Origin of the sequence: Collinsella sp. LCP21S3_D3, assembly GCF_052118305.1 — a bacterium.
Taxonomy (GTDB): Bacteria; Actinomycetota; Coriobacteriia; order Coriobacteriales; family Coriobacteriaceae; genus Collinsella.
In genome coordinates this window covers 1-57,214 of the sequence record NZ_JBQKHK010000001.1, presented here as the reverse complement: position 1 = coordinate 57,214, position 57,214 = coordinate 1, and the positions used below count along the sequence as shown (strand labels likewise).

The following is a 57,214-nucleotide window of genomic DNA, read 5'->3' as shown; positions in this document are numbered from 1 at the left end:
GCCATCTTGATCTGAATCTCGAAGGCGCTGCACAGGTAGCGGCTCGTTACGCCAAAGCGCGCACTTGCCACCTGCTTGATGGCGGAGTTCTTGGAGTCACCGTTAGCCAGCGGGGTCTCGCGACGCGGATCCTCGCCGCCCTCGCCCGAGTTAGAGCGTCCATGCAGGCGGTTCATGGCGATGGCCATGCACTCGTGCGCCTCTTTGCTGATAGAACCGTACGACATGGCACCGGTGTTAAAGCGGCGGACGATGTTGCGCGCGGGCTCCACCTCGTCGAGCGAAACCGGCGTGCGGCCGTTGGCATTAAAGTCGAGCAAGTCACGCAGGCGCACGGCACGGCCGGTGCGGTGCAGGCGGGCGCTGTACTCCTTAAAGGTGTCGTAGCTGTCCTCACGACAGGCGGTCTGCAGTAAGTAGACAGTCTGCGGATCAATGAGGTGATCCTCGCCGCCGAGCGGGCGCCACTTGGTCAGACCCAGCGTGGGCAGCTGATCGGGAGCCGGGCTCTTAAGGATAGCGAGCGCGGCGTCGTAGCGCTCGTTTTGCTCGCGCTCAACGTCCTCGACACCCATACCACCCACACGGCTCACCGTGCCGGCGAAGTACGCGTTGACGAACTCCGGCGTAAAGCCCACGGCCTCGAAGATCTGCGCCGAATGGTAGCTCTGCACCGTGGAGATGCCCATCTTGGACATGATGGAAACGATGCCGGCGGTCGCAGCCTTATTGTAGTTGGCGATGCCCTGCTCGGCTGTCACGTCCAGATCGCCGTGCGCCGCCAGGTCGCGAATGCACGCATGCGCGCTGTACGGATAGATGCCGCTCGCGGAGTAGCCCACCAGCGCCGCAAAGTCGTGCGGAGACACGGCGTCGCCACACTCCACCACAATGTCGGCAAAGGTACGCACGCCGGCGCGGATCAGGTGGTTGTGCACGCAGCCCACGGCGAGCAGTGACGGCACGGGTACCTCGTCCGCTCCGGCGCGATCGCTCAACACCACGATGTTCACGCCGTCGCGGACCGCAGCCTCAACGTCCTCTGCAAGCTGCTTGAGCGCAGCCCGCAGCGCGCCCTCGCCGGCATCGCGGCGGTAAACGGCACGGAAACGGCGGGTCTTAAAGCCAACACGGTCAATCGCGCAAATGCGGTCGAACTCCTCCTCGCTCAGCAGCGGGCGCTCCAGACGCACCAGCTGGCAGGCCGTACGAGAGTCCTCGAGCAGGTTGCCGTGGTTGCCCAGGTAGAGCGTGGTCGAGGTGACCATATGCTCGCGCAGGGCGTCGATCGGCGGGTTCGTGACCTGGGCGAACAGTTGATAGAAGTAGTCAAAGAACGAGCGCGTCTTCTTGGACAGGCAGGCCAGCGGCGCATCGATACCCATCGAGGCGAGCGGGGCCTTGCCCTGCTGGGCCATGGGGCGCACGACCTCGTCAACATCATCCCAGTGGTAGCCGAGCTTGGCCATACGCACGGCGGCAGGCACCTCGGCATCCTCGGCGGGCGTTGCCGCGGCGGGCTTGTCGAGCGCGTCAACGGTCAGCGTCTCCTCGGCAATCCAATCTCGGTAGGGCTTTTCCTTGGCATAGCGGGCGCGCAGCTCGTCATTGTAGATCACACGGCCGCGGGCAAAATCGACCTCGAGCATCTGGCCCGGTCCCAAACAACCGCTTGTCAGGATATTCTCGGGGCGCACCTCGATGGTGCCCACCTCGCTTGCCAGCATAAAGCGGCCGTCGCGCGTCACGTAGTAGCGAGCCGGGCGCAGGCCGTTGCGGTCGAGGGCGGCACCCAGCGTACGGCCGTCGGTAAAGGCGATGGCCGCCGGGCCGTCCCAGGGCTCCATGAGCATGGACTGGTAGGCATCGTAGGCGCGACGCTCCTCGCTCAGGTTGTCGTTGTGGTCCCAAGGCTCGGGCAGCAACATGGACGCGGCACGCGTGAGCGGACGGCCGTTCATGACCAAAAACTCGAGCACATTATCCAGAATCGCGGAGTCGGAACCCTCGCGGTTGATGATGGGCATCACACGCTCAAGATCATGCTGCAGCACGGGACTGTACAGGTTAGGTTCGCGGGCGCGAATCCAGTTGACGTTGCCCTTGAGGGTGTTGATCTCGCCGTTGTGGATAATAAAGCGGTTGGGATGTGCGCGCTCCCAGCTAGGCGTGGTGTTGGTGGAGTAGCGCGAGTGGACGAGCGCCACGGCCGTCTTGACGGCGGCGTCGTTGAGATCGATAAAGAAGCGGCGCATCTGCGTGGCGACCAGCATGCCCTTGTACACGATGGTGCGCGAGCTCATGGAGCACACATAGAAGATCTTGTCGCGCAGGGCAAACTCGGCGTCGGCCTTCTTTTCGATGGTACGGCGGCACACGTACAGGCGACGCTCAAAGGCGTCGCCGGCGGGCGTGTCGTCCGGACGGCCCAGGAAGGCCTGCAGGATGGTGGGCATGCAGGCGCGGGCCGTCTCGCCCAGATCGTGAGGGTCGACCGGCACCTCGCGCCAAAAGAGCAGCGGCACGCCGGCCTCGGCACAGCCTTCCTCAAACACGCGGCGGGCATCCTCTACGCCCTTGTCGTCTTGCGGGAAGAACAGCATGGCCACGCCATAGTCGCCCTCTGCCGGCAGAATCTGGCCGCACTTTTGAGCCTCTTTGCGGAAAAAGTGATGCGGAACCTGGAACAGGATGCCGGCGCCGTCGCCGGTATTCTTCTCGAGTCCCGTGCCACCGCGGTGCTCCAGGTTGACCAGAATGGACAGCGCATCGTCCAGAATCTGGTGGTGGCGCTCACCGTTGATATCGGCAAGCGCGCCGATGCCACATGCATCGTGGTCGAATTCGGGGCGATAAAGGCCCTGCTGCTGAGCGGAATCTGCCTGCATCGCGATCCTCCCCTAGATATTTAGACAGTCAGTTGAATAGGCATACTAGAAGCATCGCCGGCCCATTGTGTTTCCCGCCCGTTTCGAAACAATTGCGTAACGCACACGCCCTACGAGTGGACACCGCCGACCTCAAGGGCAACAACAAGGGCCCCAGGTTCGACCTGTAAGCTCACCGCTTCAAACATCTCAATCTGTAACAGGAAGACCCAATTTCGACGACTAACTGTTACAGATTGAGATGTTCTCGAGAGACGGTTCCGAATGTCTCAATCTGTAACACGAGGGGCCAGTTTTGGCGGTCAGCTGTTACGGATCGAGATTTTCCATAGGACCATTTCTTCCTGTCTCGATCTGTAACACCTAGGCCCAATTTCCATCCCTAGTTGTTACAGATCAAGACATTTCGGCAACCCCCTTTTACCATCCTATTCAAATACAACAATTTTGTTAGTCATGGTCAGATTTCGAGCCTAAAACGGGTATCCTTTGCGGCGTCAAACAAACGGCACGCAGGAGTGCACCATGATCGACCATCTCAAACAACACTTTGGCTCCCGACGCACCGGTGGTCACGGAGGCCTAGACATTGCACGGCATATCGGCCCCGGGCTGCTCGTGACCGTCGGCTTTATCGACCCGGGCAATTGGGCCTCCAATATGGCCGCCGGCTCGCAGTTTGGCTACGCGCTGCTGTGGATCGTCACGCTGTCCACGATCATGCTCATCGTGCTGCAACACAACGCGGCTCACTTGGGCATCGCCACGGGCATGTGTCTTGCCGAGGCCACGACGCGCCACCTGCCCCGCCTCGTCGGGCGTGCGATACTCGGCAGCGCGTATCTAGCCACGGTCGCCACCGCCATGGCCGAAGTCCTGGGCGGCGCGATTGCACTTCAAATGCTCTTTGGCCTGCCCGTACGTGCCGGCTGCATCATCGTGGCGGCGGCATCGATTGCCATGCTCATGACGAGCTCCTACAAACGCGCCGAACGCTGGATCATCGCCTTCGTGGGCGTGGTGGGACTTTCGTTTTTAGCCGAGCTTCTGCTGGTCAAGGTCGACTGGCCGCAAGCCGCCACAAGCTGGATCACACCCAGTATGCCCACCGGCTCAGTCGCGATTATCGTAAGTGTCCTAGGCGCGGTCGTTATGCCCCACAACCTCTTCCTGCACTCCGAGGTCATCCAATCCATGCACTTCGAAGGCCAAGGCGAGCAGGTTATCGAAGAACGCCTGCATTACGAGCTCTTCGACACGCTCTTTTCGATGGGTGTGGGCTGGGCAATCAACTCGGCCATGGTCATCCTGGCCGCAACGACCTTCTTTGCGCACGGCATTGTCGTAGACGACCTCGCCGTCGCAGCGGCCACGCTCTCCCCCATTCTGGGCCCGGCAAGCTCGACCATCTTTGCGGTGGCACTGCTGTTTGCGGGCATATCGAGTAGCGTGACGGCGGGCATGGCGGCGGGCACCATCACCGCGGGCATATTCGACGAGGAATACGACATCCACGACCGACATTCCTCGATCGGAGTGGCGGCCTGTTTCGTCGGCGCAGTGGCGGCGTGCCTGATCGTCCCGAATCCTTTTGAGGGTCTCATTTGGAGTCAGGCACTGTTGTCGCTTCAGCTGCCGATTACGGTCTTTGTGCTCATACGACTCACCAGCTCGCCCCGCGTCATGGGCAAATACGCCAACTCGCGCCCGCTCAACGCGTTGCTCGTAGGGATCGGTGTCATCGTGACGATTCTCGACATCGTGCTGCTAACGGGGATGTAATGGGATGGCGTGACTGTCCAGATATAACGTCTCAATCTGTAACACGTGAGGCCGCTTTGAGCCCTTAGATGTTACAGATTGAGATTTTCTGAAAGATAGTTTCAGTTTGTCTCGATCTGTAACAAGTGGACCCAATTTCCGCGCCCAGATGTTACAGATCGAGATATTTCTTCAGCTCCAACCTTTTGTCTCGATCTGTAACAAGTAGAGGGGGTTTACGTGCCTAAATGTTATAGATTGAGATTTTGAGAATGATGGTTTTGGTTTGTCTCGTTCTGTAACAGGAAGACCCGTTTTGAGCCGTTAGATGTTGCAGGTTAAGACAAAAGGTCGGCCGGACTCACAACAGACAGGATCGGCTAATAGCAGCCGTGATCCCTTGGGGACGGAGGAAAAGGGCCCCGGCCGGGAATCCGACCGGGGCCCTTGGACAGAGCTATATGTTGCTGCAAGTCGTGTGTCTACGAGCTACTCCTCGACGAGCTCAAACTGATCGGGACCGACGCCACACACCGGGCACACGTAATCCTCGGGCAGCTCGGGCGTGTCGACCTCTACCTCGTAACCGCAAACGGTGCACACGAACTTGTACGTCTTCTTTTCCTCGGCCATGATGTTCTCCTCTCGAACGTGGCTGCTGGTGTACTTTGCTTAATTAGTATATATTCTTAATAATATAATGCAAGCGGTTTTACCGCATTTCTACCCTTGGTACGAAGACGCCTTGGGCGGCGTCTTGCCCTTCAGGACCTTATGGTAGTAATCGTAGGTGAGCGGCGTCTCGTCGCTCAGGCGCTCGGCATCCTCGACCTCGCCGATAAACAGTAGATGCGTGCCCACATCCACTGTGTCGATCAAACGGCAGCTAAACAAGGCCGCCGCATGCTCGGGAACATAGGGCATGCCCAGTGCGGTCTCGCGCGGCTCGTACTTGGCAAATTTGTCATAGTTGCTGCTGGTACGGAATCCAAAGTTACCAATGTAGGGCATATCGGCCGTCTGATCGATCACGGTCAGCGCAAAGGCCTTGGCAGACGAGATAACGCTAGACGTGACATTTTCCTTGTTCACGGCAACCGAAATGCGCGGCGGCGTGGACGTCACCTGCACTGCGGTGTTGATAATGCAGCCGGCGCGCGATCCATCCGCCGCGGCACTCACCACATACAGCCCGCACGGCATCGTAAAGAACGCAGTTTTATCCAAAACGATCACTCCCCTAACTCGGAATTGAGCCTTGCAGACGTATATACCCACAATGAGACATATGTGTCAGAACGGTAAGAAAAATGAGCCACACGCAGTTGCAGTGAAAAAGTCCCTGTTTAAGCCTGGATACCCAACAAACAGGAACTATTCCACCGCAACTTGCGAGGAGCAGACCGGGAGTACGACAACAGTGATGGATGAACATCCCCGCCCGCCCGGATATCAACCCTTAGCGATTACGCTCCTTAAGCGCGCGATCGATTTCGCGCTGAACGTCACGTTTGGCCATGTCCTCGCGTTTGTCGTAGAGCTTTTTGCCACGGCCCAGGCCCAACAGCAGCTTAACGCGACCATCGGTATTAAAGTAGAGCTCGAGCGGCACCAGTGCATAGCCGCGGTTGCGTAGTTTGCCGTCAAGAAAATCAATCTCCTTGCGATGCAGCAGCAGACGGCGCCGGCGATCGGGATCACGGTTCCACACGCCACCGTGACTATAGGGATGGATGTGCAAACCCACCAGCCAGCACTCGCCGCCGCGAATCAGCGCAAAAGTATCGGTAATCTGACAGGCGCGCTCGCGAATCGACTTGACCTCGGTACCGCTCAACTCAATGCCGCATTCGAATGTCTCGTCGATAAAGTACTCGTGGTGTGCCGAACGATTCTTGGAGATGAGCTTGCGCTCGCGCTTACTGGGCATCGCCGGCCTCCTCGGCGTCATCGGCTTTCCCGCTCGCGGCCTCGCGTTTGGCCTGGCGCTCGGCGTTGAGCTCGGCATCGCTTTCGCGCACCAGCTTAATGATCGCCGCGCATGCCTCCTCGCCCACCAGGTCGCGGGCACGGACCGTCAGGCGTGTAGCCTCCTGCTTGTCACCGTCGCCCGCAGCGTCGGTCGCACACATAATCAGACAAATGGCAATCTCGGCCGAAGGCGAGGTCGGTACGCCCTGCAACGCCAGCTCGCCCATCACATGCTCATCACTCTCGTCGGCGGCATCCGGATAGGTGGCATGGATCTTGCTGAGCAAGCGCGTCGTATGTGAATCGCCAGGGGCCAAGCGCAGCGCCAGACGTGCGCAACCCACGGCCGCCGAGACGTTCTCGGTCTCGGGCTCCAAAAAGTACTGGCCCAAGTTGGCGTAGGCGCGGGCGGCGCACCTGCCGTCACTCGCACGCTCCAGCACCGAAAACGAAAGCGAAGCCCACTCCTGCTTGTCCTCGAGCGCACGGAACAGCTCGGCCAGATCCAGTCGGTAGTTGCAGTTCATGGGGTCCCAGCGCACGGCCTGCATCAAGGCATTGCGGGCGCTCACATAATCCTGCTGACGGATGTAGGCAAACGCCATGTCGGAGTACAGGCGGTCAAACGGCACCTCGACCTGCACCAGCTCGCGTGGATCCTTTTCCACGCGGCGGTAGGCCAGGCGCTCAAACTTGCTATCGAAGCTAAAGTACTGGCGGTTCTCCTCCGTTTTGCACTCGGCATCGATATACTCCTCGGCGAGCTCCACCAAACGCTCCAGCAGCGGCGTCGCCGTGGCCAGGTCTCCCTGCGCCAGGTAATTCTCGGCAAACGTAATGTCTTGTAGGCTGATGGGCAGGTCCATGGCAACTCCTCGGTCCAGGTGAAACGCGGCTCATTCCACACATGCGGTGTATACACAAAACCCGGGTCTCTTGCGAGGCCCGGGCATTCAATTTGTGGTAGCCCGTACCAGATTCGAACTGGTGATCTCCGCCTTGAGAGGGCGGCGTCCTAAACCGCTAGACGAACGGGCCATATGTAGCAAATGCAATGGCTGGGATGGAGGGAGTCGAACCCCCATTGACGGAACCAGAATCCGCTGTCCTGCCATTAGACGACATCCCAATGACTGCATCGCTGCGCTCGGCTGTGCCTTTGCGCAAGAAAGAAATATACGGGAAGCATCGCGATGACGCAAGTCTTAATTTTGACTTTTTTAAAATTCGGTCAAATTGGCCTAATTTCGTCCAACCCGTGAAGGACCTGTGAAGCGACACATCTGCCCCTTATGGACAAAGGATGGCGAAGCGATACTTCGACAAGCACGCATAGCTCTTCGGCCCGCACGGGTGGCCGCGGTTCAAAAACTGACCGGAGCAAGCCTGTCAGCGAAAACTGTATCCCAAAATCGGCATCCAAAACGGGATACAGCTTCCCCGCAGTCGCTACAGCAACGCCTCGGTCCAAGCCGCTTCCCTAAAGCCGGGGATCGCAAAGTCGTCGCCCACCAGCAGCGGGCGCTTAACCAGCATGCCGTCAGTCGCCAGCAGCTCGCAGCATTCCTGGTCCGTCATACCCGCATCCAGGCGCGCTTTCAGACCAAGCTCTCGATATTTCATGCCCGACGAGTTAAAGAAGCGTCGCACCGGCAGCCCCGAACGAGCAATCCAGGTCGCAAGTTCCTCAGCCGAAGGATTGTCTGTAACAATATCGCGATCGACGTACTCAACCCCATGCTCGTCCAACCAGGCCTTGGCCTTTTTACACGTCGAGCATTTGGGGTATTCAACAAACAGCACTGCCATGGGGATTCCCTTCTTAGAAAAGACAAGTGTCTGGCAAACAGCGCATCGATGGCCATCTGCGACCGATGCCGATATTGTAACCAGCGCCGACGTACAGGCGGTCGCGATTTTCCATCTTGAGGTTAGCGCCTCGCATGGGCGCCAATGGGACAGGTCGCGCGCTGAACCAGCTCGGCGGCCAACAGCACCAACAGCATGGCGACAACGTAACCCGCGGCATCGAAGCCCAGGTCGATCATGTCGAAATGACGACCAGGAACAAAGATCTTGTGCACTTGGTCACCGACAGAGCAGACGGCGCAAAAGAGCAGAGCGAGTACGTACCGGAATCGCGCGCATGGCAGGCACTCGCCCAGGCATGCCACTGTCGCCGAAGCAAACAGTCCTACAAAGAAGAACTCAACGGTATGTGCGACGCGACGAATGTTGGCACCCATCCACAGACGAACGGGCGCAAGCGGGTCGGGATGAACAGTGGCAGTCGTTGAATCCGTGCCCTCGACGGCATCCCCCGCCTGGAACTCCTGCGTGGCGTCGGGTCGCACGTCCGCGGCCCGTCCTTCCACCGCGCGCGGTGGCCTCGCTGAGCGACGACGTCTGCTCCACGTTTTGCTCCGTCAGCATCCAAATACTTGCCAGCGTCACGACCAGCAGGACAATCGAAATCCATCCGACCATGTGCTTCACACGCGCCAAGGGCTAACCTCCGTCATTTTTTGAGCAGCAGCGAGTGTACCCCCAAATGCAGTTGTCACCGTAGCGAAATCCAAAATGTTCGAATCGGGGCGCCAAAGGACCGTGGCGCCCCTACTCCATCTCGCGCATCCAGCGATCGAACGTCCCCACGCACACGCCTAGCCGCTTTGCCGCCTGACTCCGCGTGATATCACCCGCCTCGTAGGCATCGCGTACCAGCTCGAATTGCGGGGGACAGGGCTTGCGGGGCCGGCCAAAGCGCACACCGCGCGCTCGCGCCGCCGCAATGCCCTCGGCTTGGCGCCGGTGGATGTTCTCGCGCTCCACCTGCGCCACATAGCTCAGCAGCTGCAAAACAATATCGGCAATCAACGTACTCGTCACGTCCGACCCACCACAGTCTCTGGCGCGCGTGTCGAGCAATGGCATGTCCAACACCACGATGGCGGCGCCGAGCTCTTTGGTTATGCACCGCCATTCCTCGAGGATCTCGCTGTAGTTACGGCCCAGCCGATCAATGGAAAGTACCACCAGCACATCGCCGGAATCCAACGCGCACAGCAGCTCGCGATACCGCGGTCGATCGAAGTCCTTGCCACTCGCATGGTCGGCAAAGATATTCGCCGGTTCCACGCCATAGGCGCCCAGCGCATCCAGCTGCCGATTCAGATTTTGATCACGCGAGCTCACCCGCGCATACCCGTACACCGTTGTCATCTCATCCCCGCTCTCTCGTAAACCTCCCAAAAAGGGACAGGTTTATTTTGGTAGGTTTTATCTCCCCTATAGCAGGCGGAAGACGCAAGCGCGCGAGCGGCAAGACGATTGAACCGCCACAAAAAAGGCAGCCCCAAAAGACCGCCCCGTTCTCTATCAATCACCAAATTCCGGCTAATGAATAAGCCTGAAATCCAAGTGCCCGCGGGTCGTGTTGACACGCGAGACCTCGATGATCACGCGTTGCCCCAACTCAAAACGGCGCCCCGTGTCGGCACCCGTCAACGTGAGCGCGTCCTCGTCAAACTCGAACCACTCGCTTCCCAAACTCTTAATCGAGACCAAGCCCTCGACCTGTGTCAGGTCGAGGCGCACAAAGAGGCCCATGCTGCTGACCCACGAAATGGTTCCGGCATAGCGCTCGCCCAGACGATCCTCGTAATACTGGGCAATCTTGATCTTTTGCGTCGCATGGCTGGCGGCGTCGGCCGCACGCTCGGCATCGCTGCATGCACGGCAAATCTGCGGCAAGATGCGCGGCAGCGACTCGCGACCCCTGCCGATCAGCCGCGGCGTGCGCGCCAAGGCATCCTTGCCGCCCAGCTGCTCATACGCCAGCTGCAATTTGAGCACGCGATGGACAACAAGGTCCGGATAGCGTCGGATAGGGCTCGTAAAGTGGCAGTAGCACGGCGCGGCGAGCGCAAAGTGGCCCTCGTTGCGCGGCTTGTACAGCGCGCGCTGCATACTGCGCAATAGCAACGTGTTGACAAGCGGGGCATTTGCCGTGCCAGCGGCAGCGTCAACCGCCGCCTGCAGCTCATCGGGACTTCCCAGGGCAATGCCGGCCGCGCGGCGATCGTCGATGATACCCAGCTGCGCCAGCGCCACAGCGGCCCCGTGCAAGCTGTCGGGGCTGGGATCCTCATGCACGCGATAGCATGCCTCAATATCGCGGTCTGCCAGCCACTCGGCAACGCACTCGTTGGCAAGCAGCATAGCTTCCTCGATGAGCGACGTGGCACACGAGCGCTCGCGGGCCACGATCTGCACGGGAATGCCGTCCTCGTCCAGCAAAGCGCGAATCTCCGCCGTGTCAAAGTCGACCGAGCCGCGCGCACGGCGAATGCGACGGCGCCGCTCGGCAAGCTCGTTGGCAGCGACTAGGAAATCGCTCAGATCCACGTCGTAGTCGCGGGCAGTCTCTTCGCAAGTCAAACCGCGCTCAAGCGCCTCCTCGCGCGACGCCTCGGCTGCAGCAACATCCTCGGCGGCACCTTCCAACACGGAGTACTCCACCGCACCGGCACGCACCAGCAGTGCCTCGGCACCGTCATAGTCCATGCGCACGCGCGAGCGAATCACGCTGGGATACGGATCGTAGTGGCGGACGTGCCCCTGCGCATCGAGCTCGATGTCGACGGTAAACGCCAGGCGATCCTCGTCGGGGCGCAAGGAACACAGGTCATTCGACAGGCGCTCGGGCAACATGGGGAGCACGCGATCGGCAAGGTACACCGACGTCGTGCGATGGCGAGCCTCTAGGTCGATGTGTCCGTCCCAGGCCACATAATGCGATACATCGGCGATATGGACACCCAGCTTGTAGCCGCCCTGCGTCGTGCGCTCCAAAGAGATGGCGTCGTCAAAGTCGCGCGCGTCGACCGGATCGATCGTGATGATAAAACGGTCGCGCAGATCACGGCGAAGCGGGTCCTTAAGAGCTGTCGCCACGTCGAGCGATAGCTCCTCGGCCTCGGCAAGGGCGGTCTCGGGATAACTATCGGTATAGCCGTAACGAGCCATGACATATTGAACGCCCAAGTCGGGCGCATCGTCGCCGCCAATGCGGCGCTCAAGAGTCACGGTGCCCGATTCCAAGCGTGTCGGATAGCTCAAAATGCGTGCGACGACTGCATCGCCCGGATGCACGCCCAAACGCTCCGCCGAAGTATCCTCAGGCAACATAAAGAAATCGGCCTTGAGACGCGAATCAAGCGGCTCGATCACACCGAGCGGGCCTGCCGCCTGATACGTGCCCACCACGCTTATGGCCGCGCGCTCGACAACGCCCTCGATCACGGCACGGCGATCGCCGCGCGGTCCGGTCTTAATGCTCACGGCCACGATGTCGCCGTCCATAATCTCGCGCTTGCCGCGACCCATGACCTTATAGTCGCCATTATCGGTGACAACATAGGCGCTATGCTCATGGAGCTGCACGCGGCCCGTCAGGCTGGGACGCCGCTCGCTACGCACTGGCGCGCGCTTGTTGCGAGCGCTACGCTTATGTTTGTTATTGCGCCCCATGGCGCCTCCTTACTATCTGTTGCGGGGCCCGCAGGCGCAACCGCATCATGTCAAAACACCGTGCAGGCCTAAACCGCACGCATCAAAGAGTCTACCCAATCAACAACAGGGCACGCACCTCGCGTCATGATCCCTATGTGACGGAGAAAATCGAATTATCGAGACAAGCCGAACTGCCGGTGAGCCCTTTTCCTCCGTCGCACGGGAATCAAAAAACGGGCCGCCCCAGAGCGGGACGGCCCGTTAGCAAAACTAATTCCAGCTGTGTCTACACGCGCAGGTAGCGACGCATGGCAATGGCGGAACCAAAGAGACCGATGATCACGCCGACCAGGATCAGTGCGGCATACGTCACCAGGTAGTATTGCATCGGCAGCGCAAACGACATCCAGCCAATGCTCTCCTGAAGACGCGGAACCAACAGGTTGCGAAGCAGCTCCAAAACACCGATGGAAAGCAGCGAGCCCAAAACGGCCTGCAGCACGCCCTCGGTGATAAACGGACCGCGAATAAAGCCATTGCTGGCGCCCACCAGGCGCATGATAGCAATCTCGCGGCGGCGAGCCGTAATCGACAGGCGAATCGTGTTGTTGATAAAGATGAACGCGATAAACGTCAGCAAACCAACAAGCACAACGGCAGCGATGCGGATGTAGTTCGTCACCTGGAACAGGCGGCTCACTTCCTCCTGACCGTACAGAACGCTCGCATCGACGTCACCGTCATCCGCGATCTTCTGGAAATCGGAGTTCTTCTTGAGCTTCTTGGCCGTGCTCTCGACCTGGGACGGATCGTCCATCTCGATCGCGAACGAAGCAGGCAGCGGATTCTGGCCGTCAAGTGCGCTCAGAGTGGCGTCGGCGTTACCCGACATCTTGCTCGTGTACTCGGCCAGCGCGTCGTCCTTGTCCTTATAGGTCACGGACTTAACGTTGTTCCACGTCTTGAGCTCACTCTCGAAAGCCTGGACGTCGGCCTGGTCGGCGTCATCGCTAATAAACGCGTTGATAACAACCTGGTCCTCAACGGTGCCGATCACGGAGTTCAGCATCGCGGAACCCATGATGAACAGGCCGATGATAAACAGCGAAAGGAAAATCGTGATGACGGCGCCGAGCGAGGTGGTCCAGTTACGGAAGAAGTGGCTCATTGCCTCTTTGAGCGAATAGCCCACGTTAGTTGGTGCCATAGTTGCCGTAACCTCCCCTCTCCTGGTCGCGGATTACGTGGCCGCCCTCGAGGGCGATCACGCGACGATGCATACTATCGACCATCTCGCGATCGTGGGTAGCCACGATCACGGTCGTGCCGGTGCGGTTAATGCGCTCGAGCAGCTTCATGATGCCGAGCGAAATTGCCGGGTCGAGGTTGCCCGTTGGCTCGTCGCAAATCAGCAGCGGCGGACGGTTGACCATGGCGCGGGCGACGGCCACGCGCTGTTGCTCGCCGCCGGAAAGCTGATCGGGCAGCGAGTCCATCTGATCGGCCAAACCGACCAGACGCAGTACCTCGGGCACCTGGCTGCGAATGACGCCCTTGGGCTTGCCTATGCACTGCAGGGCAAACGCCACGTTTTCATAGGCGGTCTTTTGCGGCAGAAGCTTAAAGTCCTGGAACACGGCGCCAATCTGGCGGCGCAGGAAGGGAACCTTGCGGTTCTTGATTTTCATGAGATCCTGACCGGCGACCAAAATGCGACCGCTCGTAGGCCTGACATCACGGTTGAGCGTGGAAAGCAGCGTGGTCTTACCCGATCCGGAATGACCGACCAAGAAGACGAACTCACCCGGATAGATCTCGATGTTGATGTCGTCGAGTGCGGGCTTGTTGGGCTGTGCCGGGTAGATCTTGGTGACATGCTCCATCAGAATGACGGGCTCGACACCGGCCTGCTTGGCCATCTTCTTGCGACTTGCCTGCGGATCGATAGGCGCGAACACCGACGTAAAATCGGGGTTGTTGAGAGCGTTGTCAAGACTTGCGACCTCAGCAGCCTGATCATTCTCGACCATGGGCGCAGCGGGCTGCGTAGGATCGGGAATGCCGGCAAAGAGGCCGGACTGCGCCGGTTGCGGCGCGGGCGTAGCAGGAGCCATGGGATCGGGAATGCCCGCCATGGTCGGCTGAGGCTCGGCTGACGTCTGAGGCTGGTTCACGCGAGCAGTCACCTTTTGGACGGGCTCAAAGCCCGCAGCGGCGGAAAGCTCGGCATCGCTGGTGGGATTGTAGGCAAAGGGATCGGATGCCGGCCGTGCCTGATCTGCCGGCTGTGCGGGGGCCTGGGCAATATGCTGGCCCTCTGAATCCGGAGTGGCGAAACGTGTGCCCGGGACACCTTGCCGTGTCTTGGGGGCCTCATCGCCCGCACCGGAGGTACGGAAGTGGTTACCCACTGGTGCTCCTTATCATCGTGCGTTTAAACTACATGAGCGCTTTGTATTTTAGCAGCATTAGCTTCGCTGCACATAAGAAGCATGGCAGGGTTTTGGTCTCACCGGCCGCGCACAGGGCTACCTCCCAAATCGTCCTCGGACATGTCGGAGTCCCCGCTGCGCGCTTCGCGCTGCGGGGACTCCTCCGTCCTGCGGAAAGATTTGGGAGGTAGCCCTGTGCGCGGCCTGCGGCTACTAAGGAGTCGCCGCGTTTTTCTTGGGGTGCTGCATATACAAAGTTGGAAGGGCTGAGTTGCACTTTGCTGGTCTGGGCCCGCTTCCCGGAGGAAGCCCTTGCTTGGTGCGGGCCCGATTTGTTTGTTGCCGAAAAAACAGGGGCGCCCTCTTTGGGGGCGCCCCTGTTCTGGCTTGCATACGGTTGCTGAAGCGATACTTCGCCTCGTCTTGCCCTAGGCCAAGAACTCCTTGGTGGTTGCCACGATGTTGGCGGCATCCAGGCCGTACTTGTGCAGGAGCTCGGCGCCCGGGCCGGACTCGCCAAAGGTGTCGTTGACGCCAATCTTCTTGAGCGGCGTCGGGCACTGCTCGCAGAGCACGTCGGCAACGGCGCTGCCCAGGCCGCCGATCACGGAGTGCTCCTCGACGGTCACGACGTGGCCGGTCTTGGCGGCGCTCTTGACGATCAGATCGGCGTCGATGGGCTTGATGGTGTGCATGTTGATGACCTCGGCGTCGATGCCCTCGGCAGCGAGCTGCTCGGCAGCCTCGAGAGCCTCGCCAACCATCAGACCGCAGGCGATGATGGTCACATCGGCGCCCTCACGCATGACGATGCCGCGGCCCAGCTCGAACTTGTAGGTCTCGGGGTCGTTGATGACCGGCGAGGCCAAACGGGCAAAGCGCATGTACACGGGGCCGTCGCACTCGTAGGCGGCGCGGACCACGGCGCGGGCCTCCACGTCGTCGGCCGGGACAATCACGGTCATGCCAGGGATAACACGCATAAGGGCGATATCCTCGCAGCACTGGTGCGTGGCACCGTCCTCGCCCACCGAAATACCGGCGTGCGTGGCGCCGATCTTGACGTTGAGGTGCGGATAGCCGATGGAGTTACGGACCTGCTCAAAAGCGCGGCCGGCGGCAAACATGGCAAAGGTGCTCGCGAAGGCAGTACGACCGGTGGTCGCGATACCGGCGGCGACACCCATCAGGTTGCTCTCGGCAATGCCCACGTCAAAGAAGCGGTCGGGGCAGGCGGCCTTAAACTTACCGGTCTGCGTGGCGGCAGCCAGGTCGGCGTCGAGGACCACAAAGTCGTCGTGCTCGGCAGCGAGCTCAACGAGGGCCTCGCCGTAGCTTACACGCGTGGCGATTTTCTTGACGTCTGCCATCCTAGAGCTCCTCTCCGGCGGCCGTGAGCTCTGCCATGGCCTGCTCAAACTGTTCATCGTTGGGGGCCTTGCCGTGCCAACCAACCTGGTTCTCCATAAAGGAAACGCCCTTGCCCTTCATGGTCTCGGCGATAATGGCGGTAGGCTGACCCTTGGTGGCGCGAGCCTCGGCAAAGGCGGCGCGAATCTGACCGAAGTCGTTGCCGTCGGCGAGCTCCACCACGTGGAACTTAAAGGCGCGGAACTTGTCGGCGAGCGGCATGGGATCGTTGACCTCCTCGACGGGACCGTCAATCTGCAGGCCGTTGTGGTCAACGATCACGCAGAGGTTGTCGAGCTGCTGATTGCCGGCAAACATGGCGGCCTCCCAGACCTGGCCCTCCTCGCTCTCGCCGTCGCCCAGCAGGGCGTACGTGCGGTAAGTATCGCCCCAGTGCTTGGCGGCGACGGCCATGCCCACGGCGGCGGAGATGCCCTGGCCCAGCGAGCCGGTGGACATGTCGACGCCCGGGGTGTCGTTCATGTTGGGGTGGCCCTGCAGGTGGCTGCCGATATGGCGCAGCGTCTCGAGGTCCTCCTTGGGGAAGAATCCGCGCTCGGCGAGCACGGCGTACAGACCCGGAGCGCAATGGCCCTTGGAGAGCACAAAGCGGTCGCGGTCGGCCTTGCGAGGATCGTCCGGGTCGACATTCATTTCCTCAAAGTACAGATAAGTCATGATGTCGGCAGAGCCGAGCGAACCGCCCGGATGGCCTGACTTGGCAGCGTGCACGCCGGTGACGATGCCCTTCCTTACCTCGTTGGCAACCTTTTTGAGCTCTTCGTCGCTCATTGTGCCTTCCTTTCATCCTCTTTAGACAAGATGCGCACGGCGCAGAAGGTAATCCCAACCCAGCCGCAATGCACGTGCGCCATTCATTATGCTGGAAACTGAAGGCTTTACCAGAGTTTTTATCATTATTTGAATAATTTAGCTGGCAGACCCGCTGATGAATCGGTTTATCAATGTGAACGTCTTTTGGATGGAGCGCAGTCTGCCCTACGCGTTAATGTCCTTGAACCCCTCGCCGAAGGCTTCCGTAACGTCGGCGACCGTCACGATAGCTTGAGGATCGCGCTCGCGCACGATGGTCTTAAGTGTATTGAGCTCGCGGCGGCTAACGATCACCATAATCACCGGCTTCTCAGCGCCCGAATACATGCCGGTCGCCTTAAATTTAGTGCAGCCGCGACCCAGGCCATACATGATATCGGCCGCGATATCGGGGAAATTCTCCGAGATGATGAGCACCATACGGCGCTTGTTGCCGCCATCGACCACAGCGTCGATCACATAGCCGCTAATTACCATCGAAAGCCCTGCATACAGCGCGTTCTCCAGAGAGAAGACGGGGGCCGATGCCGCGCATACGGCGACATCGATCGCCATGACGGTCGAACCCACCGGCAGCGAGGTATTACGCGAGATAATCTGGCCGATGGTGTCGGAGCCGCCGGTGTTGGCGCCGGCGCGTAACACCATGCCGTAACCAATGCCCGTGATAATGCCGCCCCACATAGCGGGAAGCATCAGGTCCGCATCTGCCAGAGGCGCTACAAACGGGGCAAACAGGTCGGTAAAGAAGCCCAGTAGCACAAAGCCTGTCGCCGTCTGTACCACATAGAACATGCCGCCCTCGCGCATTACGACCAGCAACAGCAAGGCGTTCATCACGATGGTTTGGATACCGACGGGCAGCGACACGCCTCGCGCGGCACCGACCGCCTGGATAATAGTCGCAAGGCCCGTAACGCCACCGGCGGCAAGACCGTTGGGAATCAAAAACAAGTCGGTCGCGATGGCCGCCAAAGCGCACCCAAGCATGATCTGGGGTAGATCGCGGAAGAAGTTCATTGAAAGAATGCGCTTGATATCCAGACGATATGCCATGCTACCCCCCTCAAAAAAGCGCACCCCCTTGGGTGCGCTTTGAACTTCTTACCGTATTCGATTCTACCGATTCGCCGAGGAAAAACCACCCCGCGGCGGGTTTGCTCTGGATATAAAACCGCCTGTCCAGAGTTTAGTGTCGGTCCGTGACTCACCCGGGGCTTAAGCGGACGGAGACTCCGCATCAGCATTGCCGGTAGCCCAGCGATGGTAGCCGATCACAAACGGATCCAAGTCGCCATCGTCGAGAACGGCGTCGACGTTGCTGGTCTCCACGCCCGAGCGCAGGTCCTTGACCATCTGATACGGATAGAGCACGTAGCTGCGGATCTGGTTGCCAAAGCCAATCGTGGTCTTGGGACCGCGGATCTCGTCGAGCGCCTCGGCGCGCTTCTCGAGCTCAATCTCGTACAGGCGGGCCTTGAGAATCTGCATACACGCGGCCTTGTTCTGAATCTGGCTGCGCTCATTTTGGCAGGTCACTACAATGCCGCTGGGAAAATGCGTCACGCGCACGGCGGAGTCGGTGGTGTTGACGCCCTGGCCGCCCGGGCCGCTTGCGTGGTACACGTCGACGCGGATATCGTCGGGGTTGATCTCGATATCGATATCGTCGGGCAGCACCGGAATGACCTCGACGCCGGCAAACGTAGTCTGTCGACGCTTCTTGTCATCGGTGGGGCTAATGCGCACCAAACGGTGAACGCCGGCCTCGGCACGAAGCATACCGAAGGCATCCTTGCCCTCAACGGTAAAGGTCGCGCGATCAATGCCAATGACCTCGGCAGCGGGGCAATCGTTGATGGTGACCTTCCAGCCGCGGCGTTGGCAGTACTTCATGTACATCTTAAAGAGCATGAAGGTCCAGTCCTGCGCCTCCAAGCCGCCCTGTCCGGGCTTGATGGTCACAATCGCGTCACCGTGATCGAACTCGCCGGTAAACCAGCTCGAAAGTTCGAGCTCATCGATGGCGCGCGCCAGACGATCAGCCGTGGCGGCAGCCTCCTCACGCAGTGCAGCGGCATCGGGGTCATCGCCCATTTCCTCGGCAAGTTCCAGCGCCGCGCGGGCGTCGGAGAGCTCGCCGCGCGCGGTATCCACGGCGGCGATATCCTCCTTGGCGCGCGCAATCTCTTCCATCGTGGCGCGAGCGGCATCGGCGTCGTCCCAAAAGCCGGGAGCGACGCTCTTGGCCTCAAGCTCGGTCACGTGGGTGCGCTTCTCGTCCAAATGAAGATACGACTCGACCTCGCCGAGCCGGTCCGCAAACGCGTCCAACTCGGCGGGCGTTACCTCTAAAGCATCCGCCATTAACGATTCCTGCCGTGGCAGTACTTGAACTTCTTGCCGCTGCCGCAAGGGCACGGTTCGTTGCGACCCACGTTGACATACGGGTCGTCGCTCTCGGACTTGCGGTAGGTGGTCACCTTAGCGCCGTTGTTGACAGCTGCCGGTCCGCCCTGGACGGCCGTGCGAGCCTGTGCCCGTGCCTCCTTGCGCAGGACCGAGTTGCCGTTGTCGCCATCGACGTCGGCGGGGCCGGAGAAGCGCGCACCCTCGAGCGCGGGGTCCTCCTTGCGCTCCACAGCCTGCGGGGCGGCCTTGATCTCGATGCGCAGGACGGTGCGCAGGTAATCCTCATACATGGTGTCAACGAGCATCTGGAAGGCACCATAGGCCTCAGTCTTGTACTCGACCAGCGGGTCGCGCTGACCAAAGCCGCGCAGGCCGATACCGGTCTTGAGGTAGTCCATCTCCTGCAGGTAGTTCATCCAGCGGGTATCGATGACGCGCAGCATGACCTGAGTATTGAGCTCGCGCATGAGGTCCTCGCCCAGGCGCTCGGCCTTCATGTTGTAGCACTTCTCGACGTAGGCTAGGACATCGGCAGCAAGGGCCTCGTAATCCTCGTCGGGGAACTTGGGCGTATCGATATGGCCGGTCAGCTCCACGACCCACTTGCGCAGGCCATCGAGGTCGCGCTCGCCGTCGTGGCTGTCCTTAGTGCAAAACTCCTGCACGCAGCGGTACACGGTGTCGTGCATGACCTCGGTGATGTGGTCGGTCAGGTCCTTACCGTCCAGAATCTTGTTGCGCTCGGCGTAGATAACCTGGCGCTGCTTGTTCATCACGTCGTCGTACTCAAGAACGCTCTTGCGCATGGAGAAGTTGATGCTCTCGACCTTGTGCTGAGCGCTCTCGACGGCCTTGGAGATGATCTTGTGCTGGATGGGCATGTCGTCGCCCATTTCTGCCGTGACCATCATCTTGGAGACGCGGTCCATCTTGTCGCCGCCAAACAGGCGCATCAGATCGTCCTCGAGCGACAGGTAGAACTGGGTCTCGCCCGGATCGCCCTGACGGCCAGAACGGCCGCGCAGCTGATTGTCGATACGGCGGGACTCATGGCGTTCGGTGCCGATGACGGTCAGACCGCCGGCGGCAAGCACGCGCTCGCGCTCGGCCTTGCAGGTCTCCTTGGCCTCGGCGTTAAACTGCTCGAGCTGCTCGGGCGTCACGTCCTCCATGGTCAGGCCCTCGTACTCCAGGCGCTCGCGCACCAGCTCGTCGGGGTTGCCGCCCAGCAGGATGTCCGTACCACGACCGGCCATGTTAGTAGCGATGGTCACGGCGCCGTAGCGTCCGGCCTGGGCAACGATATGAGCCTCGCGCTCGTGATGCTTAGCGTTGAGGACCTCGTGCGCGATGCCGCGCTTGGTAAGGGCGGCCGACAGCTTCTCGGAGCTTTCGATGGAGACGGTGCCCACCAGGACCGGCTGGCCCTTGGCGTGACGCTGCTCGACATCATTGGCAACGGCGTTGTACTTGGCCTGGATGGTGCGGTACACCAGGTCCTCGTGATCGACACGCTGCACGGGCTTGTTGGAGGGAATGACCTCGACGGGCAGCTTGTAGATCTCGCGGAACTCGGCGTCCTCGGTAAGCGCCGTACCGGTCATGCCGGAAAGCTTGTCATACAGACGGAAGTAATTCTGCAGGGTGATGGTGGCCAGCGTCTGGTTTTCCTCGCGCACGAGCACGCCCTCTTTGGCCTCGATAGCCTGGTGCAAGCCCTCGGAGTAGCGACGGCCCTCCATGATGCGGCCGGTGAACTCATCGACAATCTTGACCTCGCCGTTGGTAACGACGTACTGCTTGTCGCGGTGGAACATGTATTGGGCCTTCAACGCCTGCTGCAGGTGGTTGACCAGCTGGCCCGAAAGGTCGGCGTAGATGTCCTCGATACCCAGGCGGCGCTCTATCTTCTTGAGGCCGCGCTCGGTGGCGGCAATGGTGTGCTTGGCCTCGTCCATGACGTAGTCGCCCGTGGGCTCCACGTCCTCGGTAGCGGTGAGCATATCGTGCGACACGTCCTCGCCGCGCTCCAGCCCGCGCACGGCGCGCGCGAAGTCCTTATAGGTGCTGGCCGACTTGGTGCCGGCGCCCGAGATGATCAGCGGGGTCCTGGCCTCGTCGATCAGGATGGAGTCGACCTCGTCGACGATAGCGTAGCTGTGGCCGCGCTGGACGCGCTGCTCGGGGCGGGTGACCATGTTGTCGCGCAGGTAGTCAAAGCCAAACTCGGAGTTGGTGCCGTAGGTGACATCGGCCTGGTAGGCCGGGCGCTTAAGCTCGAGCGGCATGTTGTTCTGCAGCAGGCCGACGGTCATGCCCAAATACTTGTAGATGCGGCCCATCCACTCGGAGTCGCGCTTTGCCAGGTAGTCGTTGACGGTAACGACATGCACGCCCTTGCCGGCGATGGCGTTAAGATAGCCGGCCAGGGTGGAGACGAGCGTCTTGCCTTCGCCGGTCTTCATCTCGGCGATATGACCCTCGTGCAGCGCCATGGCGCCGATGAGCTGTACGTCAAAGTGACGCATGCCCGTGATGCGCTTTGAAGCCTCGCGCACGGTGGCAAAGGCCTCGGGGAGCATGTCGTCAAGCGACTCGCCGTTAGCATAACGCTCGCGGAACTTATCGGTCTGGCCGCGAAGTTCCTCCTCGGTCATCTTCTCAAACTGAGGCTCAAGCCCGTTGATCTGGTCAACGATCTTGTAGTAGCGCTTAAGGTCCTTATCGGATCCAAAGGAGAGCAGCTTTGACATGAATCCCATGTGGTTTTCCTTTTTTGGCCATCGCCCGTAGCGCACTGCACTGGGCGAGTTAAACACAGATAGTTGTACTTTAGCCAAACGGGGCGCACGCTATACGCTCGACCTCATCCCCCACGTAATAACTACGACCGACCTGCCAAAAAGGGCGTTTTATTTTTAATGGCTACGGCCCAGATAAGCGCCGATAACTTTGCGCTGCTCGGCGCTCGCCCGATAGTAGACGCGAAGCTCGCCTTCGGCATCCAAATCAAAGCGCGCCTCGTCAATCAGGCCATTCTTGTGCGCGGTCATGAGCGCCTCCTGCATGCGCGGCCTTGCAAAGGCGGCAAACGATGCATACTCGGCCGCGAGATCGGCCATCACATCGTCGACGCAAGCCTCGTCATGGCAAACAAAATAATCGAGCATGGCATAGTTAAGCGGAAGCATCCCGATCACCGTCCTTTTTAACCATGTCGAGGGGATTCACGGCGATCAGGCAAATGCCGACGAGGTTGACGACGGCCGCCACCCATGCGACGGACGGAAGCGCGTAGCCGTCAAAGCCCAAGACCAGGCCGACGATAATCCACGTAAACAGCGGCGCTGTAAAGGTATAGGTGCCGTTGATGGCCATGCCCAGCGCCGTGCCGCACATGGAGTTGGCGCGATACCAGCTCATAAACGAAAAGTAGGCGGCAAAACCGGAGCAGGCGAAAAACACGACGGAGGATTTGTCGGTGAGCGCTTGGGCGACAAGGACGTAACTCTGACCAAGGGGCTCTCCGCATGCCAAGGTTAGGGCCGGCAGTACCAAGCACAGGTTGCCGACGCCCGAGACAAGCTGACGGATGTTGATGGCAATCTGAGGATCGATCATGCAGGTGGCGCGGCCGCCCACGCATCCCTCGACGCCCCAGCACAGGGCGGCTAACAGCGCCAGACCCAGGCCGAGCGCCATGCCGGAAGATGCCTGCCCGCTCAGGCCGGCGCTACCGATCATGGCGCCGGCGAACACGCAGACAACGATGCCGGTGACGACACGGGGGCTAAGCGGCTGTCGGTAGAGCACGCGGGCGAGCACCGCACCGATCGCGGGGTTGAGCGCGGCGATGGGCACGGCAAGCGTGCCTGCCTGCGAAAGCGCGATAACGTAGGCGGCAGAAGCGATGGGCCCGCCAATGAAGGCGGCGGCGATAACGATGACGCCGGGCTTTGAGGCGATGCAGCGGCCTAGGTCGGCGAGTTTGCCCTGACCGGCAGTGAAAAACGTGGCCCAGACGGCACTCAGCACGTCATTGACGCCCGAGGCGATCGTGGGCAAGATGAATACCGCCAAAAGGCCGGAGGGAGCAAATGCATCGAACCAACCGGCCCAAACGCCAAAGAGCTGACCGGCGGTAACAAAGGCCGTGTACAGCGCATACATGCAGCTCGAAAGCGCCGCGACAGCGATACCCTTCCTAAAATAGGCAGCATCGAGCGCACGCTTCTTTGCCACCGCGAGCTCGCGATTGCCCAAGGACGTCGATGTGTCCACGTAGCCTCCTATCGGTTACCTGCCAAAAAGGGACAGGTTTATTTTGGCAGGTTTTATCTGGGCAAACGAAAAATCCCCACCGTTCGGTGCAAAGAGGACGTGCTACTTTGCGTCGATAAGAAAAGGGCCGTGCACCAATTGGGTGCACGGCCCTTTTGCCATGAATGCGAGCGATTCCTCGGCGAGCTATTTACTCAGCAGCCTCGGTGGTCTCGGCCTCGGCAGCGGCCTCCTCGACGGGAGCCTCTGCGGGAGCCTCGGCGGCCTGCTTGGCAGCCTCCTCGGCAAACTTAGCGGCACGCTTGGCCTTCTCGGCAGCCTTAGCCTCAGCGGCGGCCTTGCGAGCGGCCTCGGCCTCAGCAGCCTTGGCGGCCTTGGCAGCCTTGGCCTCCTCGGCCTTCTTGAGCTGGGCGGCAGCAGCGCCACCGAACTTGTCGGCGAAGCGCTGGACGCGTCCACCGGTGTCGACGAACTTCTGCTGGCCGGTGTAGAACGGGTGGCACTCGTTGCAAAGCTCGACCCTCATCTCGGACACGGTAGCGTGCGTCTTGAAGGTGTTGCCGCAGGAGCACGTCACCGTGCACTCGACATACTGGGGATGGATACCCTGCTTCATGGTAGGACTCCTTATTGGTCAGGCGCTGGTTACCGATCAGCGCATAAGGCGTCTTGGTTTCCGACCAAGACAACAAACTCGGCTATGGTACCACGGCGCCGAGCGTCCCACAAAAGGTTCACGGTCTTTACGCCGGAGTACACAGGTGAATCTGCCCGATCGCGGCGCCAACAGAGCCGCCCGAGCTGTCCAAGGTGCCAAAAATACACCCTACGAGACAAGCGCTCCATGTTGCAGACGTGTAACGCCGCAGCAAAGGTGCCCCTTTTTGCACGGGACAGGTACAATGATGAACACTGTACCGTAGCGGAGCGCCGCCGCGCGCCGCTAACACGCGAAAGGGTTTCCCATGGCCGAGATCTCGTCCTCCCGTATCGTCATCACCGTCCTTGGCAAGAACCGCCCCGGCATTGTCGCCGGCGTCACCCGCGTCCTGGGCGAAGCCAATGTCGACATCCGCGACATTACGCAGTCCATTATCGAGGACATCTTCACCATGACCATGCTGGCCGACACCGCCGAGTCCAAGCTCGACTTCGCCGAGCTGCAGAAGGCCCTGGCCGAGGCCGGCGAGCTTTCGGGCGTCAACGTGTCCATCCAGCGCGAGGACGTCTTTAACTTTATGTACCGCCTGTAGCGAACAGGCTGCGTGACGACGGCCCAACGTGCGCCCAGGCGCAACGTCGCCACATAGCCCGGAGAGGAGCGCGCATGGCCTACGACGCCAAGAAAATCTATTACCGCTTCGACGACCACCTGAGCCGCCTGGTCTTGGACTACGAAGCAAGCCGCCAGATTTCGCCCGAAAGCGAAAATCTATACTACGGCATGCCCACCGAGCCTTATGACGAGGGCCTGTTTGTCGAGCACAATGTTAAGCGCGGTCTTCGCAATGCCGACGGATCGGGCGTGGTCGCGGGCCTCACCCGTATCTCGGACGTGCACGGCTACAACAAGGTCGACGGAAAGGCTGTGCCCGATCAGGGTAAGCTCACGCTTCGTGGCTACAGCATCGAAGATCTGGTCAACAATGCCCAGGCCGAGAACCGCTACGGCTACGAAGAAGTCGCCTACCTGCTCATCACGGGCTCGCTGCCCAACAAGGATGAGCTCGACGGCTTTTGCGGGCGTCTGGGCGCGTTTAGGCACCTGAGCGACGAGTACGTTAAGGAATTCCCGATGACCACGGTGTCGTCGAGCATCATGAACGTGCTTCAGCGCGCCGTGCTGCTGCTCTATGCCTTCGACGCCGAGCCCGACGTGATCACCCCCGAGCACGAGATCGATGTTGCCATCTCCATGCTCGCCCGTCTGCCCCGTATTGCCGCCTTCGCGCACATGGCTTCGGTCGCCAAGCGTCGCGGCTCCGAGGTGCATGTGCCGCACCCCACGCCCGGCCTGTCCACGGCCGAGACCATTTTGCAGGTGCTGCGCGGCGGCATGGCGTTTACCCGCGACGAGGCGATGCTGCTCGACGTGATGCTTATGCTCCATGCCGAGCACGGCGGCGGCAACAATTCCACGTTCGCCTGCCGCGTACTGTCGTCGTCGGCCACCGACCCGTATTCGGCCTACGCCGCGGCCATCGGCTCGCTCAAGGGCCCACGCCACGGCGGCGCCAACGCCAAGGTCGTATCCATGCACGAGGACATTCGCGCGCACGTTTCCAACTGGGAAGACGACGACGAGGTCGCTTCCTATCTGGGCAAGATCTTGGACAAGCAGGCCTTCGACGGCACGGGGCTCATCTACGGTATGGGACATGCCGTCTACACGCTCAGCGACCCGCGCGCCGAGGTCTGCCGCCACTACGCGCGCACGCTGGCCGCCAAGAAGGACCTGGGCGAGGAGTTCGCGCTCATCGAGCGTATTGAGCGCCTAGCGCCGCAGGTGATGCGGGACCACGGCATGACCAAACCCATCTGTGCCAACATCGACCTGTATACAGGCTTTATTTACAAGATGCTCGGCGTGCCCGAGACGCTCTTTACGCCGCTGTTCGCCGTCGCGCGCATGGCAGGCTGGTCGGCGCACCGCATGGAAGAGCTCTTCTGCGCGCATCGTATTATTCGCCCGGCATACCGTCCGGTAATCGAGCCACTGGAGTACAAGCCGCTCGCCGACCGTTAGGACGCGCACCGTTATAGAACACGAGCGTGGCCAGGGCATCACCGCCCTCGGCCACGCTTTTTATGCCAGCAGAAAGGGCTGCATCGAATGATTGTTTTTTCCGATATGGATGGAACACTGTTGACGAGTGACAAGCAGATGAGCGACGCCACCTGGGCGATGCTCGACGAGCTCGCACGTCGCGGCATTGAGTTTGTACCGTGCACGGGGCGTCCGCTGTCGGGCGTCTTTGAGGCCATCCTCGCCCATCCCGCCGTGCACTACGCGGTCTGCGCCAATGGTGCTAGCGTCTGGCAGCTCGACGAGGATGTGCCCACCGATGCCTCACGCGCCACGTGCATATTGAGCCGACCGCTCGACCGCGCCATCGCCCACCGCGTCCATAGCATTGCCGCCGGCCACGATGTGACCTTCGATATCTTCGCGGACGGGCAGTGCTTCCTCCCCCGCTCGCTCTACACGCGCCTGGACGAATTCTGCGGCGGAGATCCTCACATCGCGGCTTCGCTCAAGCGCACGCGAACGCCGATCGACATGGATATCGACAGCAAAATCGACGAGGTCGAGGTGCTCGAACGCATCGCCATGTACTGGCACGACTCAGCCGACCGCGATGCTATCGTGGCGGCGCTCGACACACTCGAAGGCATTGAGGTCACGCGTTCGTACGCCATGAATATCGAGGTCATGGGCGGGGGCGCCACCAAGGGAACGGCATTGGCTTGGCTATGTGGGCATCTGGGCGAGCCTCTCGCCGACGCCTGGGCGTTCGGCGACAACATCAACGACATCCCCATGCTGCAGGCAGCGGGCCACGGTACGGCGATGATCAATGCCGAGCCCGAGGACCGCGAAGCCGCCGGCGCCATCACCGAATACGACAACGACCACGACGGCGTCGCCCGCGCCATCATGGCCGCCCTCGCCTAGCAGCAGCAACCCGGCAGGGTAGCTAATTTGGGACGGGGCTTTTTTAGCTACCCTGGTCACAGTAGTCGTTGGGGGCACTCTTCGCGGGGCGCTGCAAGGACTGTCCCCATCTGCCGAATTAGGCGAGACTCTCCAGCACGCGACGGAGCTCCTGCTGGACGGCGTGGTCGCGGTTGCACCCCACCACGCGATCGGCGACTGCCTTGAGCGCGGGGCGCGCGTTTTCCATCGCGCAGCCCGTGCCGACAAAGCGAATGATCTCGTAGTCGTTCATCGAGTCGCCAAACGCCATGACCTCGTCGCGTTCGACGCCATAGTGCTCCATGAGCTGTGCGATGCCCGAGGCCTTCGACACACCGGGCTGCATGGCATCGATCCACGCGTTGCCCGAAGGCGCAAAGGTAAAGAACTGGCCGAGTTCGCGCTGCAGTACGTAAGCGCTGTCCATAACGGCACCATCATCGCAAAAGATACTCGCCTTGATGATATTTACGCTGGGATCGGGCAGCTCCCAAATGCGCTCGGCATTGGGAAGGTCCTTATCCACCTCGCGCACGAACTTACTCTCGTCATCGAGCAAGAAGGACTTGGTTCGGTCAAAGAGTGCAAGATGCAGATTGGGAAACGTCGCGACGGCCTGGGCTAGCTTTCGAATCGCCAGGTGCGAATACACCTCACGGCCTACCATTTTGCCGTCGGCGTAGACCTGGGCACCGTTAGCTGCGACAAAGTCCATTTTGTCGCGAACGGGCGCAAAGAACTCGCACAGGCGATCGTAGCGGCGGCCTGACGACGCGGCAAAATGCACGCCATGCTCGCGTAGTGCCAGGATCAGTTCGTAGGTCTCGGGAGGCACCTGGCCGTTTTCGTCAAGCAGCGTGCCGTCCATATCGGATGCAATCAGCTTAAACATAGTAAAGCTCCCTTCGGGCTTGCTGGAATCGAACGTGTATCCGATTCCAACGTACCCAAAGGGAGCTCAAATAAGACCCCGCAGTCATAAACGTTACATAGACCTGGCAAATAGCTCACGCGCGCCAGAGAGCCCACGGTCGCGGCGTCAGGCGACACGCCAAAGAGTGTCCCCAGCGACTAGTCGTTTAAGAACGTCCCCGATGACTAGTCGGCGTAGGTGAAGGTCGTGACGTCGAACATGCCCTCGGGGCGGATGCGGAGCGTCGGGATGACCGGCAGGGGCAGGAAGATGATGCCCATGATGGGGTCGAGCGGCGGCTCAATACCCATGGCGCGCGCCTTGACCATAAAGTCGTCGTGCTGCGCTGCGACATCCTCGGCCGTGCCCTCGCTCATCAGGCCACCGAGCGCCAGCGGAATGCGCGCCACGACCTCGCCGTTGCGCACCAGCACGTGACCGCCCTGGCCCACGGCCTCAACAGCAGCCATCATATCGGCGGCGTTGTCGCCCACCACGCACACGTTGTGCGAGTCGTGGCCGATCGTGGAGGCAATGGCACCACCGGTGATGGTGAAACCGCGCACCCAGCCGCGACCGATATGCTTGCCGACCAGGCCCAGGCCATCGGGGCCGTCGCCGTCGACGCCCTCGGCTTGCAGCGACACGCCGCGGCCATGGCGCTCAATCAGCATAATGCGGCGCAGGCCCTCGGCGCTCTCGGGGCGAGCCATACCCGTGATGGCCTTACCCGGCACCACGTCAATCACAGCCTCGCCCGGCTTAAAGGCATAGTCGAAAACGTCGAGCGAAAGCTTCGGCAGCTTAACAGAGGCGCGCAGCTCGTCGGCAAGGGCTGCAACCTCAGCCATCTCGGGTGCGATCTCGCCCACAAAGGCGCCATCCTGCGCCACCAGAGCACCGGCGGCATATACGCGATGCGGGGCCGTGGCAAACGTCAGATCGTTGAGCACCAGCAGGTCGGCACGCTTACCCGGAGCGATGGCGCCGCGGAGCTCATGCGGATCGCGGCAACCGTGGTCCAGACCAAAGGCCTCGGCCGTGGAAAGGGACGCCATGGAGATGGCGACCACCGGGTCGATGCCGGCCTCGATGGCCACGCGGCAGGCGTTGTCGATCATGCCGGTCGAAAGCGCGTCGGAGGGGGCGCGGTCGTCGGTCGCAAAGCAGCAGCGGCGAGCACGGGCGGGGTTTTCCAGCAGCATAGGCGACAGGTTGGCAAGATCATGGCTGCAGGTGCCTTCGCGCAGCATGACATACATGCCGCGGGATAGCTTGTCGAGCGCTTCCTCGGGAATCGTCGACTCGTGGTCGGCGATAATACCCGCCGCGGCATAGGCGTTGAGATCCTTGCCGGCAACAAGCGGAGCATGACCGTCAACCTGCTTGGACGGTGTCTGGTTGGCAGCATCGATGCGAGCGCAGGTCTCGGGGTCGGCCATAAAGACACCCGGCAGGTTCATCATTTCGCCCAGGCCAAAGACGTCGCCCGGATGCTCGGCAAAAAACGCCTGCATATCGGCAGCAGTGATGACGGCACCGGCCTGCTCGTCGGGCAGTGCGGGCACGCACGAAGGCATCATGTACTTGATGGAGATGGGCGCGCGACAACCGTCCTCGATCATAAAGCGCAGGCCGTCTAGGCCGGAAACGTTAGCGATCTCGTGACTGTCGGCAATAGCGGTGGTGGTACCACGCGTCGCCGCCATGCGCGCATACTCGGCAGGGCGGATGTTCGAAGACTCGATATGCAAGTGTCCGTCAATAAAACCGGGTGCGAGATAGCGACCCTGACAGTCGATGACCTCAGCTGCCTCGTACGTGCCAGCAGCGTCATCTCGACCATCGTAGAGAACACCGACGATCACGCCGTCCTTGACGGCGACGCTACCGGGCGCCACGCGCTGACCGTACACATCAACGATCTGTGCGTTGGCAAACAGCGTGTCGACGGGCACGCGGCCCTCGGCGGCATCGATCACAGACCTCATGACCTCAACGGACATACATACTCCTTTAACCGTAGAAAAAAGCTGCGGAGCGGACAGACCTTCACCGCAGCAAGCCAATAGCCATTGTATGCCCAAACGATGGACCAGCAATACGCCCCTCTGCTTAACGGCACACACCACTTGGCGCAATGGAGACAGGCTGCTTTGCACCACTGACAAGGAGTGTCCCAAAGTGCCGGCACAAAAGGATCATCCCTAAGTGCCAAAAAGGCCGCAGTCGGAAATCCCGGCTGCGGCCTTGTTGCACTTGTGAGGTCAACTTGCTCGTTAGACCAACTTAAAGCCCTTGCGCTTGCCCACGGAGAGGGTGTCGCCCAGCTTGAGGGCACTGGGGTCGATGTTGTAGCTCTTGGGAGCCACGGCCTTGCCGTTGATCTTGACACCGCCGCCGTCAATGTCGCGACGGGCCTGACCGGCGCTGGCCGAAAGACCCAGGTCCTTGAGCAGGCCGGCAAGGTAAATCTGGCCCTCGTCGTTTACGGTCAGCTCAATATGCTTCTCGGGGAAGTCGGCGAGCTGGCCCTCCTTGAACACGCGGTCGAACTCGGCCTGAGCCTCGTCGCCGGCACCGGCGCCGTGGTAGGTGTCGCACAGGTCGCGGCCCAGAGCGCGCTTGAGCTCATAGGGATCGGCAGAGCCATCGGCCAGGGCAGCGTCGATCTTGTCGACCTCGGCCGGGGTGAGCGAGCTCGCCAGGCGGTAGTACTTGCCAATCATCTCGTCGGGGATGGACATGGTCTTGCCGAACATATCCTTAGGCGCGTCGGTCAGACCGATGTAGTTGCCATAGGACTTGGACATCTTACGGACGCCATCGGTGCCCTCGAGCAGCGGCATGGTGAGCGCGATCTGCGGCTCCATGCCCATCTTCTCCATGAGCTCACGGCCGGCGAGCAGGTTGAAAAGCTGGTCGGTGCCGCCCATCTCCACGTCAGCCTTGATCATGACCGAATCGTATGCCTGCATCACGGGATACAGGAACTCGTGCAGGGCGATCGGCGTCTGGGACTGATAGCGCTTGGTAAAGTCATCGCGCTCAAGAATGCGGGCGACGGTGAACTTGGAGCACACCTGCAGCAGACCGGCCAGGTCCATCGACAAGATCCAGTCGCCGTTGTGCACGATGGTGGTCTTCTCGGGGTCCAAGATCTTCATGGCCTGGCTCACGTAGGTCTCGGCGTTGGCCTCGATCTGCTCCTGAGAAAGCTGCGGGCGGGTGGAGTTCTTGCCCGAAGGATCGCCGATCAGTGCGGTACCGTTGCCGATGATCAGGGTGACGTTGTGGCCCAGGTCCTGGAACTGGCGCATCTTGCGCAGGGGCACGGCGTGCCCCAGGTGCAGGTCGGGGCTGGTGGGATCGACGCCGAGCTTGATGTTGAGGGGCTCACCCTTCTCAAGCTTCTTACGAAGGTCGGCCTCGGGGACGATCTTCGCGGCGCCCGAGGTGATGATACGCATTTGCTCGTCAACAGACAGCATTGGGTATCCTCCTTTTGCTATAGCACCCTCGCCGAAAACGGCGGTGCTGGAAGTCCATAAACTCTCATATGATAACAAACTGACGCGACGCGGCACCTACGACAGGAAAATCCTCGTCCTGCCGCATGCGTCGATGGCAACTGGCAGACGTGTACCGTCACGCTCAACCAGATAGCGCGTCTGCCGGCGACGCAAGCAGTCGCGGCAACAGGCCTGTCCCGTCGCATCGGTGGCACAGACGCCCTCGGCGGTCAGCAGGCAGTGCTCGCACACCATGAGCTCGGGACGGTCGGTATCGACGGGGCCCAGGACGCCAGGACAGGCGGCAAGCTCGGCAACGCGTTTCGCATCGTGAGCGACAAGTTCGGCAGGCAAAAACACGCGCTGCGCCCCAAGCCCTCGCAACCAGGCGAGCGTTGCCCGGTTCGCACAGAACACCGGCGCTGCCACGTCAAAGGCGACGCGCAGTTCGCGAGCTATCGCCACTTGTCCCAGATTACGGCAGACGATGCGGCCGGCGCGCTGCATGAGCGACCGAGTCCGCTCGATATCGCCCACACGGCAGACCTCGTCGAGCACAACAGTCGCACCGGACAGGTCGAGCTCTTCGTTCGGGTCCTGGTCCATCAGCTGCCAGGCAAAGACCAAGCGAGCGGCGACAGACTCTGCAGGTTCTTCCAGCTGCGCGCCACCATCCATCAGAACGCCTGCAAACGGCAGCGTCTCGACAGCGCGTTTCGCAAGCGCGACCGCATCGGCCTCGGCCCGCATGCGCTCCAGTGCCGCTGCCGTTTGCTCAAGCACACCAGCGCTGCGAATCAGATACACTTCGCAGCCCGCGTCGACCTTGCGCTTGCAATGGACAACGATGCGCTCCCCCGCCGCGGCATCCACCGGGCAAGGAACTTGCGGCCAGCGTTTAGGTACATCGGGGCGCGCGTCGGCGCCCGGGTAAAACCTAATCTCGAGCGTATCGCCCGCCGCCACGGCGGCATCGAGCTCGACGGTCACTTCCTCGTGTCCCACGGCAACCAAACGGCCCACACGCACGCCCTGGTTGATCGCGCGTTCAAAACTCATAAGCTCCGCGCCCGAGCGGCCTCGCAGATACGCGTCGGTAAACCCGCGGTTAAACGACCTTCCCAGATCACGTTCGAGCGCCTGCACGGCATCGGGATCCCACGCGCCATCACGCAGCATATCGAGCGCCCGGCGCCACGCCCGCACCACGTTGTAGACGTAGTCGGGGTTCTTCATACGCCCCTCGATCTTGAGCGACGCCACCCCGGCAGCAACAAGCTCGGGTAAATGAGCAATGCCCAGATAGTCACGCGGGCAGAGCAGACGATCGCCTTCGACGGCAACGACGCTCTCCCCAGCCTCATCCACCAAATCGTATGCCAGGCGGCACGGCTGCGTGCAGTCGCCACGCATCGCCGACCGTCCGCGCCGCAGGGCCGAAAACTCGCACGCGCCCGAATAGCCAATGCATATGGCGCCATGGCAGAACACCTCGATGGGCACACCGGTAGCGCAGAGCGTCGCAATCTCTGCCACGGTCAGCTCGCGCGCCGTCGTCACGCGCTCGACCCCCAGCTCGTCAGCCGCCAAACGCACGGCCCCCTTGCTATGGACGCCCGCTTGGGTGGACAGATGAATCTCGACCCCCGGAATTGCCGCATGCAGCGCGCGGGCTAGGCCCGCATCTGCCACGATCAATGCATCGGCGCCCAGCGCATGCGCATGTGCCCCCAGTGCCACGGCTTCGGACAGCTCGTCGTCGAACACAAATACGTTGAGCGTCACGTACACGCGCACACCATGGGCGTGCGCCACGGCACACCCGCGCGCAAATTCGTCGTCACTAAACCCGTGCGCACTCACGCGGGCGTTAAATCCGCTCAACCCGGCATAAATGGCATCGGCACCTGCCGCGATCGCGGCAAGCATCTGACTGAGCCCGCCAGCCGGAGCCAACAGCTCGGGCAGTGCCAGACCCGATGTTGGCGTCCCATTCCCGCATTGTCTGCTAGGCTCCGTCGCCCAAATCGCCATCGGCAAACTCCTTACCAAGGTATGCAATCACTCTGTTAATTGCCGTCAACCAGCATACACGAGGCTTCGCGCGGCTCGATTGGTTTATCGTGTAATAACTTATGTCCATCCTGCCCGACGCATACCCGCCGCCTGGCACGACATACTTGGAGGTCAACATATGGGTCCTCGCCAACGACAGGGACACGGTCGCTCTAAGACGCACGCTCTGCCCGTCATCCTGCTTTCGCTTTTGGGTTTTTTGCTCATCGCGGGCGTAGCATTTGGCATCGGCATGATCGGCAACGTCAACCGCTGGCTGTCCGACCTGCCCGACTACACCGACGCCAACGCCTATCTGGTCAGCGAGCCTACCGAGATTGTTGACTGCAACGGCAACAAGATCGCCAGCTTCTATACCCAAAACCGCAAGTCCATCACCAAGGACCAGGTCTCCCCGTACGTCCTGCAGGGCACGATCGACGTCGAGGACGAGCGTTTCTACGAGCACGGCGGCATAGACCTCTTGGGCATCGCGCGTGCCTCGGTGGCAACCCTTGCCGGCGGCCACGAAGGAGCCTCGACCATCACCCAGCAGCTGGTGCGCAACACCATCCTGCAGGAGGAGCAGTTCGACTCGACCATCGAACGTAAGGTGCGCGAGGCCTATATCGCCATCAAGATGGAGGACATGTACTCCAAAGACGAGATCCTCATGATGTACCTCAACACCATTTACTATGGCCACGGCGCCTATGGCATCGAGGCCGCCGCCGAGACCTACCTCTCCAAGAGTGCTTCCGACCTCACCCTGAGCGAGGCCGCGCTGCTCATCGGTCTGCCCAACTCGCCTTCACAGTACGACCCCACGGTCAATCCCGACCTGGCGCTTTCCCGCCGCAATAAGGTGCTCGACAACATGCTGCGCCTGGGCCACATCACGCAGGAAGAGCACGATGCCGCGCAGGCTGAGCCCATCACCCTCAACGTGACCGAGATCTCGGGCAGCGGCGTCGACGTATACTCACAGCCCTACTTTGTCTCCTACGTCAAGCAGCTGCTCGAGCAGGAGTTCTCCACCGACGTACTCTTTAAGGGTGGCCTGACTGTTAAGACCACCATCGACCCCACCATGCAGCAGGTGGCCGAGGAGGCTGTGCGCTCACAGCTCGACACGCTTTCGCTCGATGGCCTGGACATGGGCATGGTTGTCGTTGACCCCAAGACCGGCTACATCAAGTGCATGGTGGGCGGCTACGACTACAACGCCGACGAGAATCACGTGAACCACGCTACGGCAAAGCGCCCCGTGGGCTCCACGTTTAAGGCCTTTACGCTGGCAACTGCCATCCAAAACGGCATGAACCCCAACGTCATTCTCAACTGCAACTCGCCACTCAAGGCCAAGGGCACCACGACCGAGGTGCAAAACTATGACAAACAGAGCTATGGCAACATCACGCTTAAGCAGGCAACGGCATACTCATCCAACACCGGCTATATTCAGGTGGCCGAAGCCATCGGCAATGACAAGATCATGTCGCTCGTCAAAAAGCTCGGCATCGATCCCGCCAAGGACAATATCGAGGACGTTCCCGTCATGACGCTCGGCACCGGGTCCATCTCACCGCTCGAGATGGCATCGGCCTACGCCGCTTTTGCCAACGGCGGCTATTATCGCCAGCCGATCGCCATCACCGAGATCGACTCGCGTACCGGCTCGGTTCTGTACCAGCACACCGACAATCCCACGCGGGTGCTCACCGAAGGTGAGGCTGCCGCGGTTACCGACGTTCTATCCGGCGTCATGCAGGGCAGCGGCACGGGTGCCGCCGGCGCGCTGAGCGTCAACCAGCCCTATGCCGGCAAGACGGGCACCACTGACAACACCACCAACCTGTGGTTCTGCGGCTACACGCCGCAACTGGCATGCGCCCTGTGGACCGGTTATTCCGCAGGCGAGATTCCCATCCAAAAGTACGGTTCGGACCTGCTGGGCGACAGCACCAACCTGCCCGTCTTTAAGAAGTTCATGAACACCGTTCTTGCGGGCGCCGAGCGCGAGGAGTTCCCGACCGGAACGGCTCCCACGTACAAGAACAATAACGTCTGGAAGTTCTACGGCACAAACAACAAGAAGAAGGAAGAGGGCGAGGATAAGGACGAAGACGAGGAAGAAGAGGAGGAGACCACCGGCGGGAGCGGCAACGAGGGCGGTAACACCGGCGGCGAAGGCGATGGCGGCAGTACCACCCCTACTCCCGACCCCAGCCCCAGCCCCGATCCCAGCCCCAGCCCCGACCCTGGCCCGACCCCCGATCCCAGCCCTAGCCCGACCCCCGATCCCTCCACAGATCAGTAGATAGCAAAGCGCCCGAGCAGCTCAAATGCTCGGGCGCTTTTAGCTGGGACATACATGGCATATCGCGCGCAATCGAGATGCCACAACAGGAGCGTCACAAAAAGGGCGTCGGCTCAAAACCGACGCCCCTGTATTTCCACCGTCTTAGCTGGCGTTGTTTACGCGCGTAAAGCTATTTACGCGTGGCACTGAGCTTGTTAATCAACGCTTCGAGGCGTTCGCCATCCTCGGCAGTCTGAGCGATAACCAAAATCGTGTCATTGCCGGCAAGCGATCCGAGCACATCGGGCAGCTCGGCCGCATCGACAGCCGCGGCAATGCCCGAGGCGGTGCCGGGCTGAGCCTTAATCATAACCAGGTTGTCGGTGCGCAACACACCGGTAACCAGCTCGGAGACCATGCGCTGCAGGTGCAGGTCCTCAGCCAGAACATAGATGCCCTCGGGCAGTTTGCGCAGCCCCATATCGGCGATGTCACGCGAAACCGTCGCCTGCGTGCAATCAAAGCCCATGGCGCGGAGTTCGTCCACCAGCACGCGCTGCGTACGCACGTCTTTATTGCGCACGATATCTCTGATGGCATCCTGGCGCCCGTTGCGTTTTTTAGCCATATAAAACCTCACTCCATAGATGGCGAAGACAATCTATCAGTGATTGAATAGTTTAGCGCTATTTGAGGCTATTTGTGAATAAGAACGCATTTCGAAACAATTCTATGCAAATTATTTTCGAATATGACACAGCTAGGCTATCCTTGCGCCCGTTCTGTTCAAAAAAGCAGCCAGATGCGCATACATAACGCAGCGCATAGGCTTAACGTTGGCAATCGGCCCAAACAAAAGCCCAAGGCCTCGGCGCTCTCCCTTAAGGGCCACCGCCATCTGGCGGGTCCGCACGTCGTTGAGCATATCACGCAATCGTGCCGTGCGCTCAATTGAAGACACCCCATGGGGGCTCAGGCACAAATTCTCGATACAAGCAACCAAGCGGCCATAGTAAAACCGTTGGCAGGCCAGCTTTAGATGGTTATCGTCATCTATTGCGTCAAATGGCACGCAAAGCTCTTCAAGCACCTTGGCGTCATCGGAAAGTCGCGAGAACATGGTGGGGTCGAATGAATCCGCAACCGATGGCGCGGCCGTATGGAAACAAGCTTCGGCGCACCCCAATACGCGTTCCGCATGCGAAAGGGCAGGCGCCAAAAAGGCGATCGCACGATACGACTCGGCATGCTGCAGACACAACTCAAACAGGGAGCGTTCATACATCACGCCGGAATGTTGACAAACCAGACCGCTCTCGACCAGCTTGGCCAGGCCTAAAGCCCGGTCTCCATCGTCGGCAAGGGCAATGGATTGCGCGTCCAACATACGAGAATGGCGTTCCCGATGCGTATCGTAGCGATCGAGCGACACCGAGGGAAATACGATATCTGCCGAGGTCTCACAAGCGACATCGAGCATTGCCAAAAACGCGTGCGGCGCAAACCACTCATCGGCGCTCATTGCGATAATGTGGGCCCCGCGCGAAGCGGCAAAACCCTCGCGAAGGCAAGCTCCGCTCGACGGATCGTCAACGTCTATCAAATCGATGTGAATATCTCTGCCCGCGGCAACATCGAGCGAATGACGAACGCCCGGCGCAGCGTTGCGACATGCAACGACAATCTGCATGTCGTAGAGGTCTTGGTTTTGGACGCTTTCGAGTGCACGCATCGCGTAGCTGGGCGAACCCTCCACAACAAGGATCACCGAAAGTCGCGGAAGCGAGCCACGTCGAAGCAAGTTATCCATCCTCTCGACAGCAATAATCAACTGCCGTTCATGGTACACCCCGGCAATAAACGCAATGAGTCGCCTGATGCGCTGCACGCCAAGAACAGATGTTGCACACGGCTCGCCCACACGAGCAGCATACTTAGACGGCTCTCGCTTCTCCCCTATTCGAGCGCGACGAGCTCGGTGGGGTCATAATCTACGCCCATAAAGGTAAGGCCGCACGCCGGCGCCGTGGGACCCGCAGCAGTACGATCACAAGCGTCAATCACCTCGCGCATCCACTCGGGATCGCGGCGATGCATGCCGATCTCGACGAGCGTTCCCACGATGGTGCGCACCATCGAATGCAAAAAAGCATTGCCTTCGATGGTAAACGTAAGGATATCCTCGCCAAAGGCGACCTCGTGGCCAAACTCGGCACGCATCACGCAACGATGCGTTGGCTTGCCCACGGCAGAAGCGACCTTACAAAAGCTCTTAAAGTCCTGTTCGCCCAAAAGCGCTGGGCAGGCGGCTGCCATCGCATCCACGTCCAAAGGATAACGGTGCCACCATACCGCACCACGCGATAGCACCGGACGCGCATCGCGATCAGCAATGCGGTAGGTATAGGTCCGAGAACGTGCGTCAAAACGCGCAGAAAAGCCCTTACGGGCCTTGTAGACCTCATTAACGGCGATATCTTTGGGCAGCAGCGCATCCATAGCTCGCAGCCACCTGCGGCGCGTTAAAGCGAGCTCAGCGTCCGTAACGGGCACGCTGATGTATTGGGCCACCGCATGCACCCCTGCATCGGTGCGCCCGGCACACGTCAAATCGACTGAACGGCGCAAGAGCGTCTCTATGGCAAGACGCAGCTCTCCGGCAACCGTCGTCTGCCCTGGCTGCTCGGCAAATCCGCTATAGGACGAGCCGTCATAGGCAACACGAAACACCAACGTGGCATCGAGCTCTGGAGTCAAATTGAAATCAGACGGCGCGGTCATGGGCGCTCCCAACAAACAAACAACGATATCGCGACAAAAAAAGAGGGGTACGCGAACGTACCCCTCGAATATAGCCTATGCAGACGAATTGTCTACTCAGCGGTCTCCTCAGCAGGAGCCTCCTCGGCAGCGGTCTCCTCGACAGCCTCGACCTTCTTGGGAGCAGCGGCCTTCTTGGGGGCCGGAGCAGCCTTCTTGGCCTTGGGCGTGCAAGGCTCGGTGACGAGCTCCATGATAACGATGGGAGCGTTGTCGCCCTTACGGTTACCGAGCTTCATGATGCGGGTGTAACCGCCGTTGCGATCCTGCCACATGCCCTGAGCAGCCTTGTCGAAGATCTCGGCAACGAGCTGCTTATCGCCGAGCTTGGCGATAGCCAGACGACGAGAGTGCAGGTCGCCCTTCTTGGCCCAGGTGATGATCGGCTCGACAACCGAACGCAGCGCCTTAGCGCGGGTCTCGGTGGTCTTGATGCGGTCGTTCTCGAAGAGGGCCTTGGCCAGGCTCTTCTTCATGGCCTTGGTGTGGCTCGCATCGGTGCCGAGCTTCAGGCCCTTCTTAACGTTGTGACGCATGGTCTAGTTTCTCCTCAAATATGCGAAGCATTAAGCCTTCAGGCTCAGGCCCATGGACTCAAGCTTGTCCTTCACTTCCTCGATCGACTTAACACCGAAGTTGCGGATGTTCAGAAGATCGTTCTCCGAGAACTCAACGAGCTGACGGACCGAGTGAATGCTGGCACGCTTAAGGCAGTTGTAGGAACGGACAGAAAGGTCCAGATCCTCGATCTGCTTGTCCAGCTCGGCGTTGTCGTTGGTGACCTCGGGAGCGAAGATCGAAACCTCCTCCTCGACCTCGGGGGTCTCGGCAAGGTTCATAAAGGCAGCCATATGCTGGTTGATGATATTGGCAGCCTGGACCACGGCGTCGCGCGGGGCGATGGAGCCGTTGGTCTCGATCTCGAGGACAAGGCGGTCGTAGTCGGTGTGCTGACCGACACGGCAAGCCTCAACGAGCTTGGCGCAACGGGATACCGGCGAGTACAGCGAGTCGACGTGGATCACACCGATGGGATCGTTGTCGCGCTTGTTGGCCTCGCCAGAGACATAGCCGCGGCCATAGCCGATGCGCATGCTCATGGTGAGATGGCCACCCTCGGTGAGCGTAGCGATGTGCTGCTCGGGGTTGACCAACTCAAACTCGGACGGAATAAAGAAGTCCGCACCGGTGACCTCGCAGGGGCCGTCAACCGAGATGGTGGCGGTCGCCTCGTCGGTCGTGCCGAGAGCCCTGAAGACAAGACCCTTGACATTCAGGACGATGTCAGTGACATCCTCGACCATGTTAGGGATGGTCATGAACTCGTGCTGCGCACCATCGATCTGAATAGCCTCGACGGCGGCACCCTCGAGCGAGGACAGAAGAACGCGACGCAGGGAGTTGCCCAGCGTATCACCGTAACCGCGCTCGAGCGGCTCGACGGAGACACGAGCAGACGTCTCGTTGATCTCTTCGACCTGAACCTGAGGCCTAATGAATTCTGACATGTATTACCTCCAGCCTCAGCAGCCCGGATGGACTACTTAGAGTAGAGCTCGACGATGAGCTGCTCGTTGATATCACCGCTGATCTGCTCACGCGTCGGCAGAGCGAGCACGTTACCAGACAGCTTCTCGATATCGACCTCAAGCCAGCCAGGGACCTCAAAGCGCTCGGAGGAAATCAGAGCCTCCTTGATGGGGAGGAGGTCACGGAACTTCTCGCCGACAGCGACGACGTCGCCGGCCTTGACGCGGTAGGACGGGATGTCCACGCGCTTGCCGTTCACGGTGAAGTGACCGTGGCGGACGGACTGACGAGCCTCTTTACGGGTGCGAGCGAAGCCAAGACGGAAAACAACGTTGTCGAGGCGAGACTCAAGGATGATCATGAGGTTCTCACCGGTAACGCCGTTCATCTTACGGGCCTTGTTGAAGTAGCCGTGGAACTGCTTCTCCAGAACGCCATAGATGAACTTGACCTTCTGCTTCTCGCGCAGCTGCATGCCGTACTCAGATTCCTTGCGACGGCGCTTGGGCTGACGGATAGATTCCTTCTTGCTGCTGTAACCGAGCTCAGCGGGATCGATCCCGAGCTGACGGCAGCGCTTAAGAACAGGAGTCCTGTCGATTGCCATATTGATACGATCCTTTCAGTTACACGCGGCGACGCTTCTTGGGGCGGCAGCCGTTGTGCGGGATGGGGGTCTTGTCCTGAATGCTCGAGACCTCGAGGCCAGCAGCCTGGAGGGAGCGGATGGCGGTCTCACGACCGGAGCCGGGGCCCTTGACGAAGACGGAAACCTTCTTCATACCGTGCTCCATGGCCTGCTTGGCAGCAGCCTCGGCAGCCATCTGGGCAGCGAACGGCGTGGACTTACGGGAGCCCTTGAAGCCCACCTGGCCAGCCGACTTCCAGGAAATGACGTTGCCCTGGGGATCGGTGATCGAAACGATCGTGTTATTGAACGTAGAACGGATGTGAGCCTGGCCCACGGAAATGTTCTTACGGTCCGCGCGCTTCAGACGGGCAGCGCGAACGTTCTTCTTAGCAGTAGCCATCTATCTAGCGCTCCTTATTTCTTCTTCTTAGCACCGATCTGACGCTTCGGGCCCTTGCGGGTACGAGCGTTAGTGTGGGTGCGCTGGCCGCGGACCGGGAGGCCCTTGCGGTGACGAAGGCCGCGGTTGCAGCCGATGTCCATAAGGCGCTTGACGTTCTGGTTGCGCTCACGGCGGAGGTCGCCCTCAACCATGATCTGGTTCTTGTCGATATACTCGCGGATGGCGTTAACCTCATCCTCGGTGAGGTCCTTAACGCGCGTATCCACGTTAACGTTGCACTCGACGCAAATCTTCGTCGCAGTGGTGCGGCCGATGCCGTAAATGTAGGTCAGACCGATCTCAACGCGCTTCTCACGCGGGAGGTCGACACCATTAATACGGGCCAACGTAGTCTCCTCTCTTAACCCTGACGCTGCTTATGACGGGGGTTCTCGCAAATGACGAGGACCTTGCCATGGCGCCTAATGATTTTGCACTTATCGCACATCTTCTTGACCGAAGGACGTACCTTCATCGTTCTTCCTTTCGGTAGCGCTCAAACTACTTCCCTACTATCTACTCGCCCAGCCGCAGGCGTTTAAAACTATGGCTGGTCTTCACACACAATCCGACCGTAGGTTGAGCTAAGCCTGCAGTCGGAAATAGAGTGTGTGTATGCGTGCCGCTATTTGTAGCGATAGGTGATGCGGCCGCGGGTCAGGTCGTACGGGGAAAGCTCCACGACAACCCTGTCACCGGGGAGAATACGGATGTAATTCATTCGAATCTTGCCAGAAATGTTGCACAGAACCGAATGACCGTTCTCGAGCTCGACCTTAAACATGGCATTAGGCAACGGTTCCTTTACCGTACCCTCGAGCTCAATTGCGTCTTCCTTCTTCACAAGCAATCATCTTTCTCTAGAAAACGACAGCGATTGAGTATTTTACAACACGTATACACGCATCGTAATAACTTCGTAATGGCTCCACAACTACGGTGAACTTGTTACATTTGAAATGTAAAACAAAGCCGTTCCCTGATGCCCAAGATCGCCTTGAAATGAGAAGGCATAGACCTTGGGGTCATGCCTTCGAAATTGAAAGGCGAGGTTGGGCATCAGGGGGCGGCGACTTTTACATTTCTCCGCCTTGGAGCGAACACCAGGATCCTTGCGCATCCGTGGTGAGAATCACCGGACCGTCATTGGTGATGGCGACGGTGTTCTCGTAGTGCGCGGCGGGCAGGTGGTCGTTGGTGGTGACGATCCAACCGTCGGAGCCCGTGCTCACATGGTTGGAACCCATCGTTACCATCGGCTCGATGGCAATGACCATACCGGCCTGGAGGCGAACGCCCCTCCCCTTCTTTCCATAGTTAGGAACGTTGGGGTCCTCGTGCATCACGCGGCCAATGCCATGGCCCACATAGTCACGAAGCACGCCATAACCGTGAGACTCGGCGAGGGACTGGACGGCATAACCAACATCCCCGATATGGTTACCGGGAACAGCCTGCTCAATGGCAGCCTTAAGGCAATCGCGCGTGACCTCGCACAGGGCCTTGGCCTCGGGCGTAGGGGTGCCGACGAAAAACGTCCATGCGTTATCGCCAACCCAACCGTCGACAACGGCTCCCGTATCGATAGAGATGATATCGCCATCGCGCAGGATCATATCGGGGTTGGGAATACCGTGGACCACCGCATCGTTGATCGATGCGCAAATGGTCCCCGGGAACCCGCCGTAACCCTTAAAGGCCGGGGTGCCGCCATGCATGCGGATAATCTGCTCCGCGAGCTGATCGAGCTCAAAAGTCGAAACGCCGGGACGCACCATGGCTCCAACGTGGCGGAGCGCCATCTTAGATAGCGCTCCTGCCTTCTTCATCTGCTCGATTTGCGTTGCAGACTTAATCTTAATCATAGACCGAGGGCCTCTTTGACATCCCCGTATACGGTCTCGCGAGCCTGGTCACCGTTGACCGACTTGAGCAGACCCTGGCCACGATAGTAATCGACAAGCGGGCTCGTGGACTTCTCGTAGACGTCGAGACGGTTCTTGATGGTCTCGGGCTTATCGTCGTCGCGCTGATACATCTCGCCGCCGCATTTGGGGCAGGTAACATCGGCGGCAGTGCCGGTGTAACCGCAGGCGCGGCAGGTTCGACGCGAGGACAGACGATCGATGATGACCTCGGGGGCAACGTCGACCAGAAGGGCGCAGTCGATCTCGCGACCCATGCCGGAGAGCTCGGAATCGAGCGTCACAGCCTGGGCGGTGTTGCGCGGGAAGCCGTCGAGGATGAAGCCCTGCTGGGCGTCATCGGCGGCAAGGCGCTCCTTGACAAGGTCGATCACGAGCTGGTCGGGAACGAGCTCGCCAGCGTCCATGTACTTCTTAGCCTGAATACCAAGCTCGGTGCCACCCTTGACGGCAGCACGCAGCAGGTCGCCCGTGGAGATGTGGGCGACGCCAAACTCGGCGACGAGCTCCTGTGCAACGGTGCCCTTACCGGCACCCGGAGCTCCGAGCAATACGAGGTTCATGAGCAATCCTCCTCTAGCCTATTTAAAGAATCCATCGTAATCATACATCTTGATCTGGCCTTCGAGCTTGTCGACCGTGTCGAGCACGACGCCGACCATGATGAGGATGGACGTGCCGCCAAATGCCTGGATCAGCTGATTGCCCGTGAAGGAGAAGATGATCGAAGGCACGATGGCGATGAGCGCCAAAAAGACAGCGCTGGGAAGCGTAATCTTGTTGAGCGCGTTCTTGATGTAGGCCGCGGTAGCCCTACCCGGACGAACGCCCGGAATAAAGCCGCCCTGCTTCTTAAGGTTGTCGGCCGTGTCGTCGGGATTGAACACCATGGAGGTGTAGAAGTACGCGAAGAACACGATGAGGACAACGTTAAGCACCCAGTTGAGCCAACCGGTCGAAAGCGCAGAGGCAACTGCCTGAATCCAGCCGATGCCGGGGAAGAACACGGCAACCTGAGCCGGGAAGTACAGCAGCGCCGAAGCGAAGATGATCGGCACGACACCCGCGGTGTTGACCTTGATGGGCAGGTAGGTGGTCTGGCCACCCATCATGCGACGGCCCACGACGCGCTTAGCGTAGGAGACCGGAATGCGGCGCTGGCCGCGCTCAAGGAAAACAATCAGTGGGATAACCAGCAGGATGATGGCGCAGATGATCACCATAGTGATGATGCCACCGCCATTGCCCTCGGTGCTGGAGAAGATCGCCTGCGGCAGACCGGCCATGATGTTCGCAAAGATGATCAGCGACATGCCATTGCCGATACCACGCTGGGTAATGAGCTCACCAATCCACATGATCAGCATGGCGCCCGCGGTGAGCGTGCCGACGATCATGAGGTCGAAGATGATCTCGGGAGCGGCGGCGCCATTAAAGCTGATGCCGAAGCTCTTAAAGAGGAAGAGGTAACCCACGGAGTTGAAGATTGCCAGAGCCAGGGTGAGGTAACGCGAATACTGCGTAATCTTGGTCTGACCGACCTCGCCCTCGCGGGCAAGCTCATGCAGGGAAGGCACAACGGCCTGGAGCATCTGGAGGATGATCGAGCTGGTGATGTAAGGCATGATGCCCAGCGAAAACACCGACACATAGCTCAACGCGCCGCCAGAGAAAAGATTCAGGAGGGCCATAGCACCTGCGGCGACCGAATTGTTATCGGTCGAGAAAAGGCCCAGCATCCCCTGGAAGGGAATGCCGGGCACAGGAACGTGCGCACCAATGCGGTACACGACGAGCATAGCTATGGTAAAAAGAATCTTTTCGCGCAGTTCTTTGATGCGGAAAGCATTCTTAAGACCATTTAGCACGGCAGCTCGACCTTTCCGCCGGCGGCCTCGATCTTGGCCTGCGCAGAAGCGCTGACCTTGTCGACCTTGACCGTGAACTTCTTGGTAAGCTCACCATTGCCGAGCACCTTGACGGGCTCGAACTCGCTCTTGGTGATGCGAGCGGCCTTAAGAGCGGCACCGTCGATCACAGCGCCATCCTCGAACTTACGCTCGAGACGCTCAACGTTAACAGCGGTGTACTCGATACGACGGGGGTTGCGGAAGCCCGGAAGCTTGGGCAGGCGCATAGCCAGCGGAGTCTGGCCACCCTCGAAGCCGGCACCCTTGGTGCCGCCAGAGCGAGAGCCCTGGCCCTTCTGGCCGCGGCCAGAAGTGGTGCCGTGACCCGAAGAATTGCCACGGCCAACGCGCTTGCGGTTCTTGGTGGAACCGGGCGCGGGAGTAAGATCGTGAAGCTGCATTTGCTACTCCTCTACAATCTCGACAAGGTGCTTGACCTTGAAGATCATGCCGCGGACGGACTCGTTGTCAGTAATCTCGCGAACCTCGCGGATCCTGTGGAGACCGAGGGCACGGACAGTACGGACCTGGTCCTGCTTGCAACCGTTGGTGCTGCGGACCTGCTTGATCTTGATGGTGTCAGCCATGCTTAGTTCTCCTTACCGACGAACATCTCGGAGACCGTCAGGCCACGGCGAGCCGCGACGTCCTCAGGGCTGGAGAGCTCCTTGAGGCCCTCGACGGCAGCCTTGATGATGTTGAGGCCGTTGTCGGTACCGAGGGACTTGGACAGGACGTTCTTGATGCCAGCAAGCTCAAAGAGGGGACGCACAGCGCCGCCGGCGATAACGCCGGTACCCTCGACAGCGGGCTTGATGATGATGCGGCCGGCACCAAAGTGGCCGATAACCTCGTGCGGAATGGTGCCCTCTTCGGTCACCGGCACGTGGAACATGTTCTTCTTGGCATCGAGAGACGCCTTGGAGATGGCCATGGGCACCTCAGCGGACTTGCCCATGCCAACGCCGACGTTGCCCTTACCGTCGCCAACGACGACGAGAGCGACGAGGCTCATGCGACGGCCGCCCTTGACGGTCTTCGACACGCGGTTGATGTAAACGACGCGCTCCTCGAACTCGGAGGCCTCGCGCTGCTGCTTCTGATTACGAGCCATGTGCTACATACCTCCTAGAACTCGAGACCGGCGGCACGAGCACCGTCGGCGAGGGCCTTGACGCGGCCATGGTAGATACGGCCACCGCGATCGAAGGCGACCTTGGTGATGCCGGCCTCGATGGCGCGCTTGCCAACGAGCTGACCGACCTTCTCCGCAGCCTCCTTGTTCGAGGTGTGGGTGCCCTTGAACTCGGCCTCGAGGGTCGAGGCAGAGACGAGCGTCAGGCTGGAGCCCTTGCTGTCGTCGATGATCTGGGCATAGATGTTGGCGTTAGTACGGGTCACGCGAAGACGCGGACGCTCGGCGGTACCCGAGATCTTGCCGCGAACACGACGCTGACGACGCTTGAGGCCTTCCAGCTTCGCCTTATGCTTGTTCATACGTAAACTCCTAAAAAGGTTGATCTTGCCAGCACCTAACGGGGTGCTGGTCTTATGCGAGTGAGTCGGTTACGACTACTTGGCGGCCTTACCCAGCTTGCGGCGGATGTGCTCGCCAACGTAGTGGATACCCTTGCCCTTGTAAGGCTCGGGAGGACGATGGCCGCGGATCTCAGCGGCGATCTGACCGACCTGCTGCTTGTTGATACCCTTGACGTTCACGTGGGTGTTGTCGGGAACCTCGAAGGTGATACCCTCGGGAGCCTCGACGATCACGGGGTGCGAGAAGCCCAGGGAGAACTCGAGGTTCTTGCCCTTCTGCTGCACGCGGTAACCGACGCCGGCGAGCTCGAGCTTCTTCTCGAAGCCCTCGGAAACGCCAACAACCATGTTGTGGATGAGGGCGCGGGTGAGGCCGTGGCGGGCACGGGTCTCACGCTCGTCGTCGGGACGGGAAACGGTGAGGACGTTGTCCTCGATGTTGATAGCGAGCTTCTCATAGACATCGAGCTCGAGCTGGCCCTTGGGGCCCTTGACGACAACGTTGTTGCCGTTGACTGCCACTTCGACTCCGGCGGGAATCTGGACAGGCTTATTACCGATACGAGACACGGTGATCTCCTTTCCTTCTACCTACCGAGCGAATTACCAGACGTAAGCGATGATCTCGCCGCCGACGTTGTGCTTGCGAGCATCGCGGTCGGTCATGACGCCATGGCTGGTGGAAATAATGGCGGTACCAAGGCCACCGCGGACGCGGGGCATGTCGGCAACGCCGGTGTACTTACGCAGGCCCGGCTTGGAAATGCGGCGGATGCCGTTGATGACCTTAGCCTTCTTGGGACCATACTTAAGCGTGATGTGCAGAGTCTTCTGGGGAACGGTGTCCTCGACATCGTAGCCCTCGATGTAGCCCTCCTCGTGCAGAACACGAGCGATCTCGACGAGCTTCTTGCTGCTCGGCATGGAGACCGTGGCCTTGTTCACAGAGTTAGCGTTACGAATGCGCGTAAGCATATCTGCGATCGGGTCTGTAAGGTTCATACAGATTCTCCTTCGTTCTTGATGAACACGTGCTCTTGGTTCTTCGCCGCCCTTAACGGCAAAGCCTAACTAGCACGTTTTCCCTGTTCCAAACGGATGCTTGAAACGCTGGTAGTGACTTACCAGCTGGCCTTCTTAACGCCGGGAAGCTCGCCCTTGAGTGCAAGCTCGCGGAAGCAGACACGGCACAGGCCGAACTTGCGGTACACAGAGTGCGGACGGCCGCAGCGCTGGCAGCGCGTGTACTCACGAGTAGAGAACTTCTGCTTGCGATTGCACTTGACGATCATCGATGTCTTAGCCACTTATATCCTCCTCACATAGAGTATTGTTCGCCCCAAGCGCCGCCCCCTTGTGGGAACGGCGCTTATAGGGCAGGTGAACCTATTTCTTGAACGGGAAACCAAAGGCGTCCAGAAGGGCCTTGGCCTCCTCATCGGTGTTGGCGGTGGTCACGAAAGTGATGTCCATACCACGCTGGTGATCGACGGAGTCAAAGTCGATCTCGGGGAAGATGAGCTGCTCGGTGACGCCCATGGAGAAGTTACCACGGCCGTCGAAGCTCTTGGCGGAGATGCCGCGGAAGTCGCGGATACGGGGGATAGCGACGGAGGTCAGACGATCGAAGAACTCCCACATGCGGTCGCCACGCAGGGTAACCTTGCAGCCGATCGGCATACCAGCGCGCAGGCGGAAGGTAGCGATGGACTTGCGGGCACGGGTGATCATCGGCTGCTGGCCGGTGATGGCGCGCAGGTCGCGCACGGCACCGTCGATGGCCTTGGAATCGGTAGCGGCCTCGCCGACACCCATGTTCACGACGATCTTCTCAAACTTGGGGATCATCATGACGTTCTCGTACTGGAACTTGTCCTGAAGCTGCTGCTTGACCTCGTTGTTGTACTTGGCCTTCAGACGCGGCACATACTTCTCTTCTGCCATTGTTCACTCCTTCTTGGGGTTTTAAGCACGGGGCGTGGCCACGGTGGGTTGTCCTCGTGCCTCCTGACTGCATCCGCGCCGCTCATGGCATTTCGCGGTTTGGACTCGACGCAGCAGGAGCCGACAAAACAATCGGTACTATACGCGCATTGGGTGCGTATTTCCAGAAAAACATCGTCTGCCTGCACAACTCCACAACTCCCCCGCACAAATGGGTCCCAAAAAGCACTTGCGGTGAAATAGGGACTGTTTGACAGCTTAACCGGCTTAAACAATCCGTATTTCACCGCAACTCATATATGGGGCGTTATTTTTGGCGAGGCAGGACCAGGTTGAGGACGACGGCGACAAGTGCGGCGACGGCAATGGAGGATCCGCCAAAGACGGTGTCGACCCATGCGGGGAATCCAGCGCCGGCAAGTGCGCCGGCCGTGCGCTCAATGCCCGTGCCAAAGGCGATAGAGAGACCCATGAGCGTGGTATCGCGCTGAGACAGGCCGTGGCGGGAAAACATGACCACACCGTTCATGCCGATGGTTGCGAACACGCCGATCGTGGCGCCGCCAATCACCGGTTGCGGAATGGACGTGAGCACTGCCGCGCACTTGGGCAGCAGGCCCGCGACGAGCAGAATGGCGGCTGCGAGCGTAAAGACCATACGGTTGACGACTTTGTTCTCGGCGATGATGCCCACATTCTGGCCAAAGGTTGCCGTGGGGACGCCGCCCAAAAAGCCCGAGAGCATACCGACGAGACCATTGGCGATCAATCCGCCCGAGATCTGACTATCGGTCGCGGGGGTATCGAGCGCCGCAGAGGACACGGCGGCAAACTCTCCCATAACCTGCACGGCGTTCACGATGGCCACAACGCCCACCACGGCGCACGCCGCTGGATCGAACACCAGACGATGGGCGCCAAACGCCGGTGGGGCAAACCAACTTGCAGTCGCGACAGCCGAGAAGTCGACCATGCCCAACACCGCCGCAACGACAAAACCTGCGCAGATACCGGCCAGGATGCTGCCCAGCTTGAGCGCGCCCTTGCCGTAGTTACCGACCATAAAGGTGACGACAAACGTCACGAGCGCGACGGTCCAGTTGGTGACGCTGCCAAAATCGGCCGCGCCCTCCCCGCCTGCCATGGACGCCACGGCAACCGGGCACAGCGACAGGCCAATGACAAAGATGACGGTACCGAGCACCGGAGCTGGGAACAGAAAGCTCACGCGCTTAAACAAAAGACCGAAGAGTACGACGAGCGCGCCGCCGATAACTTGAGCGCCCAGAACGGCCTCAAAACCAAGCTCAAGACCGACCGCTTTAAGTGCCGGCACGAAGGTAAAGCTCGCACCCATCACGATGGGCAAGCCCGAGCCGACGATGCCTTTTATGGGGAACTGTTGAAGGAAAATGTCAAGCGCCGAGAGGACCAGCGACGCCTGAATGACGGCGGCTTCCTCTTGAGGGGTAAAGCCGCAGACCGACGCGATGATGATAGCGGGCGTAACGATACCCGCGAATGCCGCCAGCACATGCTGCAGTGCATGGGGCAATACCTGCACAAACGAAACTTTTCCCGTACGCTCGAACAGGGCGTCCCCTGCCACCGACTCTGCCATTTGCGCCTCCCATACCCTAGGCAGCGGCCCTATGCCGCCCAACGGGCGGACATTATAGGGCATATGGCACAGGTAACATTTTGACCCGCATGCGGCAGAGGGCTGGGGTAGCTAATTTGGGACGGGGCTCTTTTAGCTACCCAACAGTGAGCGAACGCCTCGAGATGATTTTTCTGGGACGGGGATTAAAAAAACATTAGGTACGCAATGATTTTTTGTCCCCGTCCCAGAAAAATCATCGAGCAGGCAGGGTAGCTAAAAGAGCCCCGTCCCAAATTAGCTACCCCTGGGATGCGACTAGCGCTTGCGGGGGACGAGCTTGGTGCGACGCAGATGAATCATCTCGGCGGCGATGGAGATGGCGATCTCTTCGGGATCCTCGGCCTGAATGGCAACGCCGATCGGCAGGTGCAGCTCGTCGATCTGGTCCTGCGTAAAGCCCTCCTGCTCCAAGCGAGCCCGCACAAAGGCCGTCTTGCGGCGCGAACCCAGGCAGCCCAAATAGGCGGGCTTGGCGCGCAAAGCCTGAATCACCACATCGATATCGGACTTGTGGCCCGCCGTGGCGACGACTACCAGATCGCGCGGCCCGATGGGGCATTGCTCGTCCAGGTTCTTGTAGTCGACCAGACGACGGTCGTAGACGCCGGGTACCCATTCGGGCGTCAACGTGCCGGGGCGGTCATCGCACGCCACGACGGCAAAGCCCGCCGCCGTGAGCACGCGCGCCGTCGCGGCGCCCACGTGACCGCAGCCAAAGATGTAGGTCAGGCCCTCGGGGCAAAGCGTCTCGATGTGCGCCGGGGGAATCTCGGAGGCGGCGTTGGTGTAGGTGACCTTACTCCCCTCTTCCGTCAGCGAAAGCCCGGGGCAACCCACAATGGTGCGGCGCGACTCCTCGCCATGGTATTCGGCAGCGTCGCTTTCGAGCGCGCTTGCGATAAACGGTTCAAAGTCGATGACGAAGTCGCCGATGCGTCGATACGCCAAGACGTCGGCAACCGACTGGAACAACGGCGCCCGCGATACATCCAGGTGCAGATAGCACAGGCAGATGGCTCCGCCGCAGATCATGCCGGTATCGGAGTTCTCGCCGCCCATGGTGTAGCGGACCAGACGCGACTGCCCTGCGGCCAACAGCTCGCGCGCCTCGTCCAGCGCAAAGAGCTCGATCTTACCGCCGCCGATGGTGCCCGCTTGGCTGCCATCGGCAAAGACGGCCATCCAGGCACCCACGCCGCGCGGCGATGACCCTGCCGTGCCGGCAACTACCACCAGCTCGCACGTCCTACCAGCCTTCAGAGCGCCAAGCGCAGCATTCACCACATCGAGCTTTTCCATCGTCGCTTCCTATCCCCTAAAAACGTCGGTGAACATGGCGAGCGCCTCGAGTACGCCGCCGCCGACCGACGTCGCCTTGTCCGAAATATAGTTGATATAGCTGGCATCGCCACGCGGGTCGACGTCGGCACATTTAAAGCCCTCGGTCACCAGAACGCCGTCGGCCAAAAGGCCGCGCAAGCAGCCGTCAATCTGCGTGACCATGGGAGTGTCGCCCGCATGCCCAATCACATCACCGGCACTCACGATGTCGCCAATCACATGGTCGGACCTAAACACGCCGGCGGCGGGGCTGTGGATAACGCGCTCCTTGCCATAGCCGGCGATGACACCCGGCACGCCCGTATTGGGCTGGGGCGAGCCCTGGGTGATGACGCGGCCGAGGAAATGCCCGCGCATGGTCTCGACCACGGCATCGCAATCGACCGGCGCGGTAAAGCCCGGTCCTACGGCGATGACGACAGGCGCCATATCGCGCGTGGTGCCCAAGTTGCGCTTAGCCAGGATCGCGTCGACCACGGCAGCGGGCTTAAGTTCGCCGAGCATCTTGGCCTGGGGATCCACCACGACGGCAACATCGCCGGCCTGGGTAATTGCAAGCGCCTCTGCCGGCGTCTGCGCCAAGCGAGCGCGAATGCCCTCGACCTGGACCTCGCCCAGGCGAATGGCCTCACAAAAACTGATTGTGCGACGGATGCACGTGGGAACCGCGATATCGGCCATGACAACCGACACGCCGGCGCGCACCAAACGGGCGGCGACGCCCGTGGCGATATCGCCGGCGCCGCGAACATAAACGAGCATTTCCGGGGCACCTCCCTGTGCTACGGTTTGAGCAGAGCAAAAGCGGTTCGGCCGCTACTCTGATGATTATTTATTATCACAGTATTATACGGCGGTGAACAGATGGAAACGGTTAGCGGCAATCTCGCCTCGGCGCTCAGGATCGAGCCGGGCATTACCGCGATTATCGGCAGCGGCGGCAAGTCGACCTTGCTAAAGACGCTCGGCCTTGAGCTTATGCGCGCGGGCGGCCGCGTGCTCCTCTGCACCACCACGCATATGTTTCCCGTCGCCGGCGTGCCATGGGACGGGACGGGTCGTCGCCTGGACGCCGCACCTTGGAAGCCGGGCGCCGCACATGTCCCCGGTTGCACCTGCGAGGCCTGCGCGGGCCTTGCGCGGGGAAGCATCTGCCAAGCAGGTGTCTTGGACCCCGAGACGGGCAAGCTCTCCGCCCCCGCCGAGCCGCTCGGCGAGCTGGCACAGCGCTTTAACTACGTCTTGGCCGAGGCGGACGGCAGCAAGCGGCTCCCGCTCAAGGCCCACGCCGCCTGGGAGCCGGTGATTCCCTCTGGCACGGCCAACATCGTCTGGATCGTTGGCGCCTCGGGGCTCGGCAAGCCCATCAACGAAGCCGTCCACCGCCCCGAGCTCTTTTGCGAGCGTTGCGGCTGCGAGCTCACCGATACCGCCACGCCCGAGCGCGTCGCCCAGGTGCTCAATACCGAGATGCAGGCGCTGAGGCTCGACGCCGCGCACGTCATACTCAACCAAGTCGACGCGCTCAGCGACCCCACGATGGCCGACCGCTTCGAGGCTGCCCTCGGCCGCCCCGTCGTCGCCACCAGCCTCCAGGGGTAGCTAATTTGGGACGGGGCTCTTTTAGCTACCCCATGTTGAGAGAAAAATCATCAGGTAGGCAGGGTAGCTAAAAGAGCCCCGTCCCAAATTAGCTACCCTGGCGGCACCCCCTGCTAGCGAGGCGCGTAGCAGGCCGCAACGTGTTCTGAGACGCGGCGCTGGCCCTTGGCGGTGTCGACATCCCACAGCTCGTAGGCACGTGCCTCGACCAACTGGATATCGGCACGGCCGCGCAGCAGCGACGATCCGCCGTCCTTGCCCTTAAGCCCCATAAGGTTAGGAAAGAAGCTCGCGGGGAACAGCACCGGAGAGGCCGGCTCGCCGTTCAGGGCAAGACGCACGGGCGCGACACCGCCGTTGGCCTTAAAAGCACCGGCGAGTGCCTCAAAGGAATCCGAACTCACGAGCGGCTGGTCGCCCGGCAAAAAGAGGCAGCCCCTCCAATCGCGATCGGCTCCCCAAGTAAGGCCGGCGCGCACGCTCTCGCTCCTGAGCGCGCCATCGTGCCGTACGCACGCGCAGCGCAGCTCACGGCAGATCTCGGCAACCTGGGGCCAGCGCGTCGTAACAACAACGTCAAATCCCCTGGGCACCGATTCGATCGTCCGCTGAATCAGCGGCTTTCCACAGATGTCGGCAAGCATCTTGTTAGAGCCAAACCGCTTGCCCTCGCCCGAAGCCATAATGACGCATCCAAGTTTCATGGCGATACCTCCCCTGAAGCCATCGTACCCATAACGCGCGCCGCGGGGCACCTACATCGAAAGCGCCTATCCCGCACGCCCACGATGCAAAAAGGGGGCACCCCGCCGGTTGGCAGAGCGCCCCCTTTACATGGCTTACCTCAACCCGGCTTTAGGCCTGAAACCAACGGACGGCGTTGCGCTCATAACGCAGCGACACTTTCGTTATTTGCGAACAAGTGGGGTTTATGGCAAAGTGTGCCCAAACTAATTTTTAGGAAGGCACCCATGACCCCCGCACAGATTGAGTTTTATAAGCGCCTTGCACACGGCCTGGCGCTCCAGTTTGGCCCCAACTGCGAAGTCGTCGTCCACGACCTGGAGACCGAGGACGTGGATCACTCTATCGTGGTGATCGAAAACGGCCATGTAAGCGGGCGCAAACTGGGTGACGGTCCCAGCCATATTGTGTTTGAGTCCATGCACGAGGACACCACCGACGTGCACGACCGCGAGCCATACCTCACCAAAACCGCCGATGGCAAGCTGCTTAAGTCCTCGACCATCTTTATCCGCAACGACGAGGGCAAGCCTGTCGGCATTTTGGGCATTAACTTTGACATTACGCTCATGAAAGCTTTTGAGCGCTCGCTCGATGCCTTTACCGGCACCGACGGCACGGGCTACACCGAGCCCGAGCCCATTACCAAAACCATCGGCGACTTGCTCGAAGATCTGCTGCGCGAGTGCGAGCAATACGTGGGCAAGCCCGCAGCCCTTATGACCAAAGATGAGCGCATTCGCGCCATTGGCTACCTCGATCGTCGCGGCGCCTTCCTCATTTCCAAGTCGAGCGAGCGTGCCTGCGAGTTCTTTGGCATCTCTAAGTACAGCTTCTATAGCTACCTCAACGAAGCAAAGGCAGAGGCCGGCGAAAAATAGTCAGCGCGCCTGCGCCCCTCCCCTTTTGGGCGCGAGTTCTGGAATGCACGAATCCAAGACTCGGCCGCAAGGCAAGTTCCATATAATCGATGAAATAGACAGTTCGAAAGGATGGAACAAGATGGGGTCGAGCAACGCATCGCGCAACGGCCACGGAGGCTTCGCTTCTGCCGCCAGGCATGCGAAACGCGCGTTTGACGAGGGCGAAGACGATCTGTTTGCGTTGAGCCTCGACGACGTGATGAGCGATCGCCCCTGGACAGCCGACGAGCAAATGAGCGGCAAAACCCATTCGGCAGGCGATCCTTCCGAGACGGCATCGTTTATCGCCGCGGCGCAGCATCTTGCGCCCGAACCGCCCGTTGCAGATCTCGACGACTTTGCGACCCGTCAGTTTGCCTTCGATTCCTGGGCTGATGCCGATCTGGACGAAACATCTGCCGGCGCGCCGACGCTCGGCGAGCCGGTAAATCCACTTGTCGCCGCGTCCGCTTCCGAATACGAGCCGGACGACCACGCGCAAGCTATGCCCACATCCTCATACACCGATAGCCACACTGACAACGACGATTATTATGGCGACTACTACGCCGCGGAAGAGGCGCCGCGCTTTTTGGATTTCAATCCAGTAGCAAAGATTATCTTTATAGCGATTGTCGTGGTGCTACTTGGCGTCATTGCGTTTGAGGGATTCCAGCTGTTCCGCAGCCCCGTCGAGTCCGAATCGGCAACGCAGCAAAAAGAGGACGAGAGCAACGACTACCTCGACGTCAACAACCTCAAGGGCGACCCCAACGACGGGGACGAGTAGCGAGGGCTGAGGGCGGCTGAAGCGTCCATATGTAGCACCAGCTTCTACGTGCTGTTTTGTCATCCGGTTACACTTTTCCGGATGTTGAGACCGTCAGATTCGACACTTTTCCGTACTTTTGAGGTGCCGATTCCGACACTTTTCCGTACTTTCTTACGGCTGATTTCGACACTTTTCCGGATGTTGGCCGAATAATTGCCGCGTAATCAAGCGCCGTCTGCACATCATTTCGCACGCGGCGCTTGATTTCTGTCCGCGCGCGCTGATAGACTCCATCGTGCCCGCAAGGAGCGGGCGCGTTTTATCCAGAGTCGGGGTAGAGAGTTGGCTCCACGATCCCGACGCCAACCGGCCAAGAGGCACGGTGGCCCTGCCAACATCGATGAAAGGAGTCCGTATGGACAATTTCTCCGTGCGCAGTGAGCGCAACTTCCACAATCTGGCAGCCAAGCCAAAACGAATGCATCTTCTGGACGCGCCGAGCGGCTATGCCTCGGCCATGGTCAAGAGCAGCCTCTCCCACCAGATGCGCTTTACGGTACAGAAACTCGAGGAAGAGCTCTGCACCGCTGGCAATCCACATGTGTTGCAGATCAAGTTGCTCGGAGATGACTCGCGTGAGCCGTCTAGCTGGGAGCTGTTTGCAGACGGCGTGTGCGTTGCGGACGGATCTGGCACCTTTGCCCGTGAGTGCTTCTGCGAGGGCGCTGAGGTGTTTTTGGACCTGTGCCGCGACGCTGTCGAGGCTGCCGAGCTGTGCCATTGGAGCCAGAGGGAGTATGAGCTGCTGAGTGCCGCGCGCGGGATTACGAGGGCTTAGGCGGACGTATCTTTTATAATCCAAGTCCGCAAGATCGGATGCGCCCGTCCGCAACTCGACTTACTACCAGATGATGTAATCACGTGTCACGTCAGCAAAGTCAGGTCCCGGCCGGTCATTGGTAGGCGTTCCAGCATCGCCCGCCCAGAGGTCTTCCGAAACCTCCCGACCACGACAATCCATGCGATCAATGTGCTCACTGCACATCTCGTTGACCACATAACGATAGAAAACAAGCTCCCGGTTGAATGGCCCCTGACAGGGATGCATGAAATCGGCATCGGGGTCATCGTCTGCCGAGCAATGCTATTCCGCGCCCTTAAAGCACGAGAATAAGCCGCCGACGATGGTCCCATTGCCTTCGGCATAATCGCGCGGAGTCTCAAAGATAAGTTCTGCCGTACGACGAAAGCCATCTCCTCGAGCGTCTCAAGGTGGGTATAGTCGCCCACACAGGCGACAAAAGTACCATGCCAGCAACCGACGAGCAGAGGGGGCACGACATCAGTGTGATCGTTTGTTGATGTTCACTAAGAAGTGGTCCGAGTGATCACTGGGAAATGAGCACCGTGAGCACGAAAAATTGAGCAGTTTAAGCAAGAGGGCCGCGCCCCGGGGACCGGGGGCGC

At 60.2% G+C, this 57,214-nt stretch carries 57 protein-coding genes, 2 tRNA genes and 1 riboswitch (1 of these 60 cut by a window edge); of the genes, 9 read left to right on the top strand and 50 right to left on the bottom strand.

The window, feature by feature from the left end; genetic code table 11:
* Positions 1–2,888: the 5' portion of a glutamate synthase large subunit gene (gene gltB, locus ACTQ1S_RS00295; RefSeq protein WP_441546771.1), read on the bottom strand. 1,810 nt of this gene lie to the left of the window's left edge; only the first 2,888 of its 4,698 coding nucleotides appear in the window; its start codon is at positions 2,886–2,888; its stop codon lies off the left edge, out of view.
* A gap of 525 nt (positions 2,889–3,413) precedes the next feature.
* Here gltB and ACTQ1S_RS00290 point away from each other — a divergent pair.
* Positions 3,414–4,670, top strand: a complete 1,257-nt coding sequence (locus ACTQ1S_RS00290) for an Nramp family divalent metal transporter (RefSeq protein ID WP_441546770.1) — start codon at positions 3,414–3,416, stop codon at positions 4,668–4,670.
* Between the two features lie 468 nt (positions 4,671–5,138).
* On the opposite strand, the gene ACTQ1S_RS00285 is transcribed toward ACTQ1S_RS00290, so the two are convergent.
* The 20 genes from ACTQ1S_RS00285 to rpmE form a co-directional block, all read right to left on the bottom strand.
* Positions 5,139–5,282 carry a rubredoxin-like domain-containing protein gene (locus tag ACTQ1S_RS00285; RefSeq protein ID WP_035137395.1) on the bottom strand — a complete coding sequence of 48 codons (144 nt, stop codon included), beginning with the start codon at positions 5,280–5,282 and terminating at the stop codon, positions 5,139–5,141.
* A 90-nt stretch (positions 5,283–5,372) separates the two neighbouring features.
* On the bottom strand, positions 5,373–5,876 hold the full coding sequence (locus tag ACTQ1S_RS00280; RefSeq protein WP_441546769.1) for a flavin reductase family protein: 504 nt from the start codon (positions 5,874–5,876) through the stop codon (positions 5,373–5,375).
* A 232-nt stretch (positions 5,877–6,108) separates the two neighbouring features.
* Positions 6,109–6,579, bottom strand: a complete 471-nt coding sequence (smpB, locus tag ACTQ1S_RS00275) for an SsrA-binding protein SmpB (protein WP_006235325.1) — start codon at positions 6,577–6,579, stop codon at positions 6,109–6,111.
* A complete protein-coding gene (locus tag ACTQ1S_RS00270) occupies positions 6,569–7,486 on the bottom strand; it encodes a hypothetical protein (RefSeq protein WP_441546768.1) in 918 nt (305 codons plus the stop codon). Before ACTQ1S_RS00270 ends, smpB begins: the two co-directional genes overlap by 11 nt.
* 95 nt (positions 7,487–7,581) lie before the next feature.
* A tRNA-Glu gene (locus tag ACTQ1S_RS00265) sits at positions 7,582–7,658 on the bottom strand.
* Between the two features lie 17 nt (positions 7,659–7,675).
* Positions 7,676–7,749, bottom strand: a tRNA-Gln gene (locus tag ACTQ1S_RS00260).
* A gap of 320 nt (positions 7,750–8,069) precedes the next feature.
* The gene (locus ACTQ1S_RS00255) at positions 8,070–8,435 is read right to left on the bottom strand and encodes an arsenate reductase family protein (protein WP_427717859.1); all 366 of its coding nucleotides are present in this window, start codon (positions 8,433–8,435) and stop codon (positions 8,070–8,072) included.
* A 116-nt stretch (positions 8,436–8,551) separates the two neighbouring features.
* Positions 8,552–8,974 carry a VanZ family protein gene (locus ACTQ1S_RS00250; protein ID WP_441546767.1) on the bottom strand — a complete coding sequence of 141 codons (423 nt, stop codon included), beginning with the start codon at positions 8,972–8,974 and terminating at the stop codon, positions 8,552–8,554.
* Between the two features lie 262 nt (positions 8,975–9,236).
* Entirely contained in the window at positions 9,237–9,842 is a 606-nt protein-coding gene (locus ACTQ1S_RS00245) for a recombinase family protein (protein ID WP_427717749.1), read from the bottom strand.
* 174 nt (positions 9,843–10,016) lie between these two features.
* Complete coding sequence (locus tag ACTQ1S_RS00240) at positions 10,017–12,152, bottom strand: ribonuclease R family protein (protein WP_441546766.1); 2,136 nt, start codon at positions 12,150–12,152, stop codon at positions 10,017–10,019.
* A 268-nt stretch (positions 12,153–12,420) separates the two neighbouring features.
* Entirely contained in the window at positions 12,421–13,341 is a 921-nt protein-coding gene (gene ftsX / locus ACTQ1S_RS00235; protein WP_154515997.1) for a permease-like cell division protein FtsX, read from the bottom strand.
* Positions 13,328–14,545, bottom strand: coding sequence for a cell division ATP-binding protein FtsE (gene ftsE, locus ACTQ1S_RS00230; RefSeq protein ID WP_441032959.1), 1,218 nt, complete (start codon positions 14,543–14,545; stop codon positions 13,328–13,330). The genes ftsX and ftsE overlap by 14 nt, the downstream gene beginning before the upstream one ends.
* 449 nt (positions 14,546–14,994) lie before the next feature.
* Positions 14,995–15,936 (bottom strand): transketolase family protein, encoded by a 942-nt coding sequence (locus tag ACTQ1S_RS00225; protein WP_427793358.1) that lies wholly within the window; start codon positions 15,934–15,936, stop codon positions 14,995–14,997.
* Between the two features lies 1 nt (position 15,937).
* A complete protein-coding gene (locus ACTQ1S_RS00220; RefSeq protein ID WP_441546765.1) occupies positions 15,938–16,768 on the bottom strand; it encodes a transketolase in 831 nt (276 codons plus the stop codon).
* A 207-nt stretch (positions 16,769–16,975) separates the two neighbouring features.
* Positions 16,976–17,866 carry a YitT family protein gene (locus tag ACTQ1S_RS00215; RefSeq protein WP_441048319.1) on the bottom strand — a complete coding sequence of 297 codons (891 nt, stop codon included), beginning with the start codon at positions 17,864–17,866 and terminating at the stop codon, positions 16,976–16,978.
* Positions 17,867–18,028: 162 nt separating this feature from the next.
* The gene (gene prfB, locus ACTQ1S_RS00210) at positions 18,029–19,177 is read right to left on the bottom strand and encodes a peptide chain release factor 2 (protein ID WP_427717736.1); all 1,149 of its coding nucleotides are present in this window, start codon (positions 19,175–19,177) and stop codon (positions 18,029–18,031) included.
* Positions 19,177–21,984, bottom strand: coding sequence for a preprotein translocase subunit SecA (secA, locus tag ACTQ1S_RS00205; RefSeq protein WP_154516012.1), 2,808 nt, complete (start codon positions 21,982–21,984; stop codon positions 19,177–19,179). The genes prfB and secA overlap by 1 nt, the downstream gene beginning before the upstream one ends.
* 156 nt (positions 21,985–22,140) lie before the next feature.
* Positions 22,141–22,413: a hypothetical protein gene (locus ACTQ1S_RS00200; protein WP_441048323.1), complete on the bottom strand. Its 273-nt coding sequence runs from the start codon at positions 22,411–22,413 to the stop codon at positions 22,141–22,143.
* Positions 22,400–23,503, bottom strand: coding sequence for a hypothetical protein (locus tag ACTQ1S_RS00195; RefSeq protein ID WP_441032943.1), 1,104 nt, complete (start codon positions 23,501–23,503; stop codon positions 22,400–22,402). The genes ACTQ1S_RS00200 and ACTQ1S_RS00195 overlap by 14 nt, the downstream gene beginning before the upstream one ends.
* A 190-nt stretch (positions 23,504–23,693) precedes the next feature.
* Positions 23,694–24,119: a 50S ribosomal protein L31 gene (rpmE, locus tag ACTQ1S_RS00190; protein WP_154516018.1), complete on the bottom strand. Its 426-nt coding sequence runs from the start codon at positions 24,117–24,119 to the stop codon at positions 23,694–23,696.
* Positions 24,120–24,468: 349 nt separating this feature from the next.
* Here rpmE and ACTQ1S_RS00185 point away from each other — a divergent pair, with 349 nt between their 5' ends.
* From ACTQ1S_RS00185 to ACTQ1S_RS00175, 3 genes are all read left to right on the top strand, one after another.
* Positions 24,469–24,756 (top strand): ACT domain-containing protein, encoded by a 288-nt coding sequence (locus tag ACTQ1S_RS00185; protein ID WP_006235289.1) that lies wholly within the window; start codon positions 24,469–24,471, stop codon positions 24,754–24,756.
* Positions 24,757–24,830: 74 nt separating this feature from the next.
* Positions 24,831–26,249 carry a citrate synthase gene (locus tag ACTQ1S_RS00180; RefSeq protein WP_441048324.1) on the top strand — a complete coding sequence of 473 codons (1,419 nt, stop codon included), beginning with the start codon at positions 24,831–24,833 and terminating at the stop codon, positions 26,247–26,249.
* 87 nt (positions 26,250–26,336) lie between these two features.
* Entirely contained in the window at positions 26,337–27,179 is an 843-nt protein-coding gene (locus ACTQ1S_RS00175; RefSeq protein ID WP_441546764.1) for a Cof-type HAD-IIB family hydrolase, read from the top strand.
* Between the two features lie 118 nt (positions 27,180–27,297).
* Here ACTQ1S_RS00175 and ACTQ1S_RS00170 read toward each other — a convergent pair whose 3' ends face one another.
* The 4 genes from ACTQ1S_RS00170 to ACTQ1S_RS00155 form a co-directional block, all read right to left on the bottom strand.
* Positions 27,298–28,092, bottom strand: coding sequence for a Cof-type HAD-IIB family hydrolase (locus ACTQ1S_RS00170; RefSeq protein WP_427794984.1), 795 nt, complete (start codon positions 28,090–28,092; stop codon positions 27,298–27,300).
* Between the two features lie 206 nt (positions 28,093–28,298).
* Positions 28,299–30,119: an adenine deaminase gene (locus ACTQ1S_RS00165; protein ID WP_441056895.1), complete on the bottom strand. Its 1,821-nt coding sequence runs from the start codon at positions 30,117–30,119 to the stop codon at positions 28,299–28,301.
* A 273-nt stretch (positions 30,120–30,392) separates the two neighbouring features.
* Positions 30,393–31,604 carry a tyrosine--tRNA ligase gene (gene tyrS, locus ACTQ1S_RS00160; protein ID WP_154516034.1) on the bottom strand — a complete coding sequence of 404 codons (1,212 nt, stop codon included), beginning with the start codon at positions 31,602–31,604 and terminating at the stop codon, positions 30,393–30,395.
* Between the two features lie 96 nt (positions 31,605–31,700).
* Entirely contained in the window at positions 31,701–33,659 is a 1,959-nt protein-coding gene (locus tag ACTQ1S_RS00155) for a U32 family peptidase (protein WP_441546763.1), read from the bottom strand.
* A 160-nt stretch (positions 33,660–33,819) separates the two neighbouring features.
* On the opposite strand from ACTQ1S_RS00155, the gene ACTQ1S_RS00150 reads away from it, so the two are divergent.
* On the top strand, positions 33,820–36,000 hold the full coding sequence (locus ACTQ1S_RS00150) for a transglycosylase domain-containing protein (protein WP_441546762.1): 2,181 nt from the start codon (positions 33,820–33,822) through the stop codon (positions 35,998–36,000).
* Positions 36,001–36,172: 172 nt separating this feature from the next.
* Here ACTQ1S_RS00150 and ACTQ1S_RS00145 read toward each other — a convergent pair whose 3' ends face one another.
* The 24 genes from ACTQ1S_RS00145 to yqeB form a co-directional block, all read right to left on the bottom strand.
* Positions 36,173–36,610: an arginine repressor gene (locus ACTQ1S_RS00145; protein WP_441546761.1), complete on the bottom strand. Its 438-nt coding sequence runs from the start codon at positions 36,608–36,610 to the stop codon at positions 36,173–36,175.
* 132 nt (positions 36,611–36,742) lie between these two features.
* Positions 36,743–37,903, bottom strand: coding sequence for a glycosyltransferase (locus ACTQ1S_RS00140; protein ID WP_441546760.1), 1,161 nt, complete (start codon positions 37,901–37,903; stop codon positions 36,743–36,745).
* A 35-nt stretch (positions 37,904–37,938) separates the two neighbouring features.
* On the bottom strand, positions 37,939–38,763 hold the full coding sequence (gene truA / locus ACTQ1S_RS00135) for a tRNA pseudouridine(38-40) synthase TruA (RefSeq protein WP_427717709.1): 825 nt from the start codon (positions 38,761–38,763) through the stop codon (positions 37,939–37,941).
* Between the two features lie 92 nt (positions 38,764–38,855).
* Entirely contained in the window at positions 38,856–39,338 is a 483-nt protein-coding gene (gene rplQ, locus ACTQ1S_RS00130; RefSeq protein WP_271742473.1) for a 50S ribosomal protein L17, read from the bottom strand.
* A 30-nt stretch (positions 39,339–39,368) separates the two neighbouring features.
* Positions 39,369–40,310 carry a DNA-directed RNA polymerase subunit alpha gene (locus ACTQ1S_RS00125; RefSeq protein ID WP_154516055.1) on the bottom strand — a complete coding sequence of 314 codons (942 nt, stop codon included), beginning with the start codon at positions 40,308–40,310 and terminating at the stop codon, positions 39,369–39,371.
* Positions 40,311–40,342: 32 nt separating this feature from the next.
* A complete protein-coding gene (gene rpsD / locus ACTQ1S_RS00120; RefSeq protein ID WP_006235275.1) occupies positions 40,343–40,939 on the bottom strand; it encodes a 30S ribosomal protein S4 in 597 nt (198 codons plus the stop codon).
* Between the two features lie 19 nt (positions 40,940–40,958).
* On the bottom strand, positions 40,959–41,363 hold the full coding sequence (gene rpsK, locus ACTQ1S_RS00115) for a 30S ribosomal protein S11 (protein WP_006235274.1): 405 nt from the start codon (positions 41,361–41,363) through the stop codon (positions 40,959–40,961).
* Between the two features lie 14 nt (positions 41,364–41,377).
* Complete coding sequence (gene rpsM / locus ACTQ1S_RS00110; protein ID WP_154516058.1) at positions 41,378–41,752, bottom strand: 30S ribosomal protein S13; 375 nt, start codon at positions 41,750–41,752, stop codon at positions 41,378–41,380.
* A gap of 14 nt (positions 41,753–41,766) precedes the next feature.
* The gene (rpmJ, locus tag ACTQ1S_RS00105; RefSeq protein WP_006363204.1) at positions 41,767–41,880 is read right to left on the bottom strand and encodes a 50S ribosomal protein L36; all 114 of its coding nucleotides are present in this window, start codon (positions 41,878–41,880) and stop codon (positions 41,767–41,769) included.
* A gap of 150 nt (positions 41,881–42,030) precedes the next feature.
* Positions 42,031–42,249: a translation initiation factor IF-1 gene (gene infA / locus ACTQ1S_RS00100; protein ID WP_035137443.1), complete on the bottom strand. Its 219-nt coding sequence runs from the start codon at positions 42,247–42,249 to the stop codon at positions 42,031–42,033.
* A gap of 232 nt (positions 42,250–42,481) precedes the next feature.
* Positions 42,482–43,270 (bottom strand): type I methionyl aminopeptidase, encoded by a 789-nt coding sequence (map, locus tag ACTQ1S_RS00095; RefSeq protein ID WP_329738298.1) that lies wholly within the window; start codon positions 43,268–43,270, stop codon positions 42,482–42,484.
* Positions 43,267–43,893 (bottom strand): adenylate kinase, encoded by a 627-nt coding sequence (locus tag ACTQ1S_RS00090; protein WP_441044628.1) that lies wholly within the window; start codon positions 43,891–43,893, stop codon positions 43,267–43,269. Before ACTQ1S_RS00090 ends, map begins: the two co-directional genes overlap by 4 nt.
* An 18-nt stretch (positions 43,894–43,911) precedes the next feature.
* On the bottom strand, positions 43,912–45,198 hold the full coding sequence (gene secY / locus ACTQ1S_RS00085; protein ID WP_441546759.1) for a preprotein translocase subunit SecY: 1,287 nt from the start codon (positions 45,196–45,198) through the stop codon (positions 43,912–43,914).
* Positions 45,192–45,641, bottom strand: a complete 450-nt coding sequence (gene rplO / locus ACTQ1S_RS00080; RefSeq protein ID WP_006235267.1) for a 50S ribosomal protein L15 — start codon at positions 45,639–45,641, stop codon at positions 45,192–45,194. The genes secY and rplO overlap by 7 nt, the downstream gene beginning before the upstream one ends.
* A 3-nt stretch (positions 45,642–45,644) precedes the next feature.
* A complete protein-coding gene (rpmD, locus tag ACTQ1S_RS00075) occupies positions 45,645–45,827 on the bottom strand; it encodes a 50S ribosomal protein L30 (RefSeq protein ID WP_154516067.1) in 183 nt (60 codons plus the stop codon).
* 2 nt (positions 45,828–45,829) lie between these two features.
* Positions 45,830–46,354 (bottom strand): 30S ribosomal protein S5, encoded by a 525-nt coding sequence (gene rpsE / locus ACTQ1S_RS00070; RefSeq protein ID WP_154516070.1) that lies wholly within the window; start codon positions 46,352–46,354, stop codon positions 45,830–45,832.
* A 14-nt stretch (positions 46,355–46,368) separates the two neighbouring features.
* Complete coding sequence (rplR, locus tag ACTQ1S_RS00065; protein ID WP_118270231.1) at positions 46,369–46,737, bottom strand: 50S ribosomal protein L18; 369 nt, start codon at positions 46,735–46,737, stop codon at positions 46,369–46,371.
* Positions 46,738–46,812: 75 nt separating this feature from the next.
* A complete protein-coding gene (gene rplF, locus ACTQ1S_RS00060) occupies positions 46,813–47,349 on the bottom strand; it encodes a 50S ribosomal protein L6 (protein WP_370450587.1) in 537 nt (178 codons plus the stop codon).
* Positions 47,350–47,382: 33 nt separating this feature from the next.
* Complete coding sequence (gene rpsH, locus ACTQ1S_RS00055) at positions 47,383–47,781, bottom strand: 30S ribosomal protein S8 (RefSeq protein WP_006235262.1); 399 nt, start codon at positions 47,779–47,781, stop codon at positions 47,383–47,385.
* A gap of 119 nt (positions 47,782–47,900) precedes the next feature.
* Complete coding sequence (locus ACTQ1S_RS00050; protein WP_022094280.1) at positions 47,901–48,086, bottom strand: type Z 30S ribosomal protein S14; 186 nt, start codon at positions 48,084–48,086, stop codon at positions 47,901–47,903.
* A gap of 79 nt (positions 48,087–48,165) precedes the next feature.
* On the bottom strand, positions 48,166–48,723 hold the full coding sequence (gene rplE / locus ACTQ1S_RS00045; protein ID WP_154516073.1) for a 50S ribosomal protein L5: 558 nt from the start codon (positions 48,721–48,723) through the stop codon (positions 48,166–48,168).
* Positions 48,724–49,030: 307 nt separating this feature from the next.
* Positions 49,031–50,344 carry a uracil-xanthine permease family protein gene (locus tag ACTQ1S_RS00040; protein ID WP_441038792.1) on the bottom strand — a complete coding sequence of 438 codons (1,314 nt, stop codon included), beginning with the start codon at positions 50,342–50,344 and terminating at the stop codon, positions 49,031–49,033.
* Between the two features lie 297 nt (positions 50,345–50,641).
* Positions 50,642–51,685: an XdhC family protein gene (locus tag ACTQ1S_RS00035; RefSeq protein ID WP_441546758.1), complete on the bottom strand. Its 1,044-nt coding sequence runs from the start codon at positions 51,683–51,685 to the stop codon at positions 50,642–50,644.
* Positions 51,686–51,694: 9 nt separating this feature from the next.
* A complete protein-coding gene (gene yqeB / locus ACTQ1S_RS00030) occupies positions 51,695–52,489 on the bottom strand; it encodes a selenium-dependent molybdenum cofactor biosynthesis protein YqeB (RefSeq protein WP_441015027.1) in 795 nt (264 codons plus the stop codon).
* A 102-nt stretch (positions 52,490–52,591) separates the two neighbouring features.
* Between yqeB and yqeC the strand changes: the two genes are divergently transcribed.
* Positions 52,592–53,329 (top strand): selenium cofactor biosynthesis protein YqeC, encoded by a 738-nt coding sequence (gene yqeC, locus ACTQ1S_RS00025; RefSeq protein WP_441546757.1) that lies wholly within the window; start codon positions 52,592–52,594, stop codon positions 53,327–53,329.
* A gap of 113 nt (positions 53,330–53,442) precedes the next feature.
* Here the strand turns inward: yqeC and ACTQ1S_RS00020 are convergent, their stop codons facing one another.
* Entirely contained in the window at positions 53,443–54,033 is a 591-nt protein-coding gene (locus ACTQ1S_RS00020; protein WP_427747852.1) for a nucleotidyltransferase family protein, read from the bottom strand.
* Positions 54,034–54,300: 267 nt separating this feature from the next.
* Between ACTQ1S_RS00020 and ACTQ1S_RS00015 the strand changes: the two genes are divergently transcribed.
* From ACTQ1S_RS00015 to ACTQ1S_RS00005, 3 genes are all read left to right on the top strand, one after another.
* Positions 54,301–54,954: a helix-turn-helix transcriptional regulator gene (locus ACTQ1S_RS00015; protein ID WP_441546756.1), complete on the top strand. Its 654-nt coding sequence runs from the start codon at positions 54,301–54,303 to the stop codon at positions 54,952–54,954.
* Positions 54,955–55,075: 121 nt separating this feature from the next.
* Complete coding sequence (locus tag ACTQ1S_RS00010; RefSeq protein ID WP_441546755.1) at positions 55,076–55,765, top strand: hypothetical protein; 690 nt, start codon at positions 55,076–55,078, stop codon at positions 55,763–55,765.
* Between the two features lie 298 nt (positions 55,766–56,063).
* Positions 56,064–56,154: riboswitch (SAM riboswitch) on the top strand.
* Between the two features lie 8 nt (positions 56,155–56,162).
* A complete protein-coding gene (locus ACTQ1S_RS00005; RefSeq protein WP_441546754.1) occupies positions 56,163–56,585 on the top strand; it encodes a hypothetical protein in 423 nt (140 codons plus the stop codon).
* The last annotated feature ends 629 nt before the right edge of the window (positions 56,586–57,214 follow it).

Coding starts and splice junctions, on each gene's coding strand:
- ACTQ1S_RS00290 (WP_441546770.1), top strand. CDS start 3,414: ATGATCGACCATCTCAAACAACACTTTGGCTCCCGACGCACCGGTGGT.
- ACTQ1S_RS00285 (WP_035137395.1), bottom strand. CDS start 5,282: ATGGCCGAGGAAAAGAAGACGTACAAGTTCGTGTGCACCGTTTGCGGT.
- smpB (WP_006235325.1), bottom strand. CDS start 6,579: ATGCCCAGTAAGCGCGAGCGCAAGCTCATCTCCAAGAATCGTTCGGCA.
- ACTQ1S_RS00270 (WP_441546768.1), bottom strand. CDS start 7,486: ATGGACCTGCCCATCAGCCTACAAGACATTACGTTTGCCGAGAATTAC.
- ACTQ1S_RS00245 (WP_427717749.1), bottom strand. CDS start 9,842: ATGACAACGGTGTACGGGTATGCGCGGGTGAGCTCGCGTGATCAAAAT.
- ACTQ1S_RS00240 (WP_441546766.1), bottom strand. CDS start 12,152: ATGGGGCGCAATAACAAACATAAGCGTAGCGCTCGCAACAAGCGCGCG.
- ftsX (WP_154515997.1), bottom strand. CDS start 13,341: ATGGCACCAACTAACGTGGGCTATTCGCTCAAAGAGGCAATGAGCCAC.
- ACTQ1S_RS00225 (WP_427793358.1), bottom strand. CDS start 15,936: ATGGCAGACGTCAAGAAAATCGCCACGCGTGTAAGCTACGGCGAGGCC.
- ACTQ1S_RS00220 (WP_441546765.1), bottom strand. CDS start 16,768: ATGAGCGACGAAGAGCTCAAAAAGGTTGCCAACGAGGTAAGGAAGGGC.
- ACTQ1S_RS00215 (WP_441048319.1), bottom strand. CDS start 17,866: ATGGCATATCGTCTGGATATCAAGCGCATTCTTTCAATGAACTTCTTC.
- prfB (WP_427717736.1), bottom strand. CDS start 19,177: ATGGCGGATGCTTTAGAGGTAACGCCCGCCGAGTTGGACGCGTTTGCG.
- secA (WP_154516012.1), bottom strand. CDS start 21,984: ATGGGATTCATGTCAAAGCTGCTCTCCTTTGGATCCGATAAGGACCTT.
- ACTQ1S_RS00200 (WP_441048323.1), bottom strand. CDS start 22,413: ATGCTTCCGCTTAACTATGCCATGCTCGATTATTTTGTTTGCCATGAC.
- rpmE (WP_154516018.1), bottom strand. CDS start 24,119: ATGAAGCAGGGTATCCATCCCCAGTATGTCGAGTGCACGGTGACGTGC.
- ACTQ1S_RS00185 (WP_006235289.1), top strand. CDS start 24,469: ATGGCCGAGATCTCGTCCTCCCGTATCGTCATCACCGTCCTTGGCAAG.
- ACTQ1S_RS00180 (WP_441048324.1), top strand. CDS start 24,831: ATGGCCTACGACGCCAAGAAAATCTATTACCGCTTCGACGACCACCTG.
- ACTQ1S_RS00175 (WP_441546764.1), top strand. CDS start 26,337: ATGATTGTTTTTTCCGATATGGATGGAACACTGTTGACGAGTGACAAG.
- ACTQ1S_RS00170 (WP_427794984.1), bottom strand. CDS start 28,092: ATGTTTAAGCTGATTGCATCCGATATGGACGGCACGCTGCTTGACGAA.
- ACTQ1S_RS00165 (WP_441056895.1), bottom strand. CDS start 30,119: ATGTCCGTTGAGGTCATGAGGTCTGTGATCGATGCCGCCGAGGGCCGC.
- tyrS (WP_154516034.1), bottom strand. CDS start 31,604: ATGCTGTCTGTTGACGAGCAAATGCGTATCATCACCTCGGGCGCCGCG.
- ACTQ1S_RS00155 (WP_441546763.1), bottom strand. CDS start 33,659: ATGGCGATTTGGGCGACGGAGCCTAGCAGACAATGCGGGAATGGGACG.
- ACTQ1S_RS00150 (WP_441546762.1), top strand. CDS start 33,820: ATGGGTCCTCGCCAACGACAGGGACACGGTCGCTCTAAGACGCACGCT.
- ACTQ1S_RS00145 (WP_441546761.1), bottom strand. CDS start 36,610: ATGGCTAAAAAACGCAACGGGCGCCAGGATGCCATCAGAGATATCGTG.
- truA (WP_427717709.1), bottom strand. CDS start 38,763: ATGACCGCGCCGTCTGATTTCAATTTGACTCCAGAGCTCGATGCCACG.
- rplQ (WP_271742473.1), bottom strand. CDS start 39,338: ATGCGTCACAACGTTAAGAAGGGCCTGAAGCTCGGCACCGATGCGAGC.
- ACTQ1S_RS00125 (WP_154516055.1), bottom strand. CDS start 40,310: ATGTCAGAATTCATTAGGCCTCAGGTTCAGGTCGAAGAGATCAACGAG.
- rpsD (WP_006235275.1), bottom strand. CDS start 40,939: ATGGCAATCGACAGGACTCCTGTTCTTAAGCGCTGCCGTCAGCTCGGG.
- rpsK (WP_006235274.1), bottom strand. CDS start 41,363: ATGGCTACTGCTAAGAAGAACGTTCGCGCTGCCCGTCTGAAGCGCGCG.
- rpmJ (WP_006363204.1), bottom strand. CDS start 41,880: ATGAAGGTACGTCCTTCGGTCAAGAAGATGTGCGATAAGTGCAAAATC.
- map (WP_329738298.1), bottom strand. CDS start 43,270: ATGATTAAGATTAAGTCTGCAACGCAAATCGAGCAGATGAAGAAGGCA.
- ACTQ1S_RS00090 (WP_441044628.1), bottom strand. CDS start 43,893: ATGAACCTCGTATTGCTCGGAGCTCCGGGTGCCGGTAAGGGCACCGTT.
- rplO (WP_006235267.1), bottom strand. CDS start 45,641: ATGCAGCTTCACGATCTTACTCCCGCGCCCGGTTCCACCAAGAACCGC.
- rpmD (WP_154516067.1), bottom strand. CDS start 45,827: ATGGCTGACACCATCAAGATCAAGCAGGTCCGCAGCACCAACGGTTGC.
- rpsE (WP_154516070.1), bottom strand. CDS start 46,354: ATGGCTCGTAATCAGAAGCAGCAGCGCGAGGCCTCCGAGTTCGAGGAG.
- rplR (WP_118270231.1), bottom strand. CDS start 46,737: ATGAACAAGCATAAGGCGAAGCTGGAAGGCCTCAAGCGTCGTCAGCGT.
- rpsH (WP_006235262.1), bottom strand. CDS start 47,781: ATGAACCTTACAGACCCGATCGCAGATATGCTTACGCGCATTCGTAAC.
- rplE (WP_154516073.1), bottom strand. CDS start 48,723: ATGGCAGAAGAGAAGTATGTGCCGCGTCTGAAGGCCAAGTACAACAAC.
- ACTQ1S_RS00040 (WP_441038792.1), bottom strand. CDS start 50,344: ATGGCAGAGTCGGTGGCAGGGGACGCCCTGTTCGAGCGTACGGGAAAA.
- ACTQ1S_RS00035 (WP_441546758.1), bottom strand. CDS start 51,685: ATGGAAAAGCTCGATGTGGTGAATGCTGCGCTTGGCGCTCTGAAGGCT.
- yqeB (WP_441015027.1), bottom strand. CDS start 52,489: ATGCTCGTTTATGTTCGCGGCGCCGGCGATATCGCCACGGGCGTCGCC.
- yqeC (WP_441546757.1), top strand. CDS start 52,592: ATGGAAACGGTTAGCGGCAATCTCGCCTCGGCGCTCAGGATCGAGCCG.
- ACTQ1S_RS00020 (WP_427747852.1), bottom strand. CDS start 54,033: ATGAAACTTGGATGCGTCATTATGGCTTCGGGCGAGGGCAAGCGGTTT.
- ACTQ1S_RS00015 (WP_441546756.1), top strand. CDS start 54,301: ATGACCCCCGCACAGATTGAGTTTTATAAGCGCCTTGCACACGGCCTG.
- ACTQ1S_RS00010 (WP_441546755.1), top strand. CDS start 55,076: ATGGGGTCGAGCAACGCATCGCGCAACGGCCACGGAGGCTTCGCTTCT.
- ACTQ1S_RS00005 (WP_441546754.1), top strand. CDS start 56,163: ATGGACAATTTCTCCGTGCGCAGTGAGCGCAACTTCCACAATCTGGCA.